Source organism: Aeromicrobium sp. EU05-FHT14F07 (genome assembly GCF_058790455.1).
The window spans coordinates 54,351-110,766 of sequence record NZ_JBYTCR010000015.1 but is presented as its reverse complement, the minus strand read 5'-3'; the positions used below and the strand labels follow the sequence as shown (position 1 = coordinate 110,766).

Annotated in this window: 57 protein-coding genes (1 of these 57 running past the window's edge); 29 read left to right on the top strand and 28 right to left on the bottom strand. The window is 73.1% G+C overall.

All coding sequences use genetic code 11. The annotated features are described in order from the left end of the window. Nucleotides 1-296, bottom strand: partial view of an oxidoreductase gene (locus tag AC3WRM_RS13795; RefSeq protein WP_492248437.1) — the 5' portion only. It extends 469 nt beyond the left edge of the window; the window shows 296 of its 765 coding nt (coding positions 1-296); its start codon is at nt 294-296; the stop codon falls past the left edge of the window. Nucleotides 297-344: 48 nt separating this feature from the next. Here AC3WRM_RS13795 and AC3WRM_RS13790 point away from each other — a divergent pair, with 48 nt between their 5' ends. Genes AC3WRM_RS13790 through AC3WRM_RS13760 form a run of 7 tightly spaced genes read left to right on the top strand, consistent with a single transcriptional unit; the run spans nt 345 to nt 6,858 of the window. Continuing rightward, nucleotides 345-1,067, top strand: a complete 723-nt coding sequence (locus AC3WRM_RS13790; protein WP_492248436.1) for a class I SAM-dependent methyltransferase — start codon at nt 345-347, stop codon at nt 1,065-1,067. Then, nucleotides 1,064-2,191 carry a sensor histidine kinase gene (locus tag AC3WRM_RS13785; RefSeq protein ID WP_492248435.1) on the top strand — a complete coding sequence of 376 codons (1,128 nt, stop codon included), beginning with the start codon at nt 1,064-1,066 and terminating at the stop codon, nt 2,189-2,191. The genes AC3WRM_RS13790 and AC3WRM_RS13785 overlap by 4 nt, the downstream gene beginning before the upstream one ends. A 54-nt stretch (nt 2,192-2,245) precedes the next feature. Further along, nucleotides 2,246-3,037 carry an FkbM family methyltransferase gene (locus AC3WRM_RS13780; RefSeq protein WP_492248434.1) on the top strand — a complete coding sequence of 264 codons (792 nt, stop codon included), beginning with the start codon at nt 2,246-2,248 and terminating at the stop codon, nt 3,035-3,037. Further along, the gene (locus AC3WRM_RS13775; RefSeq protein ID WP_492248433.1) at nt 3,034-4,332 is read left to right on the top strand and encodes a glycosyltransferase family 61 protein; all 1,299 of its coding nucleotides are present in this window, start codon (nt 3,034-3,036) and stop codon (nt 4,330-4,332) included. Before AC3WRM_RS13780 ends, AC3WRM_RS13775 begins: the two co-directional genes overlap by 4 nt. After that, entirely contained in the window at nt 4,329-5,360 is a 1,032-nt protein-coding gene (gene gmd / locus AC3WRM_RS13770) for a GDP-mannose 4,6-dehydratase (protein WP_492248432.1), read from the top strand. The genes AC3WRM_RS13775 and gmd overlap by 4 nt, the downstream gene beginning before the upstream one ends. Beyond that, nucleotides 5,357-6,343 (top strand): GDP-L-fucose synthase family protein, encoded by a 987-nt coding sequence (locus AC3WRM_RS13765; protein WP_492248431.1) that lies wholly within the window; start codon nt 5,357-5,359, stop codon nt 6,341-6,343. Before gmd ends, AC3WRM_RS13765 begins: the two co-directional genes overlap by 4 nt. Next, entirely contained in the window at nt 6,340-6,858 is a 519-nt protein-coding gene (locus AC3WRM_RS13760; RefSeq protein WP_492248430.1) for a DUF4916 domain-containing protein, read from the top strand. The genes AC3WRM_RS13765 and AC3WRM_RS13760 overlap by 4 nt, the downstream gene beginning before the upstream one ends. A 6-nt stretch (nt 6,859-6,864) precedes the next feature. On the opposite strand, the gene AC3WRM_RS13755 is transcribed toward AC3WRM_RS13760, so the two are convergent. After that, entirely contained in the window at nt 6,865-7,404 is a 540-nt protein-coding gene (locus AC3WRM_RS13755; RefSeq protein ID WP_492248429.1) for a serine O-acetyltransferase, read from the bottom strand. Between the two features lie 33 nt (nt 7,405-7,437). Between AC3WRM_RS13755 and AC3WRM_RS13750 the strand changes: the two genes are divergently transcribed. Beyond that, nucleotides 7,438-8,250, top strand: a complete 813-nt coding sequence (locus tag AC3WRM_RS13750) for an SGNH/GDSL hydrolase family protein (protein ID WP_492248428.1) — start codon at nt 7,438-7,440, stop codon at nt 8,248-8,250. Here AC3WRM_RS13750 and AC3WRM_RS13745 read toward each other — a convergent pair. Further along, nucleotides 8,225-9,490 (bottom strand): lipopolysaccharide biosynthesis protein, encoded by a 1,266-nt coding sequence (locus tag AC3WRM_RS13745; protein ID WP_492248427.1) that lies wholly within the window; start codon nt 9,488-9,490, stop codon nt 8,225-8,227. The genes AC3WRM_RS13750 and AC3WRM_RS13745 overlap by 26 nt on opposite strands. Further along, entirely contained in the window at nt 9,487-10,620 is a 1,134-nt protein-coding gene (locus AC3WRM_RS13740; RefSeq protein ID WP_492248426.1) for a glycosyltransferase family protein, read from the bottom strand. The genes AC3WRM_RS13745 and AC3WRM_RS13740 overlap by 4 nt, the downstream gene beginning before the upstream one ends. Nucleotides 10,621-10,786: 166 nt before the next feature. On the opposite strand from AC3WRM_RS13740, the gene AC3WRM_RS13735 reads away from it, so the two are divergent. From AC3WRM_RS13735 to AC3WRM_RS13725, 3 genes are all read left to right on the top strand, one after another. Next, nucleotides 10,787-11,491, top strand: coding sequence for an FkbM family methyltransferase (locus tag AC3WRM_RS13735; protein WP_492248425.1), 705 nt, complete (start codon nt 10,787-10,789; stop codon nt 11,489-11,491). Nucleotides 11,492-11,564: 73 nt separating this feature from the next. Next, a complete protein-coding gene (locus AC3WRM_RS13730) occupies nt 11,565-12,218 on the top strand; it encodes a class I SAM-dependent methyltransferase (RefSeq protein WP_492248424.1) in 654 nt (217 codons plus the stop codon). 5 nt (nt 12,219-12,223) lie between these two features. After that, on the top strand, nt 12,224-13,291 hold the full coding sequence (locus tag AC3WRM_RS13725; protein WP_492248423.1) for a glycosyltransferase family 4 protein: 1,068 nt from the start codon (nt 12,224-12,226) through the stop codon (nt 13,289-13,291). 9 nt (nt 13,292-13,300) lie between these two features. Here the strand turns inward: AC3WRM_RS13725 and AC3WRM_RS13720 are convergent, their stop codons facing one another. Then, nucleotides 13,301-14,341 (bottom strand): glycosyltransferase family 4 protein, encoded by a 1,041-nt coding sequence (locus tag AC3WRM_RS13720; RefSeq protein WP_492248422.1) that lies wholly within the window; start codon nt 14,339-14,341, stop codon nt 13,301-13,303. Between the two features lie 130 nt (nt 14,342-14,471). On the opposite strand from AC3WRM_RS13720, the gene AC3WRM_RS13715 reads away from it, so the two are divergent. Both AC3WRM_RS13715 and AC3WRM_RS13710 read left to right on the top strand, forming a co-directional pair. Beyond that, a complete protein-coding gene (locus tag AC3WRM_RS13715) occupies nt 14,472-15,116 on the top strand; it encodes an acyltransferase (RefSeq protein WP_492248421.1) in 645 nt (214 codons plus the stop codon). Between the two features lie 40 nt (nt 15,117-15,156). Then, complete coding sequence (locus AC3WRM_RS13710) at nt 15,157-16,614, top strand: GuaB1 family IMP dehydrogenase-related protein (protein WP_492248420.1); 1,458 nt, start codon at nt 15,157-15,159, stop codon at nt 16,612-16,614. Between the two features lie 29 nt (nt 16,615-16,643). Here the strand turns inward: AC3WRM_RS13710 and AC3WRM_RS13705 are convergent, their stop codons facing one another. Then, nucleotides 16,644-17,126, bottom strand: coding sequence for a TetR family transcriptional regulator (locus AC3WRM_RS13705; RefSeq protein ID WP_067860036.1), 483 nt, complete (start codon nt 17,124-17,126; stop codon nt 16,644-16,646). A 91-nt stretch (nt 17,127-17,217) separates the two neighbouring features. On the opposite strand from AC3WRM_RS13705, the gene AC3WRM_RS13700 reads away from it, so the two are divergent. From AC3WRM_RS13700 to AC3WRM_RS13655, 10 genes are all read left to right on the top strand, one after another. Next, nucleotides 17,218-17,805 (top strand): biotin transporter BioY, encoded by a 588-nt coding sequence (locus AC3WRM_RS13700; protein ID WP_492248419.1) that lies wholly within the window; start codon nt 17,218-17,220, stop codon nt 17,803-17,805. 34 nt (nt 17,806-17,839) lie between these two features. Beyond that, a complete protein-coding gene (locus AC3WRM_RS13695; protein ID WP_492248418.1) occupies nt 17,840-18,535 on the top strand; it encodes an energy-coupling factor ABC transporter ATP-binding protein in 696 nt (231 codons plus the stop codon). A gap of 10 nt (nt 18,536-18,545) precedes the next feature. Beyond that, nucleotides 18,546-19,160 (top strand): CbiQ family ECF transporter T component, encoded by a 615-nt coding sequence (locus AC3WRM_RS13690; RefSeq protein WP_492248417.1) that lies wholly within the window; start codon nt 18,546-18,548, stop codon nt 19,158-19,160. Nucleotides 19,161-19,284: 124 nt separating this feature from the next. Next, nucleotides 19,285-20,025, top strand: coding sequence for a LytR/AlgR family response regulator transcription factor (locus AC3WRM_RS13685; RefSeq protein WP_492248416.1), 741 nt, complete (start codon nt 19,285-19,287; stop codon nt 20,023-20,025). 1 nt (nt 20,026) lies between these two features. Next, entirely contained in the window at nt 20,027-20,434 is a 408-nt protein-coding gene (locus tag AC3WRM_RS13680) for a DUF485 domain-containing protein (RefSeq protein ID WP_492248415.1), read from the top strand. Beyond that, on the top strand, nt 20,431-21,927 hold the full coding sequence (locus AC3WRM_RS13675) for a sodium/solute symporter (protein WP_492248414.1): 1,497 nt from the start codon (nt 20,431-20,433) through the stop codon (nt 21,925-21,927). The genes AC3WRM_RS13680 and AC3WRM_RS13675 overlap by 4 nt, the downstream gene beginning before the upstream one ends. 188 nt (nt 21,928-22,115) lie before the next feature. Beyond that, the gene (locus AC3WRM_RS13670; protein WP_492248413.1) at nt 22,116-22,454 is read left to right on the top strand and encodes a DUF485 domain-containing protein; all 339 of its coding nucleotides are present in this window, start codon (nt 22,116-22,118) and stop codon (nt 22,452-22,454) included. Continuing rightward, nucleotides 22,451-24,082, top strand: coding sequence for a monocarboxylic acid transporter (locus AC3WRM_RS13665; RefSeq protein ID WP_492248412.1), 1,632 nt, complete (start codon nt 22,451-22,453; stop codon nt 24,080-24,082). Before AC3WRM_RS13670 ends, AC3WRM_RS13665 begins: the two co-directional genes overlap by 4 nt. A 222-nt stretch (nt 24,083-24,304) precedes the next feature. Beyond that, on the top strand, nt 24,305-26,278 hold the full coding sequence (gene acs, locus AC3WRM_RS13660) for an acetate--CoA ligase (RefSeq protein WP_492248411.1): 1,974 nt from the start codon (nt 24,305-24,307) through the stop codon (nt 26,276-26,278). A gap of 323 nt (nt 26,279-26,601) precedes the next feature. Further along, nucleotides 26,602-27,048, top strand: a complete 447-nt coding sequence (locus AC3WRM_RS13655; protein WP_492248410.1) for a phage holin family protein — start codon at nt 26,602-26,604, stop codon at nt 27,046-27,048. Nucleotides 27,049-27,190: 142 nt separating this feature from the next. Here AC3WRM_RS13655 and AC3WRM_RS13650 read toward each other — a convergent pair whose 3' ends face one another. Genes AC3WRM_RS13650 through nth form a run of 5 tightly spaced genes read right to left on the bottom strand, consistent with a single transcriptional unit; the run spans nt 27,191 to nt 31,230 of the window. Then, nucleotides 27,191-28,018: a hypothetical protein gene (locus AC3WRM_RS13650; protein ID WP_492248409.1), complete on the bottom strand. Its 828-nt coding sequence runs from the start codon at nt 28,016-28,018 to the stop codon at nt 27,191-27,193. Beyond that, nucleotides 28,009-29,184, bottom strand: a complete 1,176-nt coding sequence (locus tag AC3WRM_RS13645; protein WP_492248408.1) for a MarP family serine protease — start codon at nt 29,182-29,184, stop codon at nt 28,009-28,011. Before AC3WRM_RS13645 ends, AC3WRM_RS13650 begins: the two co-directional genes overlap by 10 nt. Beyond that, complete coding sequence (locus tag AC3WRM_RS13640) at nt 29,181-29,876, bottom strand: NUDIX hydrolase (RefSeq protein WP_492248407.1); 696 nt, start codon at nt 29,874-29,876, stop codon at nt 29,181-29,183. Before AC3WRM_RS13640 ends, AC3WRM_RS13645 begins: the two co-directional genes overlap by 4 nt. Further along, a complete protein-coding gene (locus AC3WRM_RS13635; protein WP_492248406.1) occupies nt 29,873-30,502 on the bottom strand; it encodes a TlpA family protein disulfide reductase in 630 nt (209 codons plus the stop codon). Before AC3WRM_RS13635 ends, AC3WRM_RS13640 begins: the two co-directional genes overlap by 4 nt. Continuing rightward, the gene (nth, locus tag AC3WRM_RS13630) at nt 30,499-31,230 is read right to left on the bottom strand and encodes an endonuclease III (protein WP_492248405.1); all 732 of its coding nucleotides are present in this window, start codon (nt 31,228-31,230) and stop codon (nt 30,499-30,501) included. The genes AC3WRM_RS13635 and nth overlap by 4 nt, the downstream gene beginning before the upstream one ends. A 101-nt stretch (nt 31,231-31,331) precedes the next feature. On the opposite strand from nth, the gene AC3WRM_RS13625 reads away from it, so the two are divergent. Continuing rightward, complete coding sequence (locus tag AC3WRM_RS13625; RefSeq protein ID WP_370189078.1) at nt 31,332-32,009, top strand: Crp/Fnr family transcriptional regulator; 678 nt, start codon at nt 31,332-31,334, stop codon at nt 32,007-32,009. 745 nt (nt 32,010-32,754) lie between these two features. Here AC3WRM_RS13625 and AC3WRM_RS13620 read toward each other — a convergent pair. Next, the gene (locus AC3WRM_RS13620) at nt 32,755-33,384 is read right to left on the bottom strand and encodes an alpha-ketoglutarate-dependent dioxygenase AlkB (RefSeq protein ID WP_492248404.1); all 630 of its coding nucleotides are present in this window, start codon (nt 33,382-33,384) and stop codon (nt 32,755-32,757) included. Nucleotides 33,385-33,476: 92 nt separating this feature from the next. Between AC3WRM_RS13620 and AC3WRM_RS13615 the strand changes: the two genes are divergently transcribed. Continuing rightward, on the top strand, nt 33,477-33,785 hold the full coding sequence (locus AC3WRM_RS13615; RefSeq protein WP_492248403.1) for a hypothetical protein: 309 nt from the start codon (nt 33,477-33,479) through the stop codon (nt 33,783-33,785). Nucleotides 33,786-33,873: 88 nt separating this feature from the next. Here the strand turns inward: AC3WRM_RS13615 and AC3WRM_RS13610 are convergent, their stop codons facing one another. From AC3WRM_RS13610 to AC3WRM_RS13585, 6 genes are all read right to left on the bottom strand, one after another. After that, nucleotides 33,874-35,571 (bottom strand): BCCT family transporter, encoded by a 1,698-nt coding sequence (locus tag AC3WRM_RS13610; RefSeq protein ID WP_492248402.1) that lies wholly within the window; start codon nt 35,569-35,571, stop codon nt 33,874-33,876. A 185-nt stretch (nt 35,572-35,756) separates the two neighbouring features. Beyond that, on the bottom strand, nt 35,757-36,020 hold the full coding sequence (locus AC3WRM_RS13605) for a DUF2516 family protein (RefSeq protein ID WP_492248401.1): 264 nt from the start codon (nt 36,018-36,020) through the stop codon (nt 35,757-35,759). Nucleotides 36,021-36,099: 79 nt separating this feature from the next. Continuing rightward, nucleotides 36,100-36,870 (bottom strand): hypothetical protein, encoded by a 771-nt coding sequence (locus AC3WRM_RS13600; RefSeq protein WP_492248400.1) that lies wholly within the window; start codon nt 36,868-36,870, stop codon nt 36,100-36,102. Continuing rightward, on the bottom strand, nt 36,867-37,295 hold the full coding sequence (locus AC3WRM_RS13595) for a helix-turn-helix domain-containing protein (RefSeq protein WP_492248399.1): 429 nt from the start codon (nt 37,293-37,295) through the stop codon (nt 36,867-36,869). The genes AC3WRM_RS13600 and AC3WRM_RS13595 overlap by 4 nt, the downstream gene beginning before the upstream one ends. A 78-nt stretch (nt 37,296-37,373) precedes the next feature. Further along, the gene (locus AC3WRM_RS13590) at nt 37,374-39,626 is read right to left on the bottom strand and encodes a LuxR C-terminal-related transcriptional regulator (RefSeq protein ID WP_492248398.1); all 2,253 of its coding nucleotides are present in this window, start codon (nt 39,624-39,626) and stop codon (nt 37,374-37,376) included. A gap of 232 nt (nt 39,627-39,858) precedes the next feature. After that, nucleotides 39,859-40,785: an asparaginase gene (locus AC3WRM_RS13585; RefSeq protein ID WP_492248397.1), complete on the bottom strand. Its 927-nt coding sequence runs from the start codon at nt 40,783-40,785 to the stop codon at nt 39,859-39,861. A gap of 138 nt (nt 40,786-40,923) precedes the next feature. Between AC3WRM_RS13585 and AC3WRM_RS13580 the strand changes: the two genes are divergently transcribed. Further along, a complete protein-coding gene (locus AC3WRM_RS13580) occupies nt 40,924-42,009 on the top strand; it encodes a mannose-1-phosphate guanylyltransferase (RefSeq protein ID WP_492248396.1) in 1,086 nt (361 codons plus the stop codon). A gap of 707 nt (nt 42,010-42,716) precedes the next feature. Here the strand turns inward: AC3WRM_RS13580 and manA are convergent. Then, nucleotides 42,717-43,901: a mannose-6-phosphate isomerase, class I gene (gene manA / locus AC3WRM_RS13575; RefSeq protein WP_492248395.1), complete on the bottom strand. Its 1,185-nt coding sequence runs from the start codon at nt 43,899-43,901 to the stop codon at nt 42,717-42,719. 28 nt (nt 43,902-43,929) lie between these two features. After that, the gene (locus tag AC3WRM_RS13570; RefSeq protein ID WP_492248394.1) at nt 43,930-45,798 is read right to left on the bottom strand and encodes a DEAD/DEAH box helicase; all 1,869 of its coding nucleotides are present in this window, start codon (nt 45,796-45,798) and stop codon (nt 43,930-43,932) included. 150 nt (nt 45,799-45,948) lie between these two features. Between AC3WRM_RS13570 and AC3WRM_RS13565 the strand changes: the two genes are divergently transcribed. Further along, nucleotides 45,949-47,310 (top strand): tyrosine-protein kinase domain-containing protein, encoded by a 1,362-nt coding sequence (locus AC3WRM_RS13565; RefSeq protein WP_492248393.1) that lies wholly within the window; start codon nt 45,949-45,951, stop codon nt 47,308-47,310. Between the two features lie 15 nt (nt 47,311-47,325). Here the strand turns inward: AC3WRM_RS13565 and AC3WRM_RS13560 are convergent, their stop codons facing one another. Genes AC3WRM_RS13560 through AC3WRM_RS13550 form a run of 3 tightly spaced genes read right to left on the bottom strand, consistent with a single transcriptional unit; the run spans nt 47,326 to nt 49,418 of the window. Continuing rightward, a complete protein-coding gene (locus tag AC3WRM_RS13560) occupies nt 47,326-47,871 on the bottom strand; it encodes an arsenate reductase/protein-tyrosine-phosphatase family protein (protein WP_492248392.1) in 546 nt (181 codons plus the stop codon). Between the two features lies 1 nt (nt 47,872). Then, nucleotides 47,873-48,853 carry a CAF17-like 4Fe-4S cluster assembly/insertion protein YgfZ gene (ygfZ, locus tag AC3WRM_RS13555; RefSeq protein WP_492248456.1) on the bottom strand — a complete coding sequence of 327 codons (981 nt, stop codon included), beginning with the start codon at nt 48,851-48,853 and terminating at the stop codon, nt 47,873-47,875. Nucleotides 48,854-48,905: 52 nt separating this feature from the next. Further along, nucleotides 48,906-49,418 (bottom strand): heme-binding beta-barrel domain-containing protein, encoded by a 513-nt coding sequence (locus AC3WRM_RS13550; protein WP_492248391.1) that lies wholly within the window; start codon nt 49,416-49,418, stop codon nt 48,906-48,908. 37 nt (nt 49,419-49,455) lie between these two features. Here AC3WRM_RS13550 and dtd point away from each other — a divergent pair, with 37 nt between their 5' ends. Both dtd and AC3WRM_RS13540 read left to right on the top strand, forming a co-directional pair. After that, entirely contained in the window at nt 49,456-49,920 is a 465-nt protein-coding gene (gene dtd / locus AC3WRM_RS13545) for a D-aminoacyl-tRNA deacylase (RefSeq protein WP_492248390.1), read from the top strand. A gap of 129 nt (nt 49,921-50,049) precedes the next feature. Then, nucleotides 50,050-51,165 carry an LCP family protein gene (locus AC3WRM_RS13540; RefSeq protein ID WP_492248389.1) on the top strand — a complete coding sequence of 372 codons (1,116 nt, stop codon included), beginning with the start codon at nt 50,050-50,052 and terminating at the stop codon, nt 51,163-51,165. A 38-nt stretch (nt 51,166-51,203) separates the two neighbouring features. On the opposite strand, the gene AC3WRM_RS13535 is transcribed toward AC3WRM_RS13540, so the two are convergent. The 5 genes from AC3WRM_RS13535 to AC3WRM_RS13515 all read right to left on the bottom strand — a co-directional run bounded on the left by AC3WRM_RS13535 (nt 51,204) and on the right by AC3WRM_RS13515 (nt 55,549). After that, entirely contained in the window at nt 51,204-52,988 is a 1,785-nt protein-coding gene (locus AC3WRM_RS13535; protein WP_492248388.1) for a DUF4012 domain-containing protein, read from the bottom strand. A gap of 7 nt (nt 52,989-52,995) precedes the next feature. Beyond that, nucleotides 52,996-53,706 (bottom strand): LPXTG cell wall anchor domain-containing protein, encoded by a 711-nt coding sequence (locus tag AC3WRM_RS13530; protein ID WP_492248387.1) that lies wholly within the window; start codon nt 53,704-53,706, stop codon nt 52,996-52,998. Nucleotides 53,707-53,867: 161 nt separating this feature from the next. Continuing rightward, a complete protein-coding gene (locus AC3WRM_RS13525; RefSeq protein ID WP_492248386.1) occupies nt 53,868-54,185 on the bottom strand; it encodes a DUF1416 domain-containing protein in 318 nt (105 codons plus the stop codon). 1 nt (nt 54,186) lies between these two features. Continuing rightward, entirely contained in the window at nt 54,187-55,035 is an 849-nt protein-coding gene (locus AC3WRM_RS13520; protein ID WP_492248385.1) for a sulfurtransferase, read from the bottom strand. A 70-nt stretch (nt 55,036-55,105) separates the two neighbouring features. After that, nucleotides 55,106-55,549 carry a DUF4395 domain-containing protein gene (locus AC3WRM_RS13515; RefSeq protein WP_492248384.1) on the bottom strand — a complete coding sequence of 148 codons (444 nt, stop codon included), beginning with the start codon at nt 55,547-55,549 and terminating at the stop codon, nt 55,106-55,108. Nucleotides 55,550-56,416: the final 867 nt, after the last annotated feature.

Genomic DNA, 56,416 nt, shown 5'->3' with positions numbered 1-56,416 from the left:
AGCAGCTCGACGTTCAGGCGCACCGCCGAGCGGGCGACCGTGTCGCCCCCGCCGCCCGCGAGCAGCTCCACAGCAGGGTCGTCGCCGTCGTCCGCGGCCGGAGGCAGGTCGCTGCCCTCCAGCCGCGCCGTGGCGACCGCACCCAGCAGGAGCGACCGGGCCGTGTCCTCCGGCGTCGTCCGACGCAGACCCCGGTCGCGCAGCAGCGCGTCGATGCCGTCGCGCGTCGCCGCGAACGCCGAGGGCACCCCCTCGAGGGACGCCGCGGGCAGGAACGGGTCGACGGGCTCTGACACGCCCCGAAGCGTACCGAGCCGACGTCCGCGGACCGGTAGCCTGCGGGTGTGAGCGAGCTGTTCGACCAGGCGGCACGGTCCGCCCCCGGCACCGACGAGGCGCACGACCGCCTCGTCAAGTGGCTGGTGGGCGACCGACTCGCCTGCGTGCTGCTCCTCGAGGACTCCTCGCTCGCCTTCCGTCTCGCCGAGCAGGGGCACGAGGTCGTCGTCGCGGGCGAGGACGTGCACACCGTCCGGTCGCCCGACGTGCTCTACGTGCGGACCGTCGGACCCCGCCTTCCGTTCGTGTCCGACGCGTTCGACGCCGTCGTCACCCCGCAGCTGGACGACGACCAGACCGTGCTGGCCGAGCAGGCCCGCGTGCTGCGCGCCGGTGGCGTGCTCTCCAGCCTCGCGCGCGACCACGACGAGACGCTGCCGTGGGTCCGACGCCTGCGCGAGGTCGCCGGCCGCCGCCCGACGCCCCCCGCCCCGGCCACCGGGACGGTCGAGGCATCCGGGCTCTTCCACCCCCGGGAGACGACGGAGCACGCCACGTGGGAGGAGCTCGACCTCCCCGCGCTGCTGCAGTACGCCCGCGAGACGGGACGTCAGCCCGTCGAGGACGCGACGTTGTCCCGGGTGCGGGAGCTGTTCGACCAGAACACCGCACAGAGCGGCAGCCTGCGGCTGCGCCACCTGCTGCGCGGCACGCGGGCCCGCGTGCGCAAGGAGGCGCGGTCGGAGGGACCGCAGCCGCCGGACACGCTGCTGCTCGAGCTGCGGTGAGCCCCCTCCTCGCAGCCCTGCTCGGCGTTCTGTTGGGCGGGGTCGGCCACGCCGTGCTGCGCCGACGTCGCGTGCGCGGCACCCCGCTCGGGTCCCCCGAGGAGCGCGCGACCTACGAGGCGCTGCACCGCACGGCCCTCGCGGCACCCGCCCTGCGCCAGGGCCTCGACCGCTCCAGCGCGCTCGAGACGCTCCCCCACGTGCGCGCCCTGCTCGGCACGCCGACCGTCGGACTGACCGACACCACTGCACACCTCGCGTGGGACGGGCCCGACGACCCCGCTGACCCGGCACTCGCCGACGTCGTCGCCGCGACGCTGCGCACCGGCCGGACCCAGGCCGCCGGACCGGCGGTCGCGGCTCCCCTGGTCGTCGACGAGCGGGTCATCGGCGCGCTCGTGGTGGTGGCCGAGCAGCCGTCGGCCGGGCTGCTGCGGGCGACCGCCGAGGTCGCGGCGTGGATGTCGGGCCAGCTCGAGCTGGCCGAGCTCGACAAGTCCCGCACCGCGCTGATGGCCGCCGAGCTGCGGGCGCTGCGCGCACAGATCTCCCCGCACTTCGTCTACAACTCCCTCGGCGCGATCGCGTCGTTCGTGCGCACCGACCCCGAGCGGGCGCGCGAGCTGCTCCTGGAGTTCGCCGACTTCACGCGCTACTCCTTCCGCCAGCACGGCGACTTCACGACCCTCGCCGAGGAGCTGCGCTCCATCGAGCGCTACCTCGTGCTCGAGAAGGCGCGCTTCGGCGACCGGCTGCGCGTGGTCACGCGGGTGGCGCCGGAGGTGCTCAACGTCCGGCTGCCGTTCCTCGCCGTCCAGCCGCTCGTGGAGAACGCCGTGCGGCACGGCCTGGAGGGCCAGCAGGGCGCCGGCACCATCACCCTCGTCGCCCTCGATGAGGGGGCCGACTGCGTCATCTCCATCGAGGACGACGGCGTCGGCAGCGACCCCGAGACGGTCCGGGCCGTCCTCTCGGGCGACACGTCGTCGGCGTCCGTCGGCCTCGCGAACGTCGACGAGCGGCTGCGCACCGTGTACGGGAACGACCGCGGCATCGTCGTGGAGACCGCTCCGGGGCTGGGGACGAAGGTCACGCTGCGCATCCCCAAGTTCGCACCCCCGTGACCTTCGGCGTCCGCGACGGTTGATGGGGTCGAAGGTCCACGTGGGAGGAGCAACATGGCAGTGCGCGGTGCGGGGTACGCGGTCCGGCGGGTGCGTCAGTCGTTCACGCACTTCCGCAACGGGCCCCAGCTGCTGCTGGCGATGGCGCGGGGCGGCGAGGTGACGTTCCGGACCCGCTCGGGCCTGACCATCCACACGCCGAACTCCCCCGGCGCGCGGTTCCCCGTCTACGAGATCACCGCCGACGACGTGTACCGCGTCGACGAGCTGCTCGCGGGCCTGCGGCCGGACTTCGTCGCGATCGACGTCGGCGCTCACATCGGCAGCTTCTCGACGGCGGTCTGCGCCCGGGCACCCCGCGCGACCGTGCACGCGTACGAGGCGTCGCCGTCGACGGCCGCCTGGACCCGACGCAATGCCGAGGCCAACGGGTTCGCCGACCGCCTGCACGTGCACGCCGAGGCCGTCTCGGACCACCGCGGCACGCTGCGCTTCGTCGACAATGGCGAGGCCAGCGCCCACAACGGCATGACCGCGCCTGACGGCCTCGGGGGCGAGGTCGAGGTGCCGTGCGTGACGTTCGCCGACGCGCACGCCGCGGCCGGCGGACGCGTCGACCTGCTCAAGAGCGACGCGGAGGGTGCCGAGTACGGCTACATCCTCGGCAGCGACCCGGCCCTGTGGGCCGACGTGCAGCGGGTCGTCATGGAGTACCACCCCGTCGAGGGCTACTCCCTGGGCGACCTCGTCACCTACCTCGCGGGCGTCGGGCTCGACCTCGTGCGGGACGAGCCGTCGCCGGACAAGCCCGGCCTCGGGAACGCCTGGTTCGCCCGCGCCGCATGACCCGGCTCCCCCCGGCCCTGATGCCGCTGTGGCCCCTGGCCAAGCGGGCCCACCGCGCCACGACCCGCGCGGTCGGCGTGGCGGCCCGTGCCGTCGGCGACGGCGGCCCTCGGTCGGTGCCGGCACGCGTCAGCCCGACGTCGCGCGCGACGGCCGCGGCCGAGCCCGACCACGTCCGGCTGCACTCCGTCGGCTCCCCGCTCGACCTCCTGAGACCCCTCCCGGTCGGCAGGCCGGGCGGTCTGCGCTTCTGGGACGACGTGCGCGTCCTGCGCCGGCCCCCACGGTCGGTGCTCGAGGTCGAGGGCGGACGCTTGGTCGGCGAGGCGGCCGCGACGATCACGCCCGCCGGCACGCTCGACCGCGAGACGAGCCCGTACTTCGGGATCCGCCGACCCACCGAGCACCCGGTGCACCTGCGGCTGCGCTACCCCGAGCCGGAGCACGTCGCCGGCACGGTCGTCTCGCTCGCGTCGCACGCCTCGGCGCGCAACTACTACCACGCGCTGATGGACGCCCTGCCACGGTGGGGGCTCCTCCAGGAGCTGTTCCCCGACGAGCGCCCCGACCGCGTCGTCGTCGGGCACACCACCCGCTGGGACCGTCAGCTCGTGGCGATGGTCGGGCTCGACGCCCTGCCGCTCGTGGAGCCCAGCCACGACCTCCACCTGCGCGCCGACCGGCTCCTCGTCCCGGCGATCGACAACCAGACGACGCTCGCGCCGCCGTGGGTCACCGCGTGGCTGCGCGCGCACCTGCCGGCTCGCGAGGTCCGCGGCAAGCCACGTCGGCTGTACGTCACCCGCGGCGACCGGCCGCACACCCGGCGCTACGTGCAGGAGGACGCGCTGCTGCCGCACCTGGAGCGCCAGGGCTTCGTGCGGGTCGACCCCGGCACGATGAGCGTGCAGGAGCAGATCGACCACTTCGCCGCCGCCGACGTCGTTGTCGCCCCGCACGGCGCCGGACTCGTGAACCTGACGTTCGCCCCGGCCGGGGTCCGTGTGCTCGAGCTGTTCGCGCCGCGCTACCTCAACCCCGGCTACTGGGCGATCGTCGACAACGTCCCCGACTCGCGCTACCGCTACGTCGTGGCCGAGCCCGTCGACCGGCTGCGGTCCGAGCGCGCCATGCAGGGCGTCCAGGACGACGTCGACCTCCCGGCCGCCGTGGTCCTGGAGGAGCTCGAGCGGCTGCTGGCGCAGGACGCCGACGGACAGGAGGCCCCGGGTCGCACCGACGCGGGGCAGGATGGGGCCGAGCACCCTCGGTCCCCGGAGAGAGGCACCCCGTGACGAAGCGCGCGCTGATCACCGGCATCACCGGCCAGGACGGTTCGTACCTGGCCGAGCTGCTGCTGGGCAAGGGCTATGAGGTCCACGGCCTGATCCGTCGGGCGTCGACGTTCAACACGTCGCGCATCGACCACCTGTACCAGGACCCGCACGTGGACGGGACGAAGCTGTTCCTGCACTACGGGGACCAGTCCGACGGCGCCCGGCTGGTGTCGTTGATGTACGAGATCGCGCCGGATGAGGTGTACAACCTCGCGGCGCAGTCGCACGTGCGGGTCTCCTTCGACGAGCCCGAGCACACCGCCGACACGACCGGCACGGGCACCGTGCGCCTGCTGGAGGCGGTGCGCGCGGCCGGGATCCGGCCGCGGTTCTACCAGGCCTCCTCCAGCGAGCTGTACGGCGCGACCCCGCCTCCGCAGGACGAGGACACGCCGTTCTACCCGCGCTCGCCGTACGCGGCGGCGAAGCTGTACTCGTACTGGATCACCAAGAACTACCGCGAGGCCTACGACATGTTCGCGGTCAACGGGATCCTGTTCAACCACGAGTCCCCCCGCCGCGGCGAGACGTTCGTGACCCGCAAGATCACCCGCGCCGTGGCCGCGATCAAGGCCGGCCGCCAGGACCTGCTCTACATGGGCAACCTCGACGCCGTGCGCGACTGGGGCTACGCCGCGGAGTACGTCGAGGGCATGTGGCGGATGCTGCAGGTCGACGAGCCCGAGGACTTCGTGCTCGCCACCGGCGTCGGCATCACCGTCCGCGACTTCCTGCAGATCTCCTTCGAGCACGCCGGCCTGGACTGGCAGGAGCACGTCCGCTTCGACGAGCGCTACCTGCGCCCCACCGAGGTCGACGCGCTCATCGGCGACCCCGCCAAGGCCGCCACGAAGCTCGACTGGGTGCCCACCGTGGACGGCCGCGAGCTCGCCCGGCTGATGGTCGACGCCGACGTCGAGGCCCTCACCCACGAGGGCACCCCCTGGCACGACGAGGTGAAGCTGGCCTCCTGGGGCACCGCATGAGCCTGCGCACCAGCGACGACGTCGACTTCACCCCCGGCCCCCTGGACCGCGACGCCACCTTCTACGTCGCCGGCCACGCCGGCATGGTCGGCTCCGCGCTCGTGCGCCGCCTGCACGACGCCGGGTTCACCGACGTCGTCGGACGCACCTCCGCCGAGCTCGACCTGACCGACCGCGCCGCCGTCCACGCGTTCTTCGAGGAGACCCGCCCCACCTACGTCGCGCTCGCCGCCGCCAAGGTCGGCGGCATCCTCGCCAACGACACCAACCCGGTCGACTTCCTGAGCGTGAACCTGCAGATCCAGGTCAACGTCATGGACGCCGCCCTCGCCGCCGGCGTCCAGCGCCTGGTCTTCCTCGGCTCCTCCTGCATCTACCCCAAGCACGCACCCCAGCCGATCACCGAGGACGCCCTGCTCACCGGCCACCTCGAACCCACCAACGACGCCTACGCCATCGCCAAGATCGCCGGCATCCTGCACGTGCAGTCCGTGCGCCGCCAGCACGGCCTGCCCTGGATCTCCGCCATGCCCACCAACCTCTACGGACCGAACGACAACTTCTCCCCCACCGGCTCGCACGTCCTGCCCGCCCTCATCCGCCGCTACCACGAGGCCACCCGCGACGGCGCCACCGAGGTCACCAACTGGGGCACCGGCACCCCCCGCCGCGAGCTCCTGCACGTCGACGACCTCGCCGACGCCGTCCTGCACCTCCTGGAGCACCACGACGGACCCCAGCAGGTCAACGTCGGCACCGGGACCGACGTCACCATCGCCGAGATCGCCGCCACCGTCGCCGAGGTCACCGGCTACACCGGCACCACCCACTGGGACACCACCAAGCCCGACGGCACCCCCCAGAAGCTCCTCGACGTCACCCAGCTCGCCCAGGCCGGCTGGACCGCCCGCACCACCCTGCGCGACGGCCTTGCCGCCACCTACGCCTGGTACCTCCAGAACGCCGACCACCTCCGCTCATGACGTCCTCCCTCCCCGACGACGTGTGGGCCACGGTGCAGGCCTCCGTGCCCGTGCTCTGCGTCGACGTCGTCCCGGTCCGCGGGGAGGGCGACGGGCTCGAGGTCGGGCTGATCCGTCGGCGGTTCGCGGACACCGGCGCACCCGTGTGGTGCCACCTCGGCGGACGCGTCCGGCACGGCGAGACGACCGACGAGGCGCTCGGCCGCCACGTGCACGAGACGCTCGTCGGCGCGGAGCTCGAGCTGCCCACCGACCCGCAGCCGCACCACGTGGTGCAGTGGTTCCCCCGCGCGGTGCGCAGCGGACCGACGTACGGCGACGACCCCCGCAAGCACGCCGTCAGCCTCTGCTGGGCCCTGCCGCTCGGCCCCGACGTCACCGCGCGCGCGGGCGGCGAGGGCTCGGAGCTGCGCTGGTTCGACCACCGCCTGGCCGACCTGCCCGACGACGCCCTGTGGCCCGGCACGCGGCACCTCGTGGCCGCGACGCTCGGCGGCGCGCGGAGCGGGGCCTGAGGTGGGTCAGCCGACCGGACGCGCCGGGACCCCGACCACGGTCGTGCCGGCAGGCACGTCGTCCAGCACGAGCGAGTGGGCCGCGACCACGGCGCCGTCGCCGACCGTCACGGCACCCAGCACCGACGCCCTGGCGCCGACGAAGACGTCGTCGCCGAGCACCGGGAAGTCGGCCGCCGACGTCGCGAGCGACTGGCGCACGCCCAGGGTCACACCTTGGGCCAGGGTCGCGCCGGAGCCCACCACCACGCCGCTGCCGATGACCACGCCGACCGGGTGCTCGAACCAGACGCCCGGCCCGATCTGCGCACCGGCGTCGACGTCGATGCCGACGGTCACGACACCCACGCCCCGCAGCAGGGCAGCCGCCCTGCGGTGCCCGCGCGCGTGCAGCCGCTGCTGGGCACGCACGACCAGCGTCGCCCAGAGACCCGGGCGGCTGAGGCCCCGCGGCACCGCCGTCCACCACGGCGCCTCGCGCCCGACGTACCGGGAGAGGTCCGAGGACACGAGCGTCGAGAAGGTGGCGCGGCTGTCGGAGGGCACGCACCGCATCGTAGTCCCGAGCAGGAGGTTCCCGTGAGCACCGAGACACTGCCCGTCCGCATCCTCTACAAGGGTGCGTCGACCGTGATGTGGCAGTCGACGACCGACCGCCGACCCCCCGGTCTCCTGCCCTACCCCCGGGTCGTCGAGCAGGTGCTGCGCAGCCGCGGCCACGACGTGCACACGTCCGTCGACGCGATGTCCGCCGTGCGCACCACGAGCATCCTGCGCACCTGGGAGCAGCAGGCCACGAGCGTCGCGCCCGACGTGGTGGTGCTCCACTTCGGCCACATGGAGACCATCCACGCGCTCATCCCCCGCTGGCTCGAGCGGCACGCACGCAGCGCGCGCAACCTGCCGGGACCGGTGCGCGACCGCTACCGCCAGCACCTGGTGCGTCCGGTGTGGAAGGCACTCGCGGTGGGCCAGCAGCGGCTCGACCGGGCGCTGCCCGAGGTGCTCGCGCGTCGCCTCGCGCGGCGTCGGGCCGAGAAGGTCGTGGCCGTGCTTGAGCGCTACGTCTCCCACCTCTGGCGGCTGAGCAGCCCGCTGGTGGTCGTGGTGGGGCTGATGGAGCCGGGACGCTTCTACGCCGACTGGTTCCCGGGCACCGTGCGCCGCATGCCGGTGATGGACCAGGCCCTGCGGGCCATGGTCGCGCGCGCCGGCACGGCCTCGCTCGTCTACGTCGACCTGTGGGACGAGGCCACCGCGTGGGACGAGCGTGGCACCGACCCACGCCCCGACGGGGCGCACTACACCCCCGAGTTCCACCGGCTGGTCGGCGAGCGCGTGGCCGACGTCGTGGACGGGTGGGCGGCTACGCAGCCGCACCTGCGCGGCTGACGTCGCGGCGCCGCGCCGGCGACGTCAGGCGCAGCGCCACCGTCAGGGCGGTGACGCTGGCGACCGCCGTCACGAGCATCGCCACGCCGACCGCCTCGACCGCGTCGGCGCGGGCGGCGAGCACGATCGCGACCACGAGCACGGGGGTCAGGGCGAGCTCGATGCGCGACGCGACCGCCCCGCGGTCGCGTCCCTGCAGCACGGCCACGAGCACCCGGCGCAGGCCGAGGAGGCCGCTCGCCGCGACGAGCCAGTGCGCGACCGGCACCGCCGACTCGAAGGCCCGCCCGAACGCCAGCACGATGATCCAGTCGGCGCAGAGCACGAGCACGACGGTGAGGGCGCCGAGGACCGCCGTGGCACCGACGACCCACCGACGGACGAGTACACGCTCCCGCACCGGGTCGGCCTGGACGGCGGCGATGCGCGGCAGCAGCACGGCGGCGATCCCCGTGCCCATCATCCCGGGCAGCGACGCCAGCGCCGCCGCGGCCGAGTACAGCCCCAGGGCCACCGTGCCCATGATCGCCCCGACGAGCGTGCGGTCGAGCGCCAGGCCGTCGATCGGGCCGATGCTGCCCACGTAGGTGGCGCGCGTCAGGCGCCACAGGTCCGGACCGTCGAGCCGCTCGTCGGCGTCGACGGGGCGCGCCGCGAGCAGCCCCACGGACACGACCATCCCGACCGTGAAAGCCCCGATCATCACGCCGGACAGCACGAGCGGCGTGGTGCGGTCGACGACGACGAACATCACGGCCATCACGAGGGTCACGAGGGTCTGGGGCAGCAGGGTCGCGAGGGCGATGCGCGGCATCGGCGCGGCCTCGCCGAGCAGCCCCGCGAGGATGAGGCGGTAGCCCATGTTCAGCAGGGCGAGCGCGACGACCGCCGCGCCCAGCCACCACACGCCGGGGTCGCCGACCTCGCCGTGCAGCACCGCGAAGAGGACCCCGAACGGGAGCGCCACCGCGACCGCGAGCACGGTCCACGGCCGGACGAGGTGGCCGACGCCGCCCCGTGCGGTGAGCCCGCGGGCCGCGAGCCGCGCGGTGACCGCGTTCGGCAGGCTGCCGCCGAGCGTGAGCTGCGCGGCCATGGCCGACAGCGCCACCACCAGCGCCAGCTCGCCGCGCCCCTCGACGCCGAGCAGCCGCGCGGAGATGATCCCCGTGACGGTGAGCAGGCCCTGGACGACGAAGCCCCCGCCGACGACGAACAGGGCCGCGATGCGCTGCGTCACGGACGCTCCCCCAGCAGGGTGCGGCAGTACCGGTCGACGGCGGCCCAGGGGTCGGCCGTGCCCGTCCGCAGCACGACCTCGCCGGCGAGGACCGCCCGTATCGCCTCGGCGAGCGCGGGCACCGTCAGGTCGCACGCCAGGCCGCCTCCGAGCGCCTCCACCTCGCGCGCCCGCACGGTCGACCCGGCCGTCACGACCGCGACGCCGGCGGCCTCCGCCTTGCCCATGATGCCGCTGGGCCCGTTGTTCGTCAGCGGCACGGGGATGACGTCGACGGCGGCGACGAGCTGGTCCAGCGTGTCGTTGTCGAGGTAGGTGTCGCGGGCGACCACCCGCGCACGCCGCTCCGGCCCCAGGCCGTCGACCCAGGCCCGCACCTCCGGCGAGAACGCGCCGGCCACCACCAGCCGGGCGTCGATCCCGCCCGCCTCGAGCGCCTCCAGCACCATCGGGGCGTTGCGCCGCTCGGAGATGAGGCCGAACACGCCCACGAGCGCCTCGTCACGGGGCAGGTCGTGCCGCTCGCGCCAGCGGTCGCGGTCGCGGGCGTGCGCGGTGCAGAACTCCGGGTCGTTCACCCGCGTGACCACCCAGCCGCGCTGGGTGTCGCCGCGGCCCTTGTAGCCGACCACGCGCTGCAGGGCGCCCGTGAGCCGGCCGGCCACCACGAGCAGGCCCTTGGAGACGCGCAGCCGCCAGCCGGTGCGGTCGAGCAGCGGCACCCGCGCCGGGTAGCGCGTCAGCATGAACACCACCCGCGGACGCTCAGGCAGGCGGCGCAGCACCCGTGGCGCGGCGTACCACCAGCGCTTGAGGGCCTGGTCGCCGTCGAGGTGCACGACGGTGCGCACGGGGACCGCCTGCTCCGCACGGCAGCGCGCCTCGACCTCGCGGACCAGGTCGGCCGTGCTCGGGCTCGAGCCGTCGAAGACCTCCGCGACGGCGAGCCGACCGGCCGCCAGGTCGTCGCCCAGGTACTCGGCGTAGGCGGGATCCTCGGACGCGCCGCGGCGGGTCAGCAGCACGACCGGGCCCGCGGGAGCCAGGTGGCGGGTCAGCCACGACACCGACTGCAGGTGGTGCCCGTCGCTGCTCGGGTCGACCAGCAACGTCGTGGAGCGCTCACCCACCGTGCATCACTCCCGTCCCGCCCCGTTCGTGCCCAGCTCGTGCACCCGGCCGTCCGCCGGTCCGTCCACCCTGCCGTCCAGAGGGGAAACGACGACCGCCAGCCTAGGTCACGCGCCACGCGCGGAACCGTCCCCGAGCCGTTCCCGACCGCGGTACGGTTCCCCCGTGTCAGGGATCAGCCACGTGGTGATGCGCCAGCTGGCGCGCCGGGGACTCGTCGTGCGCCGCCACCCGGCGGCCCGGAGGCAGCGTCTGCTCGTCGACCGGGGTGTCGACCTCGTGCTCGACGTCGGAGCGGCGCGTGGCGGCTACGCCACCGAGCTGCGCGAGTTCGGGTACACCGGACGCATCGTGTCGTTCGAGCCCCTCGCGGCCGCGCACGCCGACCTGGTCCGCGCCGCCGCCGCGGACCCGCGCTGGGAGACCCGGCACACCGCGCTCGGCGACACGACCGGCCGCCAGGAGATCCACGTGGCCTCCAACAGCGACAGCAGCTCGCTGCTGCCCATGGCCGAGCAGCACCGCGCGTCCAGCCCCGACATCGGCTACGTCGGCACCGAGACGATCGAGGTCAGCCGCCTCGACGACGTCGCCACGGAGGTCCTCGCCGACGCCCGCACGCCGTTCCTCAAGATCGACACGCAGGGCTTCGAGCGGGCCGTCCTCGAGGGCGCCGAGGCCACCGTGCCGCGTCTCGCCGGCCTGCAGCTGGAGCTCTCGTTCGTCACCCTCTACGAGGGTGGGATGCTGGCGGACGAGGCCATCTCGTGGGCGTACGACCACGGCTTCGTGCTCGTCGGGCTCGACCAGGGCTTCACCGACCCGGGCGGCGCCGTCCTCCAGGCCGACGGCGTCTTCCTCAGGCCGTGACCCCGGCCGCGTCCCGTTCGTTGTGGCAGCTGACCAGCTCTTCCCCCAGCACTTCCTCTCCGAGAGGCGCGCAGTGAACCCTCGTCTGAAGGCCGCGATCCGACCCGCGGTCCTCGCGGCCAACACCCCGGTGGCCCGCCGCCGGGCCCTCAAGGAGCTCGCCTCCGCCCCGCGCCCCCTGCGCCTGGAGCTCGGCGGCAACGCCCCGCGCGAGGGCTGGGTGGTCACCAACGTCGGCCCGACCACGCGGCTCTACATGGACGCCACGGAGCGCTGGCCGCTCGGCGACGGGGAGGTCGAGGCCATCTACTCCGACAACGTCATCGAGCACATCCCGCTGCACCCGGCGCGGACGCTCTTCGCGGAGGCCTACCGCTGCCTGCAGCCCGGCGGCGTCATCCGCTTCGTCACGCCCGACCTGCGCGCCCACGTGGAGCGCTACCTGACCGGCCGCGCGCCGCAGGGCGACCCCGAGGCCAAGGTCTACGAGGACTGCGGGCTCGTCGTCGAGCACCCGGTCGACTGGGTGCAGATCCCGATCGCCTCCTTCGAGCACCACCTGGGCTACGTCTACGACTTCGAGACCCTCGCGGCCGAGCTGCGCCGGGCCGGCTTCGGCGAGGTGCACCGACGCGAGCTGAACGAGAGCCCGGTGCCGCACCTCGCGGGACTCGACCTCCGGGCCGCCGAGGGCGGCGCGCAGATGGCCGTCGAGGCGGTGCGCTGACGTCCATGCGCGTCGCGATCCTCGCCACCGGCTGGGCCGGGTTCAACGACGCGGCCTGCCGCGAGCTGGCCGGTCGCGGGGTCGAGCTGCTCGTCGTCACCGAGAGCGAGACGTCGGACACGGCGTACACGTCGCACCGCTTCCGCGAGTACGCCCAGGTCCACCTGTGGCACGGGGCTCCCGCCGACGGCGAGGTCCGTGACGTCGTGGCCGCGTTCGCCCCGGACGCGGTGCTGATGCACTCCTGGCACTACGGCCCCTACCGCGAGGCCGTGAAGGCGCTCCCCCCGGGGACGCTGCGGGTGCTCTGGATGGACAACGTGTGGCGCAACATCCCGAAGCAGTGGCTCGGCCGTGCCGTGGCACCGTGGTGGGTCCGCTCGCTGTTCGACTGCGTGATGGTGCCGAGTGACCGCACGGAGTTCTTCGCCCGCCGGCTCGGGTTCGGCGAGGGCGACGTCGTCCGCGGGTCGCTCAGCGCCGACACCACCGTCTTCGGCTCGCCGCCGCGCAGCGGCGAGGAGCTGGCCGGCCGGCGACGCTTCCTGGCCGCGCTGCGCCTCGTGCACCACAAGGGTGCCGACGTGCTCGCCGACGCCTACCGGCTCTACCGCAACCGCAGCGACGACCCGTGGGACCTCGACGTGGCCGGCATCGGCCCGCTCGCGGACGCCTTCGACGGCGTCCCCGGGGTGCGGATGCTGGGCTTCCAGCAGCCCGACGAGGTGGCGCAGCGGATGCGCGAGGCGTCGTGCCTCGTGGTCCCCTCCCGGGAGGAGCCCTACGGCGTCACGCTCCACGAGGGCGCGCTGAGCGGGCTGCCGATCCTCACCACCTACTTCGTCGGGGCCGCGCCGCCGTTCGTGCAGGACGGGCAGAACGGCTGGACGGTGCCCGGCGACGACGTCGAGTCGCTCACCGAGCGGATGCTGCAGGTCGCGGCGCTCGACCACGAGCGGCTCGGGCGCATGTCGGCGATCAGCGTCGGCCTCGGGTCGCGCACGAGCTCGGCCGGCTGGGCCGTGCACCTGCACGAGGAGCTCGTCCGCCGGCACCGCGCCCTCCGCCGCTGACGGACGCCCTCAGCTCGCTCCGAGCAGGTGGTCGAGGAGGTCCGCCCGCGCCTCGAGTGCCCGCTCGCGACGCGCGGTGAACCGGGCCCGCGCGTCGGCGCCGTCGGGCAGCCCCGTCCGCAGCAGGTCGAGCACGACGCCCGGCACGTCGCCGTCCAGGGGGACGACGAGCCCCGGCGCCGCCAGCTCGGACAGGCAGCCCACGTCCAGGACGACGGCCTCCACGCCGTGGCGCAGGGCGTCGAGCACGACCAGCGGCTCCGCCTCGTTCCGGTAGCGGCTGGGGAAGAGGAACAGGTCGACGTCGGCGTAGAACCGCTCCACCCCGGCCTGGTCGAGCGGACCGGTGACCACGAGGGCGTCGCCGAGCCGCTCCCGGGCGTCGGCGACGACCGCACGCGCCGCGTCGTCGACGCAGGGTCCGGCCAGCACGAGCGTGCAGGCGATCCCGCTCGCCTGCGCCCGCAGCGCGGTGTCGACCACCTCGCGCAGACCCTTGTCGAGCGTGAGGTTGCTCAGGTGTCCCAGCACGGGACGGTCCCGCTCGCGTGCGGGCGACGGCGGGCCGGCGGCCGCCAGCAGCGCGGCGTTGGAGCACACCACGACGTCGGTGGCGCCCGGGTAGGTGCGACGCAGCCGCTCGGCCATGACGTCGCCGAGGACGACGTGACGCACGCCGGGGCCGCCCCACCGCACGAGCCGCTCCATGGCCGGCTGCGGCTCGTCGAGGTAGCTCGAGTTGTGGTGGTGGAAGACGACGCGCAACCCGCGACGTCGGGCGATCGCGACCACGAGCGCCTGGTAGTGCAGCAGCTCGCCCCCCGCCCCGCCGACGTAGACCGACCCGCGCCGCGCGACGAGCAGCCGCAGCAGACCACGCAGCAGACGCCACGCCCGACGCGGCGCGCCCACCGCGTCGTTCGAGTCGTTCAGCTCCAGGCGTGCGCCACGCGAGCGCAGCTCCTCCGCCACGAGCGCGGTGACCCGCGCGGCACCGTGGACCGGCGGCGGCAGCGGGCCGTGCACGCGGACCGGGGCCCTCTTCACCATCTTTGCTCCGCTCTGGACGACTGCGCCGAGGATACGGCCCCGGACCGTCCGGAACGCCCGAGGCGCGGCGTGCGATGCCCTAGGGTGGGCACGCCCCGCCACCGGCACCCCCGTCGACGGAAGGAACCCCGTGCGCTCCACCGTCCTCGGCCTCCTCGTCGGACCGTTCCGGGCCTCCCTCGTGCGCACGCTGCGCGCGACGCTGCGCCATCGCACGCCCGTCGTCGTCGGAGGCCGCTTCCGGATCGTCGGCGCCTCGCGGCTCACCGTCCGGCGCGGCTCGCGCGTGTTCCTCGGCGCAGGCTTCTACGGCTTCCTGCACGGGCGCGAGCGGTCGGTGCTGCGCCTGCGCGGCCGCCTGACGTTCGAGGGCAACGCCGCGATCGCCGCGGGCAACCGCTGGGACGTCGGGCCCGACGCGGTCGTCACCGTCGGGCCACGCACCTACGTCTCCCCCGACTGCACGGTCGTCTCGACCCAGGGCATCAGCATCGGCGCGGACTGCGCCATCGGGTGGGGCGTGCAGATCGTCGACGACGACTTCCACCGCCACGGCAGCGGCGGCCACGTCCCTGACGGTCCGTCCAGCGCCCCCATCACGATCGGCGACCACGTGTGGATCGGCAGCCGCGCGATGGTCTTCAAGGGCGTGACGATCGCCGACGGGTGCATCGTCGCCGGAGGCGCCGTGGTCACGCGGTCGGTCGAGGAGCCACGGTCCATGGTCGCCGGGTCCCCGGCCCGGGTGGTGCGCTCGGACGTCGACTGGACCTGAGCCGGGAACCACCCGCGACCTCGCCCGTACACTTCGGGGAGTGGAGTTCCTGAACGGCCTGCAGCCGACGCACGACCTGACGTACAACGACGTGTTCATGGTGCCGCGGCACTCGGCCGTCACCTCGCGCTTCGACGTCGACCTCTCGACGAACGACGGCACGGGCACGACCGTCCCGCTCGTCGTGGCGAACATGACCGCCGTCTCCGGCCGCCGCATGGCCGAGACGATCGCCCGCCGCGGCGGCATCGCGATCATCCCGCAGGACATCCCGGCCGACGTCGTCGCCTCGACCGTCGCCCGCGTGAAGGCCGCCCACACGCTGTACGACACGCCGGTCACGGTCCCGCCGAGCACCACCGTCGGCGAGGCGCTGAGCCTGCTCCCCAAGCGCTCGCACGGCGCGGTCGTGGTGGTCGAGGACGGCAAGCCGCTCGGTGTCGTCACCGAGCGCGACGGTGCCGAGGTCGACCGGTTCGCGCAGGTGCACGAGATCATGTCCACCGACGTGCGCACGGTCGAGGCCGGGCTCGAGGCCCGCGAGTACTTCGACGTGCTCGCCGGGAACCACCTGTCGCTGGCCCCCGTGCTCGACGGCGGCGAGCTCGTCGGCGTCGTCACGCGCAAGGGTGCGCTGCGCTCCACCATCTACACGCCGGCCGTCGACCCGGACGGCCGTCTGGTCGTCGGCGCGGCCGTCGGCATCAACGGCGACGTGCGGGCCAAGACCGAGGCGCTGCTCGCGACGGGCGTGGACGTGCTCGTCGTCGACACGGCGCACGGCCACCAGCAGAAGATGCTCGACGCGCTGCCCGTCGTCCGCGGCGCGCGCGACGCGCACGAGGCCGCGACCGGACGACGCGTCCCCATCGCGGCGGGCAACGTCGTGTCCGCCGACGGCGTGCGCGACCTCGCGGTCGCGGGGGCCGACATCCTCAAGGTCGGCGTCGGCCCGGGCGCCATGTGCACCACCCGCATGATGACCGGTGTCGGACGCCCGCAGCTCTCGGCCGTGCTCGAGTGCGCGGCGGCCGCGAGCGAGGTCGGCGCCCACGTGTGGGCCGACGGCGGCGTGCGCTACCCGCGCGACGTCGCGCTCGCGCTGGCGGCCGGAGCGGCCAGCGTCATGATCGGCTCCTGGTTCGCGGGGACGCACGAGAGCCCGGGCGACCTGCGCCACGACGCTGACGGGCGGGCCTACAAGGAGTCCTTCGGCATGGCCAGCTCGCGCGCGGTCGCGAACCGCACCCGCGACGCCGCCGGCTTCGAGAAGGCGCGCATGGCGCTGTTCGAGGAGGGCATCTCGACGTCGCGGATGTACCTGGACCCCGAGCGCCCGGGCGTGGAGGACCTCGTCGACGGCATCACCGCCGGCGTGCGCTCGAGCTTCACCTACGCGGGGGCACGGAGCCTGGCCGAGTTCGCCGAGCGGGCGGTCGTGGGGCTGCAGAGCACCGCGGGCTACGACGAGGGACGTCCGCTGCACCGCTCCTGGTGACACCGCCGCCCTCGCGGGCGTGGGGGGGGTCAGCGCAGGATGATCGCGAGGCCGCGCTCGAACGAGGCGTCGAGGTCGGGGTCGGCCTCGACGATCCCGACGGCGGCGGCCTGCCGGTGCAGCTGCGTGGCCTGGGTGTGCCCGACCACGTAGAGCAGCAGCGTCCGGGCGACGTCGCGGTCGCTGTGGTCGGCCAGCGCGGTCTCGAGCGCGAACTGGCCGAGCCGGAACGCGGCCGTCGTCGCCACGACCTCCGCGCCGTCGCGCACCGCCAGCATGGCGGTGCGCAGCCGCTGCGACGTCGCCGCGAGGTCGGCGTCGACCTCGACCGGCGCGACGACCCGGTCGGCCATGAGCCCGAGCAGGGTCTGCTTGTCGGCCACGTGGTGGTAGAGCGCGCTGGGCTGCACGCCCAGCTCGCCGGCGACCCGGCGCATCGTGCAGTACTCCAGGCCGTAGGCGTCGAGGACCCGCAGCGCACCGGAGACGACGTCGTCCAGGCTGTTCGCCACGTGGTTGCCCCTCCCGCTCGGTCGGCCGGTGTGCCACACTACCGAACGGCGTTCACCTGAACGTCGTTCAGGAACGAAGGACCCACCCCCCATGAGCAGCACCACGACCGCCCGCCGACGCGGCCTCACCACCACCGACCTCGCCCTCGTCGCCGTCTTCGCCGCGCTCGTCGCGGTGTGCTCCGTCGTCGCAGCGCTGCCGTTCGGCGTCAACGGGGTGCCGGTCACGCTGCAGCTCTTCGGCGTCTTCCTCGCCGGTGCGGTGCTCGGACCGGTGCGCGGCTTCCTCGCGGTCGCCCTGTACCTCGCCGTCGGCGCGGTGGGGGTGCCCGTGTTCGCCGGACCGGTCGGCGGGCTCGCACCCTTCGCCGGACCGACGGCCGGCTACCTCGTCTCCTTCCCGCTCGTCGCCCTCGTGGTGGGCCTCGCGGTCCAGCGCGCCCGCGCGGCGGGACTCGCCGTGACGACGGCCGTCGTCCTGGTGGGCGGGCTCGTGGGCGAGGTCGTCTGCTGGCTCGTCGGTGCCCTCGGCATCGCCCTCTACAGCGACACGCCCTACCTGCCGACCGTCAAGGCCACCGCCGTCTACGTCCCGGCCGACCTGGTCAAGCTCGCGCTCGCCGCCGTCGTCGCCGCGGCGGTGCACCGCGCCTTCCCGCAGCTGCTGGCCCGTCGCTGAGCGACCCCGCCCCCGGGTGGGCGAGACTGGCGCCATGGCGACCATCGAGCTCGACGACGTCACCGTCACCGCTCCGACGGCGGACGGCGAGGTCGTGCTCCTGCGCGACGTCACGGCGTATCTGGCGGAGCGTCGGGTCGCGGTGGTGGGCGCCAACGGCTCGGGCAAGTCGACGCTCGCTCGGCTGGTCAACGGCCTGGTCGGCGCGGCGTCGGGGTCGGTCCGCGTCGACGGCCTCGACGTCGCGACCGACGGACCCGCGGTGCGCCGCCGGGTCGGGTTCGTGTTCACCCAGCCGGCCGCCCAGCTCGTCATGCCCACCGTGCTGGAGGACGTCGCGCTCTCGCTGCGGCGGCACGTGAAGGACAAGCGGGAGCGGGAGACGCGGGCGCGGGCGGTGCTGGCCGACATCGGGCTCGCCGACCGCGCCGACACCTCCGTGCACGCGCTCTCCGGCGGCCAGCAGCAGCTGCTCGCCATCGCAGGCGTGCTCGCCTGCGAGCCCACGGTCGTGGTCGCCGACGAGCCGACCACGCTGCTCGACCTGCGCAACGCCCGCGCGGTGCAGGAGCGTCTGCTGTCGATGGAGCAGCAGCTGCTGCTCGTCACGCACGACCTCGACCTGGCGCGGCGCTGCGACCGGGCGCTGGTCGTCGAGGACGGCCGCGTGACCTGCGACGACGACCCCGAGCGTGCGGTCGCGCACTACGTCGAGAGCACACTCTCGTGAGGCGCCTGGCGTGAGGACGCTCCCGCTCGGCCTGCAGGTCCCCGGGGACACCGTCTGGCACCGCCTGCCGACGGGTCGCAAGCTGCTGGGCCTCGTGCTGCTCGGTGTCGGGGTCGTCGCCCTGCAGGGCCCGTGGCTCCCCCCGCTGGCCCTCGCGGCAGCCCTGGCCGTCGCCCTGCACGCTGGCGTCCCCGCGCGCAGCCTGGCGCTCGGCGTCCGGCCCCTGCTCGTCCTGCTGGCGGTCGTGGCGGCGCTGCAGACGTGGCAGGGGGGCTGGCCCGTCGCCGTGGAGGTCGTGGCCACCACCCTCACCTTGGTCGTGCTCGCCACGACGTTCACCGCGACCACGCCCACCGACGACCTGCTCGACGCCGTCGTCCGAGCCGCTCGCGTGCTGCGTCCCCTCGGCGTCGACCCCGAGCGCGTCGCGCTGACCTTCTCCCTCGCGATCTCCTCGATCCCCGTCGTCGCGACGCTGTTCACGCAGACGCGCGAGGCGGCCAAGGCCCGCGGCCTCGAGCGCAGCCCGCGGGCCACCCTGACCCCCTTCGCCGTGCGCACGGTCGCGCACGCGCACGCCGTCGGCGACGCCCTCGCCGCCCGCGGCCTCGGCGACCCCGACTAACCGTCCCCCTCCCCTCCCCCTCCCTTCCCCGCGTTGTGTGGACCTGGTGACGAGAACCAGCGAGGAAACCGTCGCCACGTCCACAGAACGCGGGAAGGGAGGGGCGGGGCCTACACTCCCCCGCATGGACGAGCCCCCCACCGTGCTGCGCACCCTCGTCGTCGACGACGAGCAGCCGGTGCTCGACGAGCTCGTCTACCTCCTCGAGCGGGACCCACGGGTCGGTGCGGTGCACACCGCACGCTCGGGCGCCGAGGCGCTGCGTCGCCTGGAGGGCGGGACAGTCGACCTCCTCTTCCTCGACATCGCCATGCCGGGACTCTCGGGCATCGACATCGCCCGGGTCGTCGGGCAGTTCCGCGCCCCGCCCCGCGTCGTCTTCGTCACCGCCCACGAGGGCCACGCGCTCGAGGCGTTCGAGCTCGGCGCCCTCGACTACCTCCTCAAGCCGATCCGCGAGGAGCGGCTGCGCGAGAGCATCCGGCGGGCCGTCGACCAGGGCGACCCCACGCCCGACGCCGACGAGACGATCGCGGTCGAGCTCGGTGGCGTCACCCGCTTCGTCCGGCGCTCGACGGTGACCCACGTCGAGGCCCAGGGCGACTACGTCCGGCTGCACACCGCGGACGGCACGGGCCACCTGGTCCGGACGCCCCTGACGGGCCTGGTCTCCGACTGGGAGGACGTCGGCTTCGTGCGCATCCACCGCAGCAGCGCCGTGAACCTGGCGCACGTGCGCGAGGTGCGCATGCAGGCGGGCCGCTGCAGCGTCGTCGTGCCGCACGGCGACGGCGTCGTCGAGCTGCAGGTCTCGCGCCGCCACACGCCCACCCTGCGCGACCTGATCCACGAGCGGGGCCGGTGACGTGCCCGATCGTCCCGGCGAGCCAGGCGGTCGCGTCCGGGTCACGAGCCCGCTGACGTCCGCGGCCGCGCCCCACGGCCGACGCAGCGCCCGTCAGGAGATCGACGAGGAGACCGGGGTCGGCGACGTCTACGTCCGCTCGCTGGTGTCCACCCAGCTGCGGTCGGCGCTGGCCGTCGTCGCCGCCCTCGCGCTCGGCCTCGGGAGCCTGCCGCTCGTCTTCGCCCTCGTGCCCGACGTCGCCGACGCCCGCCTCGGACCGGTCCCGCTGCCGTGGCTGCTGCTCGGCTTCGTGGTCTACCCGACGCTCCTCGCGCTCGGCTGGGTGTACGTCCGGCGCTCCGAGCGCGCGGAGGCCGACTTCACGGACCTGGTCGACCCCGGGTCGGTCGAGGACGTGCCCCGGTGAGCACGACGCACGCAGCCGTGGCCGTCGCGCTGGTCTCGCTCGCCACGCTCGGCATCGGCGCCTTCGGCCTCCGGGTCAGCCGCACCACCAGCGACTTCTACGTCGCGTCGCGGTCGGTGTCACCGTCGCTCAACAGCTCGGCGATCGGCGGGGAGTACCTCTCGGCCGCGTCGTTCCTGGGGGTCGCCGGGCTCGTGCTGACCTCGGGTCCGGACGTGCTCTGGTACCCGATCGGGTGGACGGCCGGCTACCTGCTGCTGCTCGTGCTCGTCGCGGCACCCCTGCGTCGCTCGGGGGCGTACACGATCCCCGACTTCGCCCAGGTACGGCTCCAGTCGGTCGCGGTGCGCCGGGCAGCCACGCTGCTCGTCGTCGGTGTCGGCTGGCTCTACCTCATGCCGCAGTTCCAGGGCGCGGGACTGACGCTGCGGACGGTCTCGGGCAGCCCCGGCTGGGTCGGCATGGTGCTCGTAGCCGGGATCGTCGTCGTGAACGTGGTGGCCGGCGGCATGCGCAGCATCACGTTCGTGCAGGCGTTCCAGTACTGGCTGAAGCTCACCGCGCTGCTCGTGCCCGCCGTGTTCCTGCTGCGTGCGTGGGCGCTCGACGGTGCACCGTCGCCGGTGGCGCCCGACGCCTGGTTCGCCCCCTGGAGCACGAACGACGCACAGGGCCTCTACACGACCTACTCCGTCCTCGTGGCCACCTTCCTCGGCACGATGGGCCTCCCGCACGTCGTCGTGCGGTTCTACACCAACCCCGACGGCCACGCCGCGCGCCGCACGACGCTCATCGTGCTGGCCCTCATCGGCGGGTTCTACCTCCTGCCGACGGTCTACGGCGTGCTCGGCCGGGTGTACGCGTCCGACCTCGTCGCGGCGGGTCGCGCCGACACGGTGGTGCTCGAGCTGCCGGCCCGCGTCCTGGGCGGCGGCCTCGGCGACGTGCTCTCCGCCCTCGTCACCGCCGGTGCGTTCGCGGCCTTCCTCTCGACGTCGTCCGGGCTCACCATGGCGATCGCGGGCGTCGTCGGGCAGAGCCTCGCCTCCGGCCCGCTCGCCGGACGCCTGTCCCCCATCTCCTCGCTGCGGCTCGCGGCCGCCGGCTGCGTCCTCGTCCCGCTGGGCCTGGCGCTCGCCGCCGAGCCGATCCCCGTGGCCACCTCCGTGACCTTCGCGTTCGCCCTCGCGGCGTCGACGTTCTGCCCGCTCCTCGTGCTGGGCATCTGGTGGCGCGGCCTCACGGCCCCCGGCGCGCTGGCCGGCATGGCCGGCGGCGGGCTCGCCGCGCTGCTCGCCACGGTGGTCGCCCTCTCCGACCGTCCCGGCGGCTGGACCGGCACCCTGGTCGGTCAGCCGGCCCTGTGGACCGTGCCGCTCGGCTTCGGCCTCATGGTGGGGGTGTCGCTCCTGACGCGTTCGCGCGTCCCGACCACGGTGGCGCGGACGATGGTGCGTCTGCACACGCCGGAACGGGTCGACGTCCAGCGTTGAGCGTGCCGCTCGTCGCGCCGCACCGACCGTTCGTCGAGGGCGACGCACCGCAGGGCGCACCCGACACCGCCTCGGGCGCACGAGGCGCGCTGTGACCTGGCGCACAGTTCGCCGGCTCTCCTAGCGTCCTGCGGTGGGACGCGCGTCACACCCGGTGCGCGACGGTCCCGAGAAGCGAGGTGTCCCCCGTGGCCGAGAAGCTCACGCCCGAGGTCCATGCGGCCTACGAGCGCATCCACGACTCCGAGGAGTTCACGCAGCTCCGCAGCAACTACCTGAGGTTCGTCGTCCCGATGACGGTCGGCTTCATGCTCTGGTACCTCCTGTACGTCGTGTGCTCCAACTGGGCACCCGGCCTGATGGGGACCCAGGTCTTCGGGACGATCAACGTGGCGCTCCTGTTCGGGCTGCTGCAGTTCGTCACGACGTTCGGCATCGCCTGGGTCTACGCGCGCTACTCCGCGCGGGCCATGGACCCGATCGCCGCCGGACTCCTCGAGGACTTCGAGCGGGAGGTCGGGCGGTGAACCGGTCCGACGCGCTCCTTGCGGCCTCCGACTCCGGCAACCACCAGGCGCTCACCGGCACGCTGTTCGTGCTCGTGGTGCTCCTGACCGTCGGCATCACCTTCTGGGCGAGCCGCAACACCAAGACGGCCGCCGACTACTACGCTGGCGGCCGCTCGTTCAGCGGCTTCCAGAACGGCTTCGCCATCGGTGGCGACTACATGTCGGCGGCGTCGTTCCTCGGCATCTCCGGCGCCATCGCGCTGTCGGGCTACGACGGCTTCCTCTACTCGATCGGCTTCCTCGTCGCCTGGCTGGTGGCGCTGCTGCTCATCGCCGAGCTGCTGCGCAACTCCGGCCGGTTCACCATGGCCGACCAGCTCGCCTACCGCATGCGCCAGACGCCGGTGCGCACCGCCGCGGCGACGTCGACCATCGTGGTCTCGATCTTCTACCTGCTGGCGCAGATGGTCGGCGCGGGCGCCCTCGTGGCCCTGCTGCTCGGCGTCGACTCCGCCGCGGCGAAGAACCTGACGATCGCGGGCGTCGGCGTGCTGATGATCGTGTACGTCGTCTTCGGCGGCATGAAGGGCACCACGTGGGTGCAGATCGTCAAGGCCGTGCTGCTGATGTTCGGCACGATCCTCATCTCGGCGCTCGTGCTGGCGAAGTTCGACTTCAACCTCTCCGACCTGCTCGGGACCGCCGCCGACAACAGCGGCCAGGGCAGCGCCTTCCTCGAGCCCGGCCTCAAGTACGGCGTGAGCCTCACGAGCAAGATCGACTTCGTCTCGCTCGGCATCGCGCTCGTGCTCGGCACCGCCGGCCTGCCGCACATCCTCGTGCGGTTCTACACCGTCCCGACCGCCAAGCAGGCCCGCGTCTCCGTGCTGTGGGCCATCGGCATCATCGGCACGTTCTACCTGCTGACGCTCATCCTCGGCTTCGGCGCCGCGGCGCTCGTCACGGGCGACGCGAAGGAGCGCGTGGTCGAGTCGGGCGGCAACCTGGCCTCGCCGCTGCTGGCGGAGGCCGTGGGCGGCGGGTCCGGCACCACCGGGGGCGCGATCCTGCTCGCGCTGATCTCCGCCGTGGCGTTCGCGACGATCCTCGCCGTGGTCGCCGGTCTCACGCTCACGTCGGCCTCCTCGGTGGCGCACGACCTGTACGCCAGCGTGATCAAGAAGGGCGACGTCACGGGCGAGCAGGAGGTCAAGGTGGCCCGCATCGCGGCGTTCGTCATCGGCGGTGTCGCCATCGCCCTCGCCATCCCGGGGCAGAGCCTCAACGTCGCGTTCCTCGTGGCGCTCGCGTTCGCCGTGGCGGCGTCGGCCAACCTGCCCGCGCTGCTCTACAACCTGTTCTGGAATCGCTTCAACACCCGCGGCGCGACGTGGAGCATCTACGGCGGTCTCGTGTCGGCGGTCGGCCTGGTGGTCTTCAGCCCCGTCGTCTCGGGCTCGGAGACCGCCCTGCTGACGGACGTCGACTTCGCGTGGTTCCCGCTGCAGAACCCGGGCATCGTGTCGATCCCCTTCGGCTTCCTCATGGGCTGGCTGGGCACCGTCACGTCGAAGGAGACCGAGAGCGAGGCTCGCTTCGCCGAGCTGCAGGTCCGGTCGCTGACCGGGGCCGGCGCCGAGAAGTGAGCCGCCGACCCTGAGGAGCGCGCCGACGGTGGCACCGGGACGCCCCGCGCGTCCCGGTGCCCGCCGGCGTCCGACGCCGAGCGCCTGGCGTCCGGCGTCCGGCGTCTGGCGCCTGGCGCCTGGCGCCTGGCGCCTGGCGGGACCAACCTCCCCGCAACCCCAGTTGAACGACCCTGTGACGTGCGCAACGATGCAGAGGTATCCCCCACCCGAGGAGAACTAGTGAGCGAGCACGGCATCAGCAACCTGTCCCGCGAGGACCGCGTCTTCGAGCCGCCGGCCGACCTGGCCGCGCAGGCCAACGTCACCGCCGACGTCTACGACCGTGCCGCGCAGGACCGGCTCGGCTTCTGGGCCGACGCCGCACGCCGCCTGACGTGGGGCACCGACTTCGACGAGGTGCTCGACTGGAGCAACCCGCCGTTCGCGCAATGGTTCGTCGGCGGGAGGCTCAACGTCGCCTACAACTGCGTCGACCGGCACGTCGAGGCCGGCCACGGCGACAAGGTCGCGATCCACTTCGTCGGCGAGCCCGGCGACACGCGCGACCTCAACTACGCCGAGCTGAAGGACGAGGTGTCCAAGGCGGCGAACGCGATCGAGGAGCTCGGCGTCGAGGCCGGCGACCGGATCGCGATCTACATGCCGATGATCCCCGAGGCCGTCATCGCCATGCTCGCGTCGGCACGTGTCGGCGCCGTGCACACCGTCGTCTTCGGCGGCTTCTCCTCCGACGCGCTCGCCAGCCGCGTCGAGGACTGCGAGGCCAAGCTCGTCATCACCGCCGACGGCGGCTACCGCCGCGGGAAGCCGTCGTCGCTCAAGCCGGCCGTCGACGAGGCGCTCGCCAAGCTCGGCGACGCCTCCCCCGTCGAGAACGTGCTCGTGGTGCGCCGCACCGGCGAGGACGTGCCCTGGAACGGCGACGTCGACATCTGGTGGCACGACCTGGTCGACGAGTCGTCCCCCGACCACCGGTTCACCGAGTTCGACAGCGAGCACCCGCTGTTCGTCATGTACACCTCGGGCACCACCGGCAAGCCCAAGGGCATCCTGCACACGTCCGGCGGCTACCTGACCCAGGCCGCGTACACGTTCTGGGCCACGTTCGACCACAAGCCCGACGACGTCTACTGGTGCACGGCCGACGTCGGCTGGATCACCGGCCACTCCTACATCACCTACGGGCCGACGGCGAACGGCGCCACGCAGGTGCTCTACGAGGGCACCCCCGACACCCCGCACAAGGGTCGCTGGTGGGAGATCATCGCCGAGGCGAAGGTCTCGCTGTTCTACACGGCGCCGACGGCGATCCGCACGTGCATGAAGTGGGGCGAGCAGATCCCCGCCGAGCACGACCTGTCCAGCCTGCGCGTGCTGGGCACGGTGGGCGAGTCGATCAACCCGGAGGCGTACGTCTGGTACCGCGAGAACATCGGCGGCGGCAGCGCCCCCATCGTCGACACCTGGTGGCAGACCGAGACGGGCGCCCACATGATCACGCCGCTGCCCGGCGTCACCGCCGCCAAGCCCGGCTCGGCCATGACCGCCTTCCCGGGCGTGACCGCCGAGGTCGTGGACGACGCCGGAGTGCCCGTCGGCAACGGCGAGGGCGGCTACCTCGTCATCACCGAGCCGTGGCCGTCGATGCTGCGCACGATCCTGGGCGACGACGACCGCTACGTCGAGACGTACTGGTCGCGGTTCAAGGCCCAGGGCTACTACTTCGCCGGCGACGGCGCGAAGAAGGACGACGACGGCGCCATCTGGCTGCTCGGGCGCGTCGACGACGTCATGAACGTCTCCGGCCACCGCCTCTCGACCACGGAGATCGAGTCCGCGCTCGTGTCGCACCCCAAGGTCGCCGAGGCCGCCGTCGTCGGTGCGGCCGACGAGACCACCGGCCAGGCCGTGTGCGCGTTCGTCATCCTGCGCGAGTCGGCCGGGACGGGCGGCGAGGACGTCGTGGCGGAGCTGCGCAACCACGTCGGCAAGGAGATCGGCCCGATCGCCAAGCCTCGGCAGGTCATGGTCGTGCCGGAGCTGCCGAAGACGCGGTCGGGCAAGATCATGCGCCGCCTGCTGCGCGACGTGGCCGAGAACCGCGAGGTCGGCGACGCCACGACGCTGGCCGACTCCTCCGTCATGGACCTCATCACCGCCGGGCTGAGCGGCGCGAAGGCCGACGACGACTGAGGCGCCCCTCCCGACGCCCCGCGACCCCCGGGTCGCGGGGCGTCGTGCGTCCAGGGCGTCGTGCGTAGCGGGCGTCGGCCGGGGGGTGTCCCTCAGGTGTCCTCGGACCGACAGGTGACGGCCAGGTTCCGTTCAGCGTCCTCTCACCCGGCCCGGACACGCTGGAGGCATGGACACCACCACCCGTCTCGACCTCGTGTTCTCCGCCTCCGTCATCGCCGGCGCCTCCGTGGCCGGCGTGCTGCTGCGTCTGCTCGGCGCCTGAGCGTCACCGGCCCCGGTGGCCGCGCGCACCACCCGCTCCCGCTTGTAGGCTCGGCCTCATGAGCGACCGTCAGCGAGCGAACCGCGAGCCCGTGCGACCGATGCTGCCCGAGCAGGACGAGCCGACCGTCGGCCGGCTCGTCGCCGACGCCAGCCGCGACATCTCCGCCCTCGTCCAGGCCGAGGTCGCCCTGGCCAAGAGCGAGCTCGTGGTGAGCGCGAAGGCCGGCGGTGTCGGCGCCGCCCTGTTCGTCGTCGCCGGCTTCCTCGGCCTGCTCGTCCTGATCTTCGTCTCGATCGCGTTCGCGTACTTCCTCACCATGACGGGCCTGCACCCCGCGTGGTGCTTCCTCATCGTCGCCGGCGTCTACGTGCTGCTGGCAGTCCTGCTCGTGCTCGTCGGCGTGCGGCTCATCAAGAAGATCCGCGCCCCGCAGAAGACCATCGACACGGCCAAGAAGATCCCCGGCGCCCTCAAGGGCCAGCACGCCGCTCCGCGCCGCTGACCGCTGATCCCCTCACGTCGGGGACGGGACCGGTCGCGAGGCACGGGGAACTCAGGGACACCCGGAAAGCTCTCCGTGCCTGCGTGAGATTTCCACGCTCGGTGCAGATTCCCAGGTCGACCTGGGAATCTCCCGACGGAGGTCAGGCGGTGCGGCGCCCGACGAGCGCGACGACCACGCCCAGCACGACGAGCACGGCGCCGCCGAGCGCCGTCCACACCAGCCAGCCGTCGAACGACGTGACGCCGACGTCGGCGAGGGCGCGCAGCAGCGCCGTCTGGAGCCCGTCGGCGGTGGAGGCGTCGACCGTCCGCTCACGGGCCAGGCGGGCGAGCCCGGCGTCGACGCCGGCCGCCGTGACGGCGCCGACGCCCAGCCACAGCAGCGCCACGCCGCGACGACGGGCCACGAGCAGCGCGACGAGCGCCCCGACCGCCGCGACGACCGCGGCGACCAGCGCGACCCCCGGGGTCCGGTCGACCATGCGCAGCGCCTGCGCGTCGGGTCCGTCGGGCAGCTCGACCACGAGCTGGTCCGGGGCGTCGACGAGCCCGTCGGTGCGCTCGGCCGCGAGCTGCGCCAGCGGCGCGAGGTCGAGGGGGACGGGCACGCGACCCGAGCCCGCGGCGGGGTCGTCGAGCAGCGCGGCGTGCGTGCGCCGCAGCGTCTCCGCCCACGCGCCGGACAGCTGCGGGTCGTCGAACACGCGCTCGGTGGCCCGCTCGAGCAGCCGGCGTCCGGTCTCGGCCAGCTGCGGGGGCAGCCCCGCCTCGCGCTCGAGCCGGGTGGTCAGCAGGCTCGACGCCGCATCCTGCACCGCAGCGTCGGTGACCACGTCGCGCGACAGCGCGACGAAGCCGTCCTCGTCGGCGACGGAGGCCGCGACCCAGGCGGCCGGCAGCGCCACCGCGAGCGCGACGACCGCCACCAGACCGGCGACCGCTGCCAGGAACCCGCGCATCACGCGCACCGCCCGGTGTCGACCTGCTGCGTGGCCGACCGGCCGGCGCGCGCGTCGTCCTGCGCCTGTTCCGCGGTGACCGCGTAGCCGGTGGAGCTGTCGGAGATCGACGCCGCGAAGATGACGCCCAGCACCGTGCCGTCGGTCGAGACCAGCGGGCCGCCGGAGTTGCCGGAACGGACGAGGCTGCGCACGGAGAACGCCTCGCGCAGCACCTGACCCCGGTCGTAGATGTCGGGGCTGCGCAGCGTGAGCTGGGAGCGGATGCGCGCCGCCCGAGCGTCGAACGGCCCGTTCTCGGGGTAGCCGAGCACGGCCGCCTCCTGGCCCGCCGTCCCCCGGGTGTCGAAGCTCAGGGCCGGCACGCCGAGGTCGTCGGTGGCGATGACCGCGAGGTCGAGCTCGGGGTCGAACACCACGACCCGACCGTCGAGGCGACGCTCGCCCTCGACCGTGACCACGGGCTGGTCGACCCCGGCGACGACGTGCGCGTTGGTCATGACCCGGCCGGGCGCGTAGACGAAGCCCGACCCCTCGATCCCCCGCCCGCACTCGGCGGAGCCGACGATCTTCACGACGCTGCGCGAGGCCTGCTGCACGCCCGGCTGCGACAGGGTGGCCGCGTCGGGCGGGCCGACGGCGGTGATCTTCTCGTCGGCGAACGGGTCGATGTAGCGCGGGAAGAGGTTGGCGTCGAGCGTGCGGCTGAAGGCCCGCAGCGTGTCGGTGGCGGTCGACGGCATGACGTCGTTGACCTTCGCGAGCACGGTCGAGTCGCGGGCGGCCTTCGCCAGCCACGGGATCGACGTGCCGCTGACCGCGTAGCCCAGCGCCCACGACGCGATGAGCACGCCCACGACGCTCAGGGCGGCCCCGCCGACGGCGTCGACCGTGCGCAGCGGTCCGGCGGTGAGCCCACCGCGCAGGTCGGTGCCGATGTAGGTGCCGATGGCCTGCCCGATGGCGGCCGCGCCGATGACCAGACCGAGCGCCAGCAGCGACGTCGTGAGGGTGCCGTTCTGCCGGTCGAGCAGGTGCGGCACGACCCAGATGGCGCCGAGACCGCCCAGGACGAGACCGGCCGTCGCGACGAGGTTGACCACGAAGCCCTGCAGGTAGCCGGAGACGGCGTACGCCACCACGACGACGGCGATGACGAGGTCGAGCGAGCTCACGGGCGCTCCTGGGGTGGGGTGGGGAGCGGGTGGACGACCGACTCGTCCCAGGGCTGGGCCCAGCCGAGCCGCTCGAACAGACGGGAGATGATGCCGGCCGTGAAGCCCCACAGCGGCATCTCGGTGCCGATCTCGAAGGCCGGACCGCGCCACCCGGACGGGTGCTCGACGCTGAACCGCCGCTCGGGGTCGACCAGCAGGTGCAGCGGGTGGTGCAGCACGCGACCCACCTCGGCCGTCGATACGGCCGCCAGCTGACGGGGGCTGCGCCAGTAGCCGAGGACCGGGGTGACCGCGAAGTTGCTCGGCGGCAGCCAAAGGGTCGGCAGGGTGCCGAAGACCGTCACCTCGGCCGGGTCGAGCCCGACCTCCTCGAAGGCCTCCCGCAGGGCCGTGGCCGCCGCGTCGGCGTCGCCGGGGTCGCACGCGCCGCCCGGGAAGGAGATCTGGCCGGCGTGGTTGCGCAGCGTCGGCGCGCGCTCGGTGAGCAGCAGCTCGGGCCCGTCAGGCCCGTCGGCGAAGCAGATGAGGACGGCCGCCGGGCGGGCGTCGGCCGGCGGGTGCGGGAAGCGCGGCGCGAGCTGCTCGGCCTGCACGGTGCCGGCGAGCTCGGCGAGCGGCCGCAGCCAGGACGGCAGGCCGTCGGCCACCCCACCGGGGGCCGGGGAGCCGGCGGAGGACTCGGGACTCACGGCTGCACCTCCAGGTGTCGACGGACGGCACCGGTCAGGTCGGCGTAGGAGGTGTACGGCACCCGCTCGGTGGCGACCATCCTCCCCTGGGCGTCGACGAAGACCGTCTGCGGCAGGCCGAGCACGCGGAACGCGCTCCGCGTGCGGAACGTCGGGTCGGACAGCTGCGGGTAGGTGACGCCCGAGCGCCGGGCGAGCGCGACCGCGGCGTCGGGGTCGGCGTCGCGCACGTCGAGGCCGACGACCGTCAGCCGGTCGCCGGTGTCACGGTCGAGTCGGGCGAGCAGCGGCAGCTCCTCGCGGCACGGCTTGCAGTTGCTCGCCCAGAAGTTGACGACCGCGGGCCCGCGCAGCCGGGAGAGGTCGACGCTGCCGTCGCCGCCGAGGCAGGGCAGCTCGAGCGAGGGCAGTGCACCGTCGCCGTCGGCGGCTGCGTCGGCGAGCGGGAGGTCGCTGCACGGTCGCACGCCCGCGTCCTGCACGGCGCGGCGGACCGACGCCGACTGCGGGTCGCCGCCGTCGAGCGAGCCGCCGCCGAACGTCGGCTTGCCGCTGCCCGTGTCGACGTCGGAGCAGCCGGCCGCGAGCAGCGCGAGCACGGCGACGGCGGCGGCGAGGCGCCTCACGCGCGCCCCTGGGTGGTGACGAGCCGGGCGGCCTCGACCGGGTCGGTGGGTCCCGTGCCGTAGGCCGGGCACCAGTGCGCGACCGGGCAGGCACCGCACGCGGGCTTGCGCGCGTGGCAGCGTCGACGGCCGTGCCAGATGAGCCGGTGGCTCAGCATCGTCCAGTCGCGACGCGGGAAGAGCGCACCGACCGCGTGCTCGGTCTTGACCGGGTCCTTCGCGACGTCGGCCTCGATCCACTCGAACCGACGCACGAGCCGGGCGAAGTGCGTGTCGACGGTCAGGCCCGGGACGTCGAAGGCGTTGCCCAGGACCACGTTCGCCGTCTTGCGGCCGACGCCCGGCAGCGTGACGAGGTCGCGCAGCCGGGCCGGGACCTCCCCGTCGAACCGCTCGACGAGCGCGGCGGACAGACCGAGCACGCTGTCGGTCTTCGCGCGGTAGAAGCCGGTGGACCGGATGATCTCCTCGACGGCCGTGCGGTCGGCCGCCGCGAGCGCCTCGGCGTCGGGGTAGGCGGCGAACAGGACGGGGGTGACGGCGTTGACCCGTCGGTCGGTGGTCTGGGCGGAGAGTACGGTGGCCACGAGCAGCTCGAAGGGAGTGCGGAAGTCGAGCTCGCAGCCGGCCTCCGGATAGGTCTCGGCGAGCACCCGGTGGATCTTGCGCGCCCGGCGCACGAGACTCGTCGGCGGCTTCACGGGAGCCTCGGGGGCGGCAGGTGGCACGCCGTCAGAGTACGTGGCGGCGCCGACACCGGCCCGGCGTGTGGCGTTCGAGCTCCTGGTAGGACAGACTGTGACCGAATCAACAGCCGAAAAGGATGCCCGTGAACGACGATGTGCTGCGCCAGGCGCCGCTCTTCTCCGGACTCGACGACGACGCCGCAGGAGCCCTCGAGGCCTCGATGTCCCCGCTGAGCCTGAAGCGTGGCGAGGTCCTCTTCAACGAGGGTGACGACGGCAACCAGCTGTACGTCGTCACCGAGGGCAAGATCAAGCTCGGACGTACGTCGCCCGACGGTCGCGAGAACCTCCTCGCCATCCTCGGCCCCGGCCAGATGTTCGGCGAGCTGTCGTTCTTCGACCCGGGTCCCCGCTCGGCCACGGCGACGTCGGTCACCGACGTCACCGTCCAGAGCCTGAGCCACGAGGCCCTCACACCGGTGCTGTCCAGCCACGCGGAGGTCGCGCTGGCGCTGCTGAACCAGCTCGCCGGACGCCTGCGTCGCACCAACGAGGTCGTCGGCGACCTGGTGTTCTCCGACGTCCCCGGTCGCGTCGCGAAGGCGCTCCTGGACCTCGCGAGCCGCTTCGGCCGCAAGGCCGAGGACGGTGTGCACGTCAACCACGACCTCACCCAGGAGGAGCTGGCCCAGCTCGTCGGCGCCTCCCGCGAGACCGTCAACAAGGCGCTCGCCGACTTCGCGTCCCGCGGCTGGCTGCGCCTCGAGCCCCGCTCGGTCGTCATCCTCGACCTCGAACGTCTCCAGCGCCGAGCCCGCTGACACCTCTGCGCGACGAGCCCCCGACCGTGTGGTCGGGGGCTCGTCGCGTCGTGTGGGGGGTGGTGCGGCTTCGTGGTCGGGTGGGGGTGCGGCTTCTCCGGGAGGTGAGGGTGCGCTGGTGCGGCTTCTCTCTCGGGTGGGGGTGCGCTGGCGCGGCTTGTCGTGGGTCTGGTCTCCGAAAGGGCCTCGACCGGGCGGCTGGGCGTGAGCCGGCTCCGGTTCTCGGGCTGTGGTCCGATTGGACGCAAGATTTTGCGTTTGCGCGTGCCATCGGTGGATCTGCCACCTTCTGAGCGCTCTTCAGGTGGCAGATCCACCGACAAGGGGGCGAGGCGTGTGAAGGATTCTTCCTTCTCGTGGCACGGTCCACGAGAAGGAAGAATCCTTCGTCTCCCCAACGCAAAGGGCACGCAAGATTCTGCATTCGCGTGAACGAGACCGAACACTTCTGCGTTGGCTACGGGATCCCGTAGCCAACGCAGAATCCTTCGAATCCCAACGCACGAACGCAGAGACTTGCGTCCCACAGCGCGAGCCACAGCCCGAGACCCGAAGCCGGCCCCCGCCCAGCCGCCCGGTCGAGGCCCTTTCGGAGACCACCCCCAGCGAAGGCCGAGGCAGCGCACCAGCAACCACAGACCCCCTACGGCAGCGCACCACCGAGCACAGACCCCCTACTGCAGCGCACCAACAAACGCGAGACCCCCGCAGGCAGCGCACCACCCACCACAGACCCCCGCAGCCCCTACAACACCCCCCGCGGCCGGAACTGGACGCTGATGCGGGGGCCGACGGGCTTGGCGGTCTTGAGGACGGCGTGCTCCCAGGTGCGTTGGCAGGAGCCGCCCATGACGAGGAGGTCGCCGTGACCGACGACGAAGCCGATGGTGTCGCCGGCGCCGTGGTCGACGGGGCGCAGGCTGAGGCGGCGGGGCGCGCCGAGCGACAGGATGGCGACCATGGTGTCCTCGGCCCGACCTCGACCGATCCGGTCGCCGTGCCAGGCGACGCTGTCGCGACCGTCACGGTAGTAGCAGAGCCCGGCGGTGACGAACTCCTCGCCCAGCTCGTCGGCGTAGTGGACGTTCAGGGCGTCGCGCGCGGCGGCGAGCGCCGGGTGCGGGAGGGTTTCGCCCGCCCCGAAGTGCGCGAGCAGCCGAGGGACGTCGACCGTCTCGTCGTACATCTGGCGACGTTCCGCGCGCCAGCGCACCTCCGTCTGCAGCGCGAGGAACAGCGGATCGGCGCCCTGCACCCAGCCGGGACGCACGTCGACCCAGGCGCCGTGCGTCAGCTCACGACGCTGCACCGCCGGGCCCAACGAGCCGACCACCGCCTCGTCGCCGACGTCGAGCAGCGAACCCTGGAACCACACTCCAGCAGGATAGGCCTGTTCGAACAGATGTTCTAGGTGCGACGCGCGCGACGGGATCCGCTCCTCGACGCACGGCCCACTAGGCTGCTCCCATGAGCGCCTGGGACGCCCTGCTGGACCGGGTCGACGAGATCGTCGACACCCGCGCCGCCGTCGACGCCGGGGTGCAGTCCGAGCTCACCGACCTGCTCGTCGGAGCCATGCGCGACGGCACCGCCGACCGCGAGCTCGACCCCGGCGAGGCGGGTCTCTGGCTCGCCGCGCTGCTGCGGACCCACGCCGAGGTGCAGGACGCCGGCGAGCACCGTCCCGACGACGCGCTGAGCACCCTGCGGGTCATCATCACCCGCTGGCTGCACCCCGGCCGTCTCGACCAGGCGCCCCCGACCTTCGGCGCCTGACCTCCTCGCTGCCGGTCCACGCCCTCACGGCTCGGCGCGTCGGCGCGACGACCTCCCGGACCGCCAGGTCCGGGAGGTCGTCACCTGGTCACGACGACGGCTGCTGCTTCTCGTCCGAGGGCGGCGCAGCGCTGCTGTCGGCCGGCTCGACGACGAGGGCGAAGTCGCCGTCGTGCTCCTCGACGCCGACGACCACCGCACCCTCGACCGCCTCCTGGCCGAGGCGGTGCCGCACCACGACGGGGTCGCTCTGCAGGTCCTTCCACAGCGAGACGCAGAGCGCGACCATGACGAACACGAACGGCACCGACGCGACGATGGTGATGTTCTGCAGCCCGGTCAACGCGTCGGACCCGCCGATCACGAGCATGATCGCCGCCACCGCGCCCGTGAGCGCACCCCAGAAGACGACGGAGACGCGGCTGGGCTCGGTCGCGCCGCGCTCGCTGAGCGTGCCCATGACGATCGAGGCGGCGTCGGCGCCGGAGACGAAGAAGATGCCGACGAGGACCATGACGAGGACCGACGTGATGCCGGCGGCCGGGTACTTCTCCAGGAGCTGGAAGAGCGCGAAGTCCGACGCGACGGAGCCGTCGGAGCCGATCAGCCCACCGCTGGCGCGCTGCTCGAAGATGGCGGACCCGCCGAAGACGGCGAACCAGACGAGGCTCACCAGGGTGGGCACGAGGAGCACGCCCGTCACGAACTCGCGGATCGTGCGAGCGCGGCTGATCCGCGCGATGAACATGCCGACGAACGGGGTCCACGAGACCCACCACGCCCAGTAGAAGATGGTCCAGCTCGACAGCCAGGCCTCCATGGCCTGGTCGCCGCTGGCGGCCGTGCGCGAGGCCATCTCCGTCATCTGAGAGGCGTAGTCGCCCAGCGTGGTCGGCAGCATGTTGAGGATGAACAGGGTCGGACCGGCGACGAACACGAACACGGCCAGGGCGAGCGCCAGCACCATGTTCGTGTTGGACAGCCACTGGATGCCGCGCTCGATGCCGGAGACGGCCGACAGGATGAACAGCACCGTCAGCACGGTGATGATGACGACGAGGGCGATCTTGCCCGGCTGGTCGATCCAGCCGTTGAACTGCAGGCCGGCACCGATCTGCAGGGCGCCCAGGCCGAGGCTCGCGGCGGAGCCGAAGAGCGTCGCGAAGATGGCCAGGATGTCGATGACGCGCCCGGCCGGGCCCTCGGCGCGACGTCCGATCAGCGGCCGGAAGGCCGAGGAGATCAGCTGGGAGCGACCCTTGCGGAAGGTGCCGTACGCGATGGCGATGCCGACGACCGCGTAGATGGCCCACGGGTGCAGGCCCCAGTGGAACATGGTCGAGGCCATGGCGCTCTGCAGCGCCTCCTCGCTCTGCGGCTCACCCGTGCCGGGCGGCGGCGAGGCGTAGTGCGAGAGCGGCTCGGCGACGCCCCAGAACATCAGGCCGATGCCCATGCCGGCGCTGAACATCATCGCGATCCAGGAGACCGTGCGGAACTCCGGCTTCTCGTCGTCCTCGCCGAGCGGGACCCGGCCGTACTTCGAGGCGGCGAGCCACAGCACGAAGAGGACGAAGAACGACGCGACCAGCACGAAGAACCAGCCGGTGTTGACGATCACCCAGGAGCGGGAGGCGTCGGAGGCCGACTTGAGGCCGTCGGTGCTCACCAGCCCCCAGACGACGAAGCCGATGGCGACCACGCCCGTCACCCCGAAGACCACGGGGTCGATCCGTCGTCGCCATCGCGCGTGGGGCGCATGCTCGTGCTCGGTGCGGGTACTCATGAGGCACCACCTCTTCCCTCGGTGCAGTCGTCGTCAGCTCGGTCGTCGTGCGTTCGTCCAGTCGCCCTCGCGCGGACAGGTGCGCGAGAAAACCTTTCGACCATAGCGAGGTCGACGCCCGATGGCGAACCTCCGAGGCGTCTCGTGGCGGGCGTCACGCCGCAGCGGGCGCCGGTCGTCGTGCGTCAGACGTGGCTGCCGCGCAGCTGCGCGAGGTAGACCAGCGCGGCGACGGTGCCGGCGAGGTTCAGCAGCGAGAGCGGTGCCCAGAAGACGGCGTGCGCGACGACGGCGAGCCCCAGGATCACGAGCCACGTGTTCTTCGGCAGCGAGCCGGCGACGCTGAAGCGGCCGGCGTCGCGCAGCACGCAGTCGACGAGCGCGAACGCCTTGACGGCGAACAGCACGAGCGACAGCAGGAGCATCAGGCTGGTCTGGACCTCGAACACGTCTGGACCCTACCGGAGACGCACGACGGCGGGCCCCCGTCGCCGGGAGCCCGCCGTCGCGGGTGGTGCTGGTGTCGACTCAGGACTGCGAGCCGGTGCCGTTCGAGCCGGTGCCGCTCGACGTCGCCTTCTTCGCGGGCGCCTTCTTGGCGGGGGCCTTCTTGGCCGTCGTGCTCGTCTTCTTCGCCGGCGTCGACGTGGTCTTCTTGGCCGCGGTGCTGGTCTTCTTGGCGGCCGTCGACGACTTCTTCGCCGGGGTCGTCTTCTTGGCGGCCGACGTCTTCGCGGCGGTCGTCTTCTTGGCCGTCGTCGCCTTCTTGGCGGCGGTCTTCTGGGCGGTGCTCGCGGACGACGTCGTCTTCGCGGGCGCCTTCTTGGCGGTCTCCGTCGCCTTCGTGGCGGCCGAGCGGGCGGCGGCCGAGGTCTTGGCCGGAGCCTTCTTGGCCTGCTCCTTCGTGGTCGGAGCCTTCTTCGTCACCTTGGCGACGGTCGCCTGCGCGTCGGCGACGATGTCCTCGGCGCGCTTCTGCACGTCCTCGGCCACGTCCTCGGCGGCCTTGCGGGCCTCCTTGATGTTCTTCTTGGCGTCCTTGCGGAGCGCGTCGAGCAGCTTCTCGCCACGCTTCTGCACGTCGTCGAGCTTGAGGGCGCGCGCCTGGGCGACGAACTCCTCGCCCTTCTGCAGCAGCTCGGCGTAGCTGGCCTGCGCCGACGCCTGGGCGGAGCCCACGAGGCCGGTGGCGGACGAGCGGAGGTCGTCGAGCTCGACCTTGCGCAGCGTCTCGGTGAGGTTCTTGACCTCCTCGACGAGGGTCTTGACCTGGGCGTTGATCTGGTCGGTGATGCTCATGGGGATGTCTCCTCGGTAGAGGTGTCGGTGTTGGCTTCGGTGACCGTCTCGGCCAGCGTCTCGTCGGTCGCGACGTCGGTCCCGACGAACGAGCGGTAGATGTCCAGCAGTGCCGTCTTCTGCCGCTCGGTCAGGCGCGGGTCGAGGGCGATGGCGTCCTCGACCATGCGCGCGCCGGACTCGTCGACGTCGATGAGCCCCGCTCGTACGTAGAGCGACTCGGCCGAGATGCGCAGTGCCTTCGCGATCTGCTGGAGGACCTCCGCCGAGGGTCGGCGCACGCCCCGCTCGATCTGGCTGAGGTACGGGTTCGAGACCTCGGACTTCTCGGCCAGCTGTCGCAGGGACATCTGTGCTTGGCGTCGCTGCTCGCGCAGGTAGTCGCCGAGCGTCTCGACGGCTCCTCCCACGTGCAGCTTGGCCATGTCCCCAGTCTGCTTGCAAATGCAAGCAAGTGCAAGCAAAACTGCATGCGAGTCGCCTCACACGACGTGGGCACGCGGTCAGGAGTCCACGAGACCCAGCTGCCGGCCGCGCAGCACGGCGCTCTCGTGGTCACGGACGCCGAGCTTCGCGTACAACGAGACGCGCTGCTTCTTCACGGTGTTGACCGACACCGACAGCACTCGGGCGACCGCCGCGACCGACCCGTGACGTGCGGACTGCCGCAGGACCTCCAGCTCCCGCGGGGTGAGGACGACCAACGGACCGCCCGCGACCTGGCGCGAGCTCAACCGGTGGTGGGCGTCCTGGGACACCCGCGGCGGGTCGCCCTGCAGCGCGAGGAGGGCGGCGAGGTCGGCGCTGGGCACCGTCGCGTAGGCGCTCGTCGTCCCGGTCCGCTCGATGACGGCGTGCGCCGCCTGCAGGGCGCGTCCGCTCTCCTCGACCCGCCCGCACCGCAGCGCAGCCGCCGCCTGGACGAGGAGCAGGCCGCCTCGGTCCCTCGCGGGTGTCTCAGGCGCCCGCGCCGCGGCCTCCGCGATGGCCCGACTCCGGCTCTCGCGCCCCGCCAGGAGCTGCAGCCGCGCGTCCGCCGTCGCGAAGCGGTTCCGCGGGTACGGACTCGACTCGAGCTCCGCCATCGCACGCGTCAGCTCCCCGGCCGCGATGTGCAGGTGCAGGGCGCACCGCTGGAGCAGGACGCCCTCCTCCATCGGCGCCGCGTGCCGCGTGCCGCGTCGCGCCAGGGCGTCGTACAACCACAGCACCTTGGCGGCGGGGTCGCCGAAGAGGCTCGCGTAGCGCGTCAGGACGAGCGCCGCCCAGGGCCACAGCTCCTCGGTCACGGGCACGCAGCGGAGCGCCTCGAGGTGCTCTTCGACCCCCGCCCGGTCCAGGGCGTCCAGCGCGAGCATGGCCTGCGCGATCCGCGCCGGCAGCCGGGCCCACTCGCCGAGCCAGCCAGGGGCCACGGGGCACCGGCCCGCGACCTCCGACCACCGCCGAGCGTCCCGGGGGGAGCCCAGGAGGGTGGAGGCGAGCGCCGCCTGTCCCGCCGCGCTCAGGCACTGGACCTGGCAGTCGGCTCGACCTGCTCCGAGTCCGTAGGCGGACTCCGACGAGATGATCGCGCCGCTGAGGTCCCCCGCGAGCAGCTGCGTGCGTCCGCGGTGGAGCTCCAGCCAGGCGCGCACGCTCGGCGACGCACGGCCCCGGACGTCGCCGCGTGCGACCCGCCCGTCGTACCAGCGCGCGGCGTCCAGGGCGCCCTCCAGGTCACCGTCATGACGTCGGGCCACCAGGATCGCGGCGACGACGGCGGCCATGTCCTCCGGGTGGGCGACCTCCAGGGCCCTCGGGCCCATGCTCTGCCCCGCCCGGACGTACCGATGCATGACCGCGTCCCCGTCCGCCGCCACCAGCCCGAGGCCGACCACGGCGCCCGCGATCGCCAGGGCCGGCATCCGTGCCGTGACGTCGGCTCGAAGGCGGCCGTACGCCCGGCTCGCGGCCTCCTGGTGCCGGGCGACCAGCTCGAGTCCCCGGGCGGCCCACAGGTCGCGCAGCATCGCCCAGTCCTCGGACCGCCGGGCCTGCACCACGAGCCGGCCGAGGTCGACGGTCCGGTCGATCGCCGTGTCGGACACCGGGAACTCCGCACCAGCGTCGTTCTTCAGGTAGAAGCGCAGCTCGGGGTGCGTCGCGAAGCAGTTCTCCGCGCCCGCGTCGACCGAGAAGGTGACGAAGCGGTTGGCCGCGGGGAGCTGGATCGGCGACTGCGTCTCGAACTGCACCTCGTTGTCGGTCGTGCTGCCGGACGTGTACGAGGAGGCGGCGCCGTTCAGGTTGGCTGCACCCGAGTCGAGCCCGTTGAAGAGTCCGATGGCTCGCGGGATCGCGGTGAGGCTGTCGTAGGCCTGCTCACCGAAGGTATCGGTCTGAGCACCGCTGCAGTCCCCGGCGACCCGCGGGCTCCCGTGGTCGATGATGAAGCCGTTGCAGTTGTTGCGCGAGACCCAGAAGGGGTCGCCGGTGTACGTGGTGCCGCTCTCGCCGACGTAGTTCGTCAGCAGGACGTTGCTGTTGTTCGGTGCGTTGTCGAAGTCCTCCGTGAACAGCACGCGCGGCGCGCCAGGCACCCCCGGGTTGCCCGGCGCGGCCGAGGCCGACGGCGCGGTCGTGACCATCGTGGCCACGACCAGCCCGACGACGAGCGCGAAGACCGAGACGAGGCACTCGCCGGTGAGGATGCGGTGACGCAGACGTCCGGGACGTCGGGAGGGCGGTGGAGCCCGGAGGCTGGACCGATTCACGAGTAGATCTCCTTGTGCTGCCGGGAGGGCCCGACGCGTGGGCGTCCTCGGCCGAGGGCGCGGATGGGATGTGCGAGCACCACCCTCCGCGCAGGAGTTCCCATACTCCTCCGTACAGGCACTTTTTGGTCCGCTGTTGGGTCCGTCGCTGACCCGCCCGTGGTCCGCGCCGGCGCAGCACCGAGCGCCCCGCCCGAGGGCGGGGTCCTGCGGCGTGCTGTGCCGCCGAACGTCAGAGGACGGGGCGGACCTCGCCGACGGGGCGACCGCCGCCGAGGACGACCGGCCGCTCGCGCAGCAGGTCGGCGTCGACGCCTGCCAGCTCCAGCGCACGGTGGAGCACCACGAACAACGGACGCTCCCCGCCGTCCTCGATCTTCACCGCGAGGGCGGAGCCGTCCGCGAGACCGGCGACGACGACGCTCTCGGCGCCGGACTTCACGAGCGAGCCAGGCACCGCCCGCGCCAGGGCGAGGTCGGGACGTCGCGTGCCACTGACCTGCTCGGGGTGGGTGACCATCGCCTCGACCACCCGACGCTCTGCGCTGCCCGGCTCGGCGAGCACCAGCCGGCCGATGCCGCGGGCCAGCCGTTCGAGCGACGTCGCCAGCAGGGGCGCGCCGCAGCCGTCGACGCCCACGACGTCGGGCGGACCGACGAGCTCGGTGAACGTGGCCGTGATCGCCCGCTGCACCGGGTGGTCGGGGTCGAGGTAGTCGTGCGTCGACCAGCCGCGCTGGACGCAGGTCAGCAACATCGCCGCGTGCTTGCCCGAGCAGTCCATCCTGATCGGCAGCCGCCCCTCCCCGGCTCGCAGCACGGCGGCGTGCTCGTGCGGGTCGACCGGGTACGAGGCCGGGGTCTGCAGAACCGACTCGTCGAGGTCTCCACGCGCCAGGATCTCGCGGACGCCCTCGAGATGGAACGGCTCGGCGGAGTGGCTCGCGGCGGCCAGCGCCAGCAGCCGTGGCTCGAGGTCGAGACCCTCCCGCACGAGACCGGCGGCCTGGAACGGCTTGTTCGTCGACCGGGGGAACACGACCGTGCCCGGGTCGCCGATCGACCACACGGTCTGGCCGTCCGGGTCGACCCGCACGGCCGTCCCCCGATGACGGCTCTCCACGAGCCCTGACCGCACGACCTCGGCGACGACGTCCATCGCCCCAGCCTAGGTGCAGTCGACGACGTCGAAGCGCCCCGGGACGGCGTCGGGCGCCGCTAGACTCGCCGCGTCATCACGGTGACGCGCCGCCCCTGCCGACCGACGATCGCGAGCCCCCACGATGAGCCCCCGACGATGAGTACCGCACCCTCGGACCTCGAAGACCTCCACGTCATCATCCCGGCCGGCGGCGCAGGCACCCGGTTGTGGCCGCTGTCGCGTGCCGGACGTCCGAAGTTCCTGCTCGACCTCACCGGGTCGGGCCGCACCCTGCTGCAGCAGACGTGGGACCGGGTGACCCGGCTCGTCCCGCCCGAGCGGGTCCACGTCGTCACCGGGCCGCGGCACGCCGACGCCGTGCGGGCGCAGCTGCCCGACCTGACGAGCGTGTTCGTCGAGCCGTCACCGCGCGACTCGATGCCGGCGATCGGACTCGCCACCGCCGTCGTGCGCGCCCGGCACCCCGAGGCGGTCGTCGCCTCGTTCGCCGCCGACCACGTCATCACGGGCGAGGACCGCTTCGCCGACGCCGTCGTGCAGGCCGTCCGGACCGCCCGGACCGGCGCCGTGACCACCATCGGCATCTCCCCCCGCTCCCCCTCCACCGCGTTCGGCTACGTCGAGTCGGGCGCACCGCTCGCGGTCGACGGCGCCGCGAGCGCCCGGACCGTCGTGCGCTTCGTCGAGAAGCCCGACGAGGAGACCGCCCGCGCCTATCTGCGGGCCGGCACCTTCAGCTGGAACGCGGGCATGTTCGTCACCCGCGCCGACGTGCTCCTCGACCACCTCGCCCGGCTCCAACCGCCCCTGCACGCCGGCCTGCAGCGCATCGCGGCCGCCTGGGACGGCCCCGACGCGCAGACCGTGCTCAAGGGCGTCTGGCCGTCGCTCACCCGCATCGCCATCGACCACGCCGTCGCGGAGCCGGTGTCGCTCACCGGTGGCATCGCGACCGTGCCCGGCCGGTTCGGCTGGGACGACATCGGCGACTTCGCCGCCCTGCACGAGCTGGGCGTCAGCGGCGACACCGGCGTCGTCTGGGTCGACGCCGACGGCCTCGTCCGCACCACCGGCGGCATCACCGTCGCCGTCGTCGGCATCCCCGGCGCCGTCGTCGTGCAGACCGACGACGCCCTCCTCGTCACCACCGTCGAGCACGCCCAACGCGTCAAGGAGGTCCCCGCCGCCCTCGCCGCCTCCGGCCGCACCGACCTCGTCTGACTCCTTCCGGGGTCGAGTTCGTGGGCGCGCTTTTCCTCGGGGTGGGGGTGCGCTGGTGCGGCTCCGTGGTCGGGTGGGGGTGCGCTGGTCTGGCTTCTGGGTCGGGTGAGGCTGCGCTGGCGGGGCTTCCGGGTCGGTGGGGGTGCGTCGGCGCGGCTTTGGCTCGTCCTGCGCTCCGAAAGGGCCTCGACCGGGCGGTTGGGCGCGAGCTGGTCGGGGTTCTCGGGCTGCGGCTCGCGCTGTGGGACGCAAGATTCTGCGTTCGTGCGCTGGGACTCCAAGGATTCTGCATTCGTGTCGGGATCCCGTCGTGAACGCAGAAGCGTTCCGATCTCAACGCGCGAATGCAGAATCTTGGGTGCCCTTTGGGTTGGGGGGACGAAGGATTCTTCTTTCTCGTGGAACGGTCCACGAGAAAGAAGAATCCTTCACACATCTGGCCCCCCAGCGGTGGATCTGCCACCTCAAGAGCGCTCTTCAGGTGGCAGATCCACCGACGGACCGCGCAAACGCAGCATCTTGGGTGAATCGCGCACAAAGGAAGAATCTTGCGTCCCACAGCGCGGGCCACAGCCCGAGAACCCAGACCACCGGCCCGCCAGCCGCCCGGTCGAGGCCCTTTCGGAGACCACCTCCACGAGAAGCTGCAGCAACGCAGCCGCAGGCCGAGACGAAGCCGCACCCACGCACCCCCACCCCGCGAGGAGTCAGACGAGGTCGGTGAGCTCGGTGGGCGGCAGGTCGGGGGCGGGGGTGTAGGCCTGCGCGACCTCGCCGGTGCCGACGGCGTGCAGGACGCCGTCGGACTCGTCGGCGAACACGGCCTCGCCGCGGGCGAGGCGTTCGCGCTCGCCGGCCTCGTTCACGACCTCGACCTCGCCGCCGAGGCAGACGACGATGCGACGGCCGTCGTCGGGGAGCCGGGCGCCGTCGGGCTCGGCCGAGGAGCACTGCGTCACCGAGAGGGCGAACTCGTGCAGGCCGGGGCTGTAGACGTCGGTCGAGAACCCGAACTGGTCGGCGTCGACGCGCGCCAGCCGCGACATGCCGCGGTCGAGGCAGCGGACGAGACCCTTCGGGTCGAGGTGCTTGCCGGTGAGGCCGCCGCGCAGCACGTTGTCCGAGGACACCATCACCTCGACGCACAGCCCGCTGAGGTGCGCGTGGATGATGCCGGCGCCGAGGTACGCGGCTTCGCCCGGCTGCAGCGTCAGCCGGTTCAGCAGCAGCGACATGACGACGCCGACGTCGCCCGGGTGGTGCTCGTCGACGAGCACGGCCGTCGCGTACGCCCGCTTGATGTCGATGCCCCGCTCGACGCCCGCGCGGCAGGCGGCCACGACCGCTGCCACCTCCTCGGGGGACGGACGGTCGGTGAGCAGGTCCTCGACGATGCGCACGATGCCGAGGAAGCCCGGCTGACGACGCAGGCTGTCGACGAGGTGGTGCACGCGGGGCACGTCGATCGCGGCCAGCACCCGCAGGATCTCGGCCGTCGGGCGGAAGCCGACGAGCGTGTCGAACGCGGTCAGCGCGTACACCATCTCCGGCTTCGGGTGCGGGTCCTTGTACACGCGGTGCGGGGCGTCCAGCGGCACGCCCGCCGCCTCCTCCGCCTCGAACCCCTCCTGCGCGAGCACGGCGTTCGGGTGCACCTGGATCGACAGCGGTCGGTCGGCCGCCAGGATCTTGAGCATGAACGGCAGCTCGCCGGCCACCTCCCGCAGCGACACCGGACCGTCCGCGCCCTGCACCGTCGACGGGTTCAACGGGTGCGTGCCCATCCAGATCTCCGCGACCGGGGCGCCGTCGGGCGCGCGGCCGAGGAAGCGCGGGATGGCGTCAGGAGAGCCCCAGTCGTAGTCGCGGTCGGGGTTGTCCAGTCGTCGCATCTCGTCCTCTCCTGCGGCGCGCCGGCCGTCAGTGACCCTTGGGGTGGCGGGGCTTGCGGGGCGTCTCGCCGTCCTTCGACCAGCTGCCGCGCTGACCGCCCTTGCCCTTGCCGCCCGGACCGCCCGTGCCCTTGCGGTGACCGGTCTGCCGCTCGTCGCGCGAGGACCGCCCGACCCGTGCACCGCGGTCCGCCTGCAGGTCGATGCGACGCCCCGAGATGCGCGTGTCGGCGAGCGCCTCGAACACCGCCGGGGGCAGGTCCTGCGGCAGCTCGACGACGGCGTGGTCGATGCCGAGGGTGATCTTGCCGAAGTCGGCGCGGCGCAGACCGCCCTCGTTCGCGAGCGCACCGACGATCATCGAGGGCGTCACCTTGTGCCGCTTGCCGACGGCGATCCGGTACGGCGCCCACCCGTCCTTCGACGGACGCGCCGGACGGTCGCCGGTGTCGCGCGCCGGGCGGTCCTGCCGCTCCGGGCGCTCGCGACGCTCCTTCTTGGGCGGGTCCGGACGCAGGAAGAACTCCTTGTCGTCCGTGCTCATCACGGCGAGGGCCGCGGCCACGTCGAGCATCTCGACGTCGTGCTCGCGCACGTAGTCCTCCACCAGGCCGCGGAAGGCGTGGAACTGGGCCGAGCCCATGCTGTCGGTGATCGCCTGCGCGAACTTCGCGGTGCGCCGGGCGTTGACCTCGTCGACGCTGGGCACGCCGGTCTCCTCGACCGGGCGGCCCGACACCTTCTCGATGGCCGACAGCAGCCGACGCTCACGCGGCGTGACGAACAGGATCGCCTCGCCGCTGCGACCGGCGCGGCCCGTGCGGCCGACGCGGTGCACGTACGCCTCGGGGTCGTGCGGGATGTCGTAGTTGACGACGTGGGTGATGCGGTCGACGTCGAGGCCGCGCGCGGCCACGTCGGTCGCGACGAGGATGTCGAGCGACCCGTTCTTCAGCGCCGTCACCGTGCGCTCGCGCTGCGCCTGCACGAGGTCGCCGTTGATGGCGGCGGCGGAGAACCCGCGCGACCGCAGACGCTCCGCGAGCTCCTCGGTGGCCGACTTCGTGCGGACGAAGATGATCATCGCGTCGCCGCTCTCCACCTCGAGCAGACGCGTGAGCGCGTCGAGCTTCGCGTGGTGCGAGACGGGGATCCAGCGCTGGCGCACGGTCGTCGTCGACGAGCGGGCCTGCGGCGTCGCGATGTCGGCGGGGTCGTGGAGGTAGCGCTTCGCGAGGCGACGGATGGCGGGCGGCATGGTGGCCGAGAACAGCGCCACCTGCTTGTACTCGGGGGTGTCGGCGAGGATCCGCTCGACGTCCTCCGCGAACCCCATCGCGAGCATCTCGTCGGCCTCGTCGAGCACGAGGTGGTCGAGCCCGGACAGGTCGAGGCTGCCGCGGTCGAGGTGGTCCATGACGCGACCGGGCGTGCCGACGACGACGTGGGCGCCGCGCTCGAGCCCGGCCAGCTGGGCGCCGTAGCCCTGTCCGCCGTAGACGGGGAGCACGCGGATGCGACGCGACCGCGGCGTGTACGACGTCATCGCCTCGCAGACCTGCAGGGCCAGCTCGCGCGTGGGTGCCAGCACGAGCGCCTGGGTCGAGGCGCGGTCGGGGTCGATCTTCTCGAGGATGGGCAGCGCGAACGCCGCGGTCTTGCCCGTCCCGGTCTGCGCGAGCCCGACGACGTCGCGTCCCGCGAGCAGCGCCGGCACCGCCGCCTCCTGGATGGGCGTGGGTGCCTCGTAGCCGAGCCGGCCGAGCACCTCCACCAGCTCGTCGCCGAGACCCAGCGCGGCGAACCGGGCTCCGGGGGCCGTCGGCTCCGGTGCGGTCGACGCCTCCTGGTCGGGGGTCTGGTCGGACAGGTCGGACTCGGGACGGTCGTCGGTCATGAAGCTCCTGGTGCTGACTGCGAGACGGGGGAACCCCGTCGTGACGCAGGGTGCAACCGTTAGTCTTCCGTACCGACGGCCCCGAGACCAACCTCGGCGAGCCCGGCCTCCCTCCCCCGTGTGGCCCGAGACCGAAGGAGACGGTGCCCGATGCCGAGCCCGACCCCCCGTCGAACGCTCGGATCACGCTGGCTCCTGGTGGTGGCGCTGGGTCTCGTGGGCGCCGTGGCGGGTCAGCTCGTCGTGTCGGGCCTCACACCGCAGTACGAGGCGTCGGCCGAGGTCCTCGTCTCCTCGCCACCGGCCAGCGTCGACGGCTCGGCCCGCGCGGTCACCGCCCGGACCGTCGAGTCCTACGGTCGTCTGCTCTCCGAGCCCTACCTGCTCGACCGCGCGGCGCGGGCGCTCGACGAGACGTCGCTGCCCGCCGACTCCGTACGGTCCGGCGTCGTGGGCGACAGCGACGTCGTGCGGGTGACGGTCCGCGACGACAGCCTCGACGTGGCCCGTGAGCGGGCGGGTGCGCTCGCGGAGGCCTTCACCGCATGGCTCGAGGACAGCCAGCAGGCGCTGCGTCCCAACCAGCAGGTCAGCGGCCTGGTCATCGACCCCGGCACCGGGTCGACGCGTCCGGTCTCGCCGCGACGCTGGCCGTACCTGCTCGGCGGCCTCCTCGTGGGGCTGGTGCTCGGCCTCGGCGTCGCGCGGTGGCGCCAGCTCGCCGACCAGGGCGTCGCGTCGGCGGACGACCTCGAGGCGACCACCGCGGCGCCTCTGCTCGGTGCCGTCGCCTACGACCGCAGCGTGCAGGACGCACCGCTGCTGACGTCGCTGTCGCCGCAGCACCCGCGCGCGGAGTCCATCCGCATCCTGCGCACGAACCTGCAGTTCGTCGACGTCGACCACGACCGGACGGTCATCACCGTCACGAGTGCGGTGGAGGCCGAGGGGAAGACGTCCACGGCCTGCAACCTCGCCATCGCGCTCGCCCAGTCGGGCCTGCGGGTGGCGCTCGTCGAGGGCGACCTGCGTCGACCCCAGCTCGCCGAGCAGTTCGGCCTCGAGAGCACGGTCGGCCTGACCACCGTGCTCGTCGGCCGCGTCGAGCTCGAGGAGGCGATGCAGGAGACCGAGATCCCCGGCCTCGACGTGCTCACCAGCGGCGCGCGCCCCCCGAACCCCGCCGAGATCGTGCAGACCGGCGCCATGGAGCAGCTCGTGGCCGACCTGCGTCGCGCCTACGACATCGTGCTCATCGACGCGCCCCCGCTGCTGCCCGTCACCGACGCGACGATCCTTGCCCTGCTGTCCGACGGGGCGCTGCTCGTCGTCCGCCATGGGCGCACCGGGCACGACCAGGTGCGTGCCGCCGTCGAGCGGCTGCAGACCGTCGGCGCGACGCTGTTCGGCACGGTGCTCTCGATGTCGCCGCGCCGCGCCGCGGGACGATTCGGCTACGGGTACGAGTACGCGACGCAGTCGTCGCGACGTCGCCCCCGCCGCGGCCGCTAGCCGCGGACCGCGCGCTCAGCCGAGCGCGCCGAAGGTCCGTGCGAGCCGCTCGGTGGCGTCGTCGATGAGGTCGGCGGTGCTGCGGTGCACCTCCGGCGCCCGGCGGAACGGGTCGGGCACGTCGAGCAGGGACGGCGCGGTGCTGCGGCGCCGCGCGGCGTCGGCGACGAGCTCGGGCAGGCTGTCGGCCGTGCGGTCCTCCACCAGGGCGGCGAGCTCGAGCAGCGTGAACGTCTTGCGCAGCGCGCCCGGGTCGAGCTCGAGGACGGAGGCCCGGTGCTCCTTCGTCGCGGTGAGCACGACGTCGGCCGCCTTCACGTGGGCGGGGTGCAGCGGCCGCGACCGGAAGTCCGACCCGTCCAGGCCCAGCCGCGCCAGCTCCAGGCGCACCATGCTGTCGACGGGGGCGTCGCGCCAGCCCATCACACCGGCGCTCGCGATCTCGAACCGGACGGGGTCGAGCCGCTCGCGCAGCAGCAGCTCCATCAGGGGCGAGCGGCAGACGTTCGCGGTGCAGACGGCGAGGATGCTCCAGCGCGCCGGCTCGGGCCGCGCACCCACCTCAGCCACCGGACCGGGGACGCACGTGCAGGCCCACGTCGGGGTCGACGAGGAGCTCCTGCGCGGCGGCGACGCCGTCGACGACGAGCGTCGCGTCGGTGGGCACCGACCGCTTCAGCAGGGCGAGCCCGATCGGGCCGAGCTCGTGGTGCAGGCCGCGCGACCCGAGCACGCCGACCGCCTGGCCGGGCGCGTCGGCCCGCTCGACCGGGCTGCCGGGCGCCGGGAGCCGGTCGGCCGAGCCGTCGAGGTGCAGCAGCGTGAGCCGGCGCGGAGGACGGCCGAGGTTGTGCACCCGCGCCACCGTCTCCTGGCCGCGGTAGCAGCCCTTGTCGAGGTGCACGGCGCGCTCGAGCAGACCCACCTCGTTCGGGATGGTCCGGTCGTCGGTGTCGAGGCCGAGGCGCGGGGTGCCTGCCGCGATCCGCAGCGCCTCCCACGCCCACGTCCCCGCGGGGCGGCCGTGCCGCTCCGGCCAGGACGCGACGTCGGCGCGCGGCTCGATCGCCCAGACCGCCCGCCCGGGCTTCCCGTCGCTGCCGGGCTCGACCCGGCCGAGCACGGCGTGCTCGTCGGTCACGTCGGCGACCTCGACCCGCATCATGAAGCGCATCCGGTCGAGGAACGTCACCAGGGCGGCTCCGGCGCCGGGCTCCGTGTGCGCCCAGAAGGTGGTGCCGTCGTCGACGCCGTCGAAGGCGTGCTCGATGCGTCCCTGCGGGGTCAGCACGAGCACCTCGGTGGGCACGCCGGGCTGCAGCGACTCCAGGTGCTGGGTGGTCAGCGAGTGCAGCCACGTGAGCCGGTCCGGTCCGGTGACCGTGAGCACGTCGCGGTGCGACAGGTCGACGAACCCCTCGCCACGCTCGAGGCGGCGCTGCTCGACGGTCAGCTCGCCGTAGTGCGCGGCGACGCCGGTGTCGGGCGGATCGGCCTCGACGGCGCCCTCGAGGTCGAGCAGGGGGCTGCGCCGTCCTGGCACGACGGCTGCGGGATCGTCGGGAGTGGGGGTGGCGGGAGCGGCGGCGGGGTGCTCAGACACGGGCGAGCTTCCCCCAGAGGTGCGACTGCATGCTCTGTCCCTCGGCCGCCTTGTCGACGGCGTACATGAGCGCGCCCTCGACGAGCCCGTACATGCGTTGACCGGCGGTGTACTCGACGGCCGTCTCGGTCCGCGCGACGATGTCGGTGGCCAGCGTGATCCGCGGGCCCTCCGCCACGCCGTACCAGACCTCGGCGTAGCCGGTGGGGTGGGCGAGCACGAGCTCGACGTTGATGCCCTTGCCGCCCTCGACCAGTCCGGCAGGCCGCAGGAAACCGGTCTCGAGGTCGCCCGGGCCGGTCCGGTTGCCCTCCTCGTCGGTCGTCCAGGAGCGGCTGAAGTAGTGCAGGAACGGGCGGGTGTCGTGCGCGAACACGACGTCCTGCTCGAACGCGTAGGGCTCGATCGTCGGGTACTCCCCCCGCCCGTTGCCGTGCCACGTGCCGAGCAGCCACGCGAGCGGGGCCACGTCGGGGTGCAGGTCTGCCGGGATCTCGAAGGCCATGACGACCATCGTATCGACGGCGCGCTAGCCTGCCGCCGTGCGTGCAGTGGTGCAGCGGGTGACCCAGGCGTCCGTCGTCGTCGACGGGGAGGTCGTCGGGGCCGTGGGCGGCGGTGTCGGCGGCGGGGACGACACAGGGCGCGAGGACGGGGGCCACCTCCTCGTCCTGCTCGGGGTCACCCACGACGACACCGTGCAGAAGGCCGACGCGCTGGCACGCAAGGTGCACGGACTGCGGGTGCTGCGCGAGGAGCGGTCGGTCGCCGACACCGGCGGCTCGGTCCTGGTGGTCAGCCAGTTCACGCTCTACGGCGACGCCCGCAAGGGCCGCCGACCGAGCTGGACGGCGGCCGCCCCGGGCGCCGTGGCCGAGCCGCTCTACGAGGAGTTCTGTGCCGCCCTGCGCGCGCTCGGCGCCGACGTGCCCACCGGACGCTTCGGCGCCGACATGCAGGTGGCGTCGGTCAACGACGGACCCGTGACGGTCCTGCTGGAGCTCTGAGCGCCTCCGCTGCGACGGGTGCGGGACCGGCGTTCTGACCGTCCTTTCAGGTGGGCCGCGTAGGATCACGCGTGGTCGACCGTGGTCCGGTGCGGCCGGCGCCCCGCCCCCCACCGAACGGACGTGTCCATGTCGCGACGCCTCAAGCGTGAGCGTCGTGCCGTCGCGGGCAAGCGTCGCGCGGGTGGGACGCCCTGGCACCGTCGCCACCGCCGGCTGCTGGTCGGCGTCGTCGGCGTGCTCGTGCTGGTGCTGGGCACCGCCAGCGGCTACGCGTACTACCTGAACTCCCAGCTGAACAACGTCGGCCGCGTCGACACCCAGCTGAAGGAGAAGGACCGGCCCGACCCGGACCGCGGCCGGGCGCTCAACATCCTGCTGCTCGGCTCCGACAAGGGCAAGGAGGAGCCGGGAGCACGCGACACCACCCTTGCAGAGGACGCCGCGGCGGCACGCTGGCCGGCGGGCAAGTACCGCAGCGACACGCTGATGATCGCGCACATCACGTCGGACCGACGCAAGGTCTACCTCGTCTCCATCCCGCGCGACACGTTCACCGACATCCACGACCAGACCGGCGCGGTGCGCTCGAAGCAGAAGATCAACGACGCGTTCTCCGAGTACGGGCCCGACGGGGCGATCTCGACCGTCGAGAACCTGACCAACCTGCGCATGCGGCACCTGGCGATCATCGACTGGGACGGCTTCGAGGCGCTCTCGTCGGCGGTCGGCGGCGTGCCCGTGTTCATCCCCCGCGCCTTCTACGACCCCAAGCAGGAGGTGCAGTGGCAGGCGGGCCAGCAGACGCTCGAGGGCAAGAAGGCCCTCGCGTACGTGCGCACCCGCTACGGCCTCGTCCGGGGCGACTTCGACCGGATCGCGCGGCAGCAGAACTTCCTGCGCTCGCTCATGAAGAAGATGCTGGCGCGTGACACGCTCAGCAACCCGATCAAGCTGACCCGGACCCTGACCGCCGTCACCAAGAACCTCACGGTCGACGCCGACTGGGACCCGGGCGACATGCGCGCGCTGGCGCTCTCGCTGCGCGGTGTGCGCTCCGACGACGTGACCTTCCTGACCGCGCCGGTCGCCGGCACCGAGCTGGACCCGACGTACGGCGACGTCGTCGTGCTCGACCAGGCCAAGTGCGCGGAGCTGTTCGACGCCCTGCGCAACGACCGCATGGACGCCTACCTGCGCAAGTACCCGGACGACCGGCTCGCCGACGAGCGCCAGATCGGCTGACCGCCCCGTCGACCGGGCGGACGGTGGGTCGGTCCGCGTCAGCTGCAGGCGGAGCGCACGCGCACGTCGTTCGGCTCGGCACGGATGCCGGGCGTGGAGGTCAGCACGGCGTCGCCCGTCTGACCGTCGCCCGTGCGCATCGTGACGGTGAGGTCGACCGACTCCCCTGCCCGCAGGGTCACCGGCACGACCGTCACCCGGCGGTCGCCGAGCCGGCCGCCGACCGGCTGGCGGTCGACGTCGCCGAGGCGGACCTGCTGGAGGACGCCCCCGGCCGGTGCGACCACCCGCACCGAGAGCCGCTGGTCCGTGGCCGAGAGGCCGGGCAGCCGGAACCCGGTGATCGAGACCGGCAGACCCGACCTCGGCACGACCGAGGAGAGCCGGGTGCGGAGGGTGAGCTCCTGGCTGCGGTCGTCGACGCAGCGCGATGACGTCAGCGTGTGGGACGTCTCGAGGTAGTACTGCAGCTTCGAGCCCTTGCTGTCGTCGACGAACACCCCCACGCGCGCCTGGTCAGGGTCCTGCGAGAGCGCGCCCGAGACGCCCGTGGTACGGATGCGCCGCTGCTCGGACCGGTCGGCCGACCAGACCATCACCCGGTTGTCGACGGCCGCCCGCACCAGCGCCTCGAGGACGGGCTGGGTCGCGCCCCGGCCCCCGACGAAGGCGTCGAAGATGCTGCGCGCGGCGTCCTCGAAGACGGCGTCCTGCGCGAGCGGGTCGGTCGTGTAGCGGCGGTACACGCCGTTCAGCAGCTCGTCCACCGCGTTCTCGCTGGTCAGCCGGGTGCCGTCGCCGAGGGTGACCGGTCCGAGACCCTGGAGCAGGTAGCCGAGCGTCACGGGGTCGACGGAGACCACCCCGTCGAACCGGGTGTCGGTCGCCTCGCCGACCAGCGACCCGGCGAACCGGGCCGCCTCCGGGAAGTCCGGGACCGAGGTGGTGTTGCGCAGGTCCTCCGCCGCCGACACCGGCACGGCCCCGTACTGCGACGCCGGCACGGCGAGGCGAGGGTCGTCGACGGGCGGGACGTCGATCGCCGAGCCCTGCTCGGTCATGCGCACCCGGCCCCGGTTCGCCTCGATGACCGCCCAGGAGCCGGGGATGCCGCCGAGCGAGCGCACCTCGGCGTTGTTCTGGATGAGCAGGAGGTAGCGGCGGCGCTCCTGTCCCCCGAGCATGTCGGGCAGCAGCGTCGCGGCCGTGTCGGCGACCCGCGCCGCGGACGCGGCTCCCGTGAGCACGTCCTGCAGCCGCCTGACCGGCACCTGGAGCCGTCCGACGACGTCCTCCGGCCGGATGTCACCGACGTTGCGTGCGGCCTCCTGGAGCGCCCGCCGCGGTGCGCCCAGCCGCGGGGCGACGCTCTCGAGGTTCGCGATGTCCACGCGGCCGTCGCGCGGCGAGAACGCGTCGAGACCGACCTGTGCCGTCACGTCGACGACCGTCGGGACCGCCTGGGTGGCGACCCGGTCGACCTCGCGGCTGACCACCCGCACCGCGTCGACGTCGTCGCCCACGATCGGCAGCCAGGACGCGACCGCCCACAGCGGACCGTCCGTCGAGTCGTGCGAGCGCCGCGCGGCGTCCTCGAGCACCTCGGCGGTGCGGCGTGCGCCGTCGGCGTCACCCTGGGCGACCTGCGCGAGCAGCACCTGCGACGCGTCGCTGGCCCGCTGCAGGAGGATCGCCGCACGCACGCCCTGCCAGGCCAGGACGACCCCGCACACGAGCACGACGCCCCCGACCACGGAGAGCACCAGCCGGGCCCATCCCGCCCGGTCCCAGCGCTCGGGCAGGAACCGCCGAGGCGGCCTCACGGTCGGGTCAGCCGTCGCGACGGCGGCGGGCGACCACGGCGCCGATGCCGGCGAGGACGAGGAGCGCGCCGAGGACGAGCAGCCAGAAGTCGGTGCCGCCGGTGCCCGGCAGGATGCCGTTGCGGTCCTCGGTGCCGGCGTCCGCGTCGGCCACGCCGTCGGTGCCCGCACCGCCCGCGTTCACGTCCGCGTCGCCCTGGGAGCCCAGACCGTCCGCGTTCACGTCGGCGTCGCCCTGCGAGCCACCGTCGGCGTCGGCATCGCCCTGGGAGCCACCGTCGGCGCTGACGTCGGCATCGCCCTGCGAACCACCGTCCGCGTCGGCGTCGCCCTGCGAACCGCCGTCGCTGTTGGTCCCGCCGGCGGCGACCAGGACCTCCGCGCCCGACCCCGCCTTGTCACCGCAGGTGGCTCGGACGGTGGTCGTGGTGTTCCTCGTGACCTGCGGCGCGGTGAACGTCGCGACCAGCGTCGTCGTGTTGCTGGCGGTGCGGACCTGGTCCTCGTAGGTCGCGGTGATCGTCGTGGGGATGTCGGCCGTGACGGTCGCCGTGAACGTCTCCCCGGGGGCGACGCGAGACTTCGAGACCTGGATGTCGCACACCAGGACGGCGTACGGCACCGCCCCCTGGGCCGGAGCGAGGGTCACGGACGGCAGTGCCACCAGACCGACGGCGGCGACGACCGTGGCGACGAGCGCCGCAAGGTGCTTCTTCATGAGACTCCCTCACAGGATCCGACGTGAGCACGCCGTCCTGACGCGAGGTGCTCGCCTCTAGAACGAGCGAGGAGGCCGGGGGTCACGTGGTTCCTGCCGAGAAAGCCCGAGACGGCACGAGACCCCGGACCGTGGCGGTCCGGGGTCTCGTGGGACGACGCTCAGGCGTTGGCAGGCACCCGGTCGATGTCGACGACCACGTCGGCGACGACGCCGATCGCGGCGGCCACGGCGAGGTCGACGGCCTCCGCGCGCGGCGCGAGGGTGCGCAGCGTCCACTCGCCGGGGCCGGCGAAGAACCGGAACTGGCCGGTCGCCGAGGTCGGGACCTCGGCGGTGAACTCACCGGTGCGGTCGAGCAGACGCACGTACGCGTTGCCCACGGGCTCGTCGCCGCGCACGACGACACCCTGGATGACGGCCTGGTTGGCGACGTCGACGCCCTCGAGGCTCGGTCCGCCCTTCACGGCTCCGCACATGTCAGGCCTCCCCGCGCTCGTCGCCGACCGCGACCGGCACGCCGCGCAGCGAGCCGTACTCGCTCCACGAGCCGTCGTAGTTCTTGACGTTCGGGTAGCCGAGGATCTCGTTCAGCACGAACCACGTGTGCGAGCTGCGCTCGCCGATGCGGCAGTAGGCGATGGTGTCCTTGCCCTCGTCGAGACCGGCGTCGGCGTAGAGGGCCTTGAGCTCCTCGTCCTTCTTGAAGGTGCCGTCGTCGTTGGCGGCCTTGCTCCACGGCACGTTGCCGGCGGTGGGGATGTGGCCCGCGATCTGCGCGGCCTCCTGCGGCAGGTGCGCGGGGGCGAGCAGGCGACCGGCGTACTCGTCGGGGCTGCGCACGTCGATGAGGTTCTTCGAGCCGATGGCCTCGACGACCTCGTCGCGGTAGGCGCGGACGGCCTCGTTCGGCTCCTGCGCCGTGTAGGTGGTGGCCGGACGGTCCGGGACCTCGGAGGACAGCTCACGGCTGTCGAGCTCCCACTTCTTGCGGCCGCCGTCGAGCAGGCGCAGGTTCTCGTGGCCGTAGTAGGTCAGGTACCAGTAGGCGTAGGCCGCGAACCAGTTGTTGTTGCCGCCGTAGAAGACGACGGTGTCGTCGTTGGCGACACCCTTCTCCGAGAGCAGCTTCTCGAGCTTCTCCTTGGAGATGAAGTCGTGGCGGACGCCGTCCTGGAGGTCCTTCTTCCAGTCGAGCTTGATCGCGCCGGGGATGTGGCCCTTGTCGTAGGCCTCGACGTCCTCGTCGACCTCGATGAGGACGACCTTCGGGTCGTCGAGGTGCTCCTCGACCCAGTCGGCGGTGACGAGCGCGGTGTCGCGGCTCATGTGGATACCTCCATGTGTGGTCCCACGCGGTGGTGGGGTCGGGTGGGCGTGCAGGTGGTGGTCAGGGTGGTCAGGCGTGCGCGCGGGACGCGGTGGCGCGTCGCGCGAGCAGGTACAGCTCGCAGCCGAGGCAGAAGCCGACGGCGGCGTTGAGCAGGGCGGCCACGAGCGCGAACGCCGTCGCGACGTAGCCGAGTGCAGGGATGCCGACGCCGAAGCCCACGAGGGCGACGACGACGAACCCGAGTCCGACGGTCTGCGCGAACCGCGGCGGTCGCGCGTCCTCGGACTCGGCCGGCGGACCGATCCTCGGTCGCACGAGCCGGGCGAAGGCGACCGCGTACGGCGACTTGTCGAGATGACCGCTGGCGCCGATCGCGAACACGACGCCCTGGACGGCCAGCAGCACCAGCGCGACCGAGGTCGGGACGACCAGCGCGATGGCGAGCACGACCGACGTCAGGGCCGCCGCGAAGCGCATGCCGCGCGGGTCGACGTGAGTGGGACGGGCCATGGGACGGACTCCTGGACGGGCCGGCGCGACGCAGGGTCGGTGCTCGGCGGACTGACGGGCGGGCTCGGGACCGCTGGCGGGTGGCCGGTGCGGTCGATCAGGAGCGACGACACAGCGCGGAGCGCGTGCGGCAGTTGTCCACCGCGAGGCGCCGCGTCAGGTACGTCGAGCCGGTCATGTGTCCACTGTAGGTCGGTCCGAGCGGGAGGCCCGTCGATCGTCTCGTATCGTGGATGGCTGTCTCAATATTCAAGATAAGGGGGCCGGGGTGGGGGTGCGTGGGCGCGGGTTGTCGCTGGGATGGGGGTGCGTGGGTGCGGCTTACTGCTCGGGTGGGGGTGCGTGGGTGCGGCTTACTGCTCGGGTGGGGGTGCGCTGGCGCGAGTCCGTGGTCGGGTGGGGCTGCGCGGGCGCGGCTTCTCGTGGAGGTGGTCTCCGAAAGGGCCTCGACCGGGCGGCTGGGCGCGAGCTGGGCTGGGTTCTCGGGCTGCGGGTCCCGCTGTGGGACGCAAGATTCTGCATTCGTGCGTGGCTGGCCCAAGATGCTGCGTTTGCGCGGTCCGGCGGTGGATCTGTCACCTTCTGAGCGCTCTACAGGTGGCAGATCCACCGACGAGGGGGCCAGACGTGGCAAGGATTCTTCCTTCTCGTGGACCGTTCCACGAGAAGGAAGAATCCTTCGTCCCCCCAACCCAAAGGGCACCCACGATTCTGCCTTCGCGCGTTCGAGGGCGAAGGCTTCTGCGTTTGCTACGGGATCCCGTAGCAAACGCAGCATCCTTGGAGTCCCAGCGCACGAACGCAGATACTTGCGTTCCACGCGGGCCACAGCCCGAGACCCGAAACCGGCCCCCGCCCAGCCGCCCG

Coding starts and splice junctions, on each gene's coding strand:
- AC3WRM_RS13780 (WP_492248434.1), top strand. CDS start 2,246: ATGGCAGTGCGCGGTGCGGGGTACGCGGTCCGGCGGGTGCGTCAGTCG.
- AC3WRM_RS13775 (WP_492248433.1), top strand. CDS start 3,034: ATGACCCGGCTCCCCCCGGCCCTGATGCCGCTGTGGCCCCTGGCCAAG.
- AC3WRM_RS13765 (WP_492248431.1), top strand. CDS start 5,357: ATGAGCCTGCGCACCAGCGACGACGTCGACTTCACCCCCGGCCCCCTG.
- AC3WRM_RS13760 (WP_492248430.1), top strand. CDS start 6,340: ATGACGTCCTCCCTCCCCGACGACGTGTGGGCCACGGTGCAGGCCTCC.
- AC3WRM_RS13725 (WP_492248423.1), top strand. CDS start 12,224: ATGCGCGTCGCGATCCTCGCCACCGGCTGGGCCGGGTTCAACGACGCG.
- AC3WRM_RS13720 (WP_492248422.1), bottom strand. CDS start 14,341: ATGGTGAAGAGGGCCCCGGTCCGCGTGCACGGCCCGCTGCCGCCGCCG.
- AC3WRM_RS13700 (WP_492248419.1), top strand. CDS start 17,218: ATGAGCAGCACCACGACCGCCCGCCGACGCGGCCTCACCACCACCGAC.
- AC3WRM_RS13695 (WP_492248418.1), top strand. CDS start 17,840: ATGGCGACCATCGAGCTCGACGACGTCACCGTCACCGCTCCGACGGCG.
- AC3WRM_RS13685 (WP_492248416.1), top strand. CDS start 19,285: ATGGACGAGCCCCCCACCGTGCTGCGCACCCTCGTCGTCGACGACGAG.
- AC3WRM_RS13655 (WP_492248410.1), top strand. CDS start 26,602: ATGAGCGACCGTCAGCGAGCGAACCGCGAGCCCGTGCGACCGATGCTG.
- AC3WRM_RS13615 (WP_492248403.1), top strand. CDS start 33,477: ATGAGCGCCTGGGACGCCCTGCTGGACCGGGTCGACGAGATCGTCGAC.
- AC3WRM_RS13610 (WP_492248402.1), bottom strand. CDS start 35,571: ATGAGTACCCGCACCGAGCACGAGCATGCGCCCCACGCGCGATGGCGA.
- AC3WRM_RS13600 (WP_492248400.1), bottom strand. CDS start 36,870: ATGAGCATCACCGACCAGATCAACGCCCAGGTCAAGACCCTCGTCGAG.
- AC3WRM_RS13595 (WP_492248399.1), bottom strand. CDS start 37,295: ATGGCCAAGCTGCACGTGGGAGGAGCCGTCGAGACGCTCGGCGACTAC.
- AC3WRM_RS13585 (WP_492248397.1), bottom strand. CDS start 40,785: ATGGACGTCGTCGCCGAGGTCGTGCGGTCAGGGCTCGTGGAGAGCCGT.
- AC3WRM_RS13580 (WP_492248396.1), top strand. CDS start 40,924: ATGAGTACCGCACCCTCGGACCTCGAAGACCTCCACGTCATCATCCCG.
- manA (WP_492248395.1), bottom strand. CDS start 43,901: ATGCGACGACTGGACAACCCCGACCGCGACTACGACTGGGGCTCTCCT.
- AC3WRM_RS13570 (WP_492248394.1), bottom strand. CDS start 45,798: ATGACCGACGACCGTCCCGAGTCCGACCTGTCCGACCAGACCCCCGAC.
- AC3WRM_RS13565 (WP_492248393.1), top strand. CDS start 45,949: ATGCCGAGCCCGACCCCCCGTCGAACGCTCGGATCACGCTGGCTCCTG.
- AC3WRM_RS13550 (WP_492248391.1), bottom strand. CDS start 49,418: ATGGCCTTCGAGATCCCGGCAGACCTGCACCCCGACGTGGCCCCGCTC.
- AC3WRM_RS13540 (WP_492248389.1), top strand. CDS start 50,050: ATGTCGCGACGCCTCAAGCGTGAGCGTCGTGCCGTCGCGGGCAAGCGT.
- AC3WRM_RS13530 (WP_492248387.1), bottom strand. CDS start 53,706: ATGAAGAAGCACCTTGCGGCGCTCGTCGCCACGGTCGTCGCCGCCGTC.
- AC3WRM_RS13525 (WP_492248386.1), bottom strand. CDS start 54,185: ATGTGCGGAGCCGTGAAGGGCGGACCGAGCCTCGAGGGCGTCGACGTC.
- AC3WRM_RS13520 (WP_492248385.1), bottom strand. CDS start 55,035: ATGAGCCGCGACACCGCGCTCGTCACCGCCGACTGGGTCGAGGAGCAC.
- AC3WRM_RS13515 (WP_492248384.1), bottom strand. CDS start 55,549: ATGGCCCGTCCCACTCACGTCGACCCGCGCGGCATGCGCTTCGCGGCG.